The 57,421-nt window shown below is 45.7% G+C and carries 59 protein-coding genes and 2 other annotated features (1 of these 61 cut by a window edge); of the genes, 7 read left to right on the forward strand and 52 right to left on the reverse strand.

Annotated features, from left to right (window positions below; genetic code table 11):
- Window positions 1-279: 279 nt before the first annotated feature.
- The 6 genes from BTA30_RS18960 to BTA30_RS18985 form a co-directional block, all read right to left on the reverse strand.
- Window positions 280-465: a Mas-related G-protein coupled receptor member D gene (locus BTA30_RS18960; RefSeq protein ID WP_076762939.1), complete on the reverse strand. Its 186-nt coding sequence runs from the start codon at window positions 463-465 to the stop codon at window positions 280-282.
- Between the two features lie 197 nt (window positions 466-662).
- A complete protein-coding gene (locus BTA30_RS18965) occupies window positions 663-2,000 on the reverse strand; it encodes a HAMP domain-containing sensor histidine kinase (RefSeq protein ID WP_076762941.1) in 1,338 nt (445 codons plus the stop codon).
- The gene (locus BTA30_RS18970; RefSeq protein ID WP_076762945.1) at window positions 1,997-2,668 is read right to left on the reverse strand and encodes a response regulator transcription factor; all 672 of its coding nucleotides are present in this window, start codon (window positions 2,666-2,668) and stop codon (window positions 1,997-1,999) included. Before BTA30_RS18970 ends, BTA30_RS18965 begins: the two co-directional genes overlap by 4 nt.
- Window positions 2,669-2,794: 126 nt before the next feature.
- Complete coding sequence (locus BTA30_RS18975) at window positions 2,795-2,974, reverse strand: small acid-soluble spore protein H (RefSeq protein ID WP_076762947.1); 180 nt, start codon at window positions 2,972-2,974, stop codon at window positions 2,795-2,797.
- Window positions 2,975-3,075: 101 nt separating this feature from the next.
- Window positions 3,076-3,540, reverse strand: coding sequence for a DinB family protein (locus BTA30_RS18980; protein WP_076762949.1), 465 nt, complete (start codon window positions 3,538-3,540; stop codon window positions 3,076-3,078).
- Window positions 3,541-3,621: 81 nt separating this feature from the next.
- The gene (locus BTA30_RS18985) at window positions 3,622-4,332 is read right to left on the reverse strand and encodes a poly-gamma-glutamate hydrolase family protein (protein WP_076762951.1); all 711 of its coding nucleotides are present in this window, start codon (window positions 4,330-4,332) and stop codon (window positions 3,622-3,624) included.
- A 423-nt stretch (window positions 4,333-4,755) separates the two neighbouring features.
- Between BTA30_RS18985 and BTA30_RS18990 the strand changes: the two genes are divergently transcribed.
- A complete protein-coding gene (locus tag BTA30_RS18990) occupies window positions 4,756-4,935 on the forward strand; it encodes a DUF8096 family protein (protein WP_076762953.1) in 180 nt (59 codons plus the stop codon).
- Window positions 4,936-5,042: 107 nt separating this feature from the next.
- Here BTA30_RS18990 and BTA30_RS18995 read toward each other — a convergent pair whose 3' ends face one another.
- The 7 genes from BTA30_RS18995 to nadB all read right to left on the reverse strand — a co-directional run bounded on the left by BTA30_RS18995 (window position 5,043) and on the right by nadB (window position 11,900).
- Window positions 5,043-5,366 carry a hypothetical protein gene (locus BTA30_RS18995; protein WP_076762955.1) on the reverse strand — a complete coding sequence of 108 codons (324 nt, stop codon included), beginning with the start codon at window positions 5,364-5,366 and terminating at the stop codon, window positions 5,043-5,045.
- Between the two features lie 165 nt (window positions 5,367-5,531).
- Window positions 5,532-6,254 carry a YebC/PmpR family DNA-binding transcriptional regulator gene (locus BTA30_RS19000; RefSeq protein WP_076762957.1) on the reverse strand — a complete coding sequence of 241 codons (723 nt, stop codon included), beginning with the start codon at window positions 6,252-6,254 and terminating at the stop codon, window positions 5,532-5,534.
- Window positions 6,255-6,370: 116 nt separating this feature from the next.
- Window positions 6,371-7,006 carry a YhcN/YlaJ family sporulation lipoprotein gene (locus tag BTA30_RS19005; RefSeq protein WP_076762960.1) on the reverse strand — a complete coding sequence of 212 codons (636 nt, stop codon included), beginning with the start codon at window positions 7,004-7,006 and terminating at the stop codon, window positions 6,371-6,373.
- Between the two features lie 172 nt (window positions 7,007-7,178).
- Window positions 7,179-8,258, reverse strand: a complete 1,080-nt coding sequence (safA, locus tag BTA30_RS19010; protein WP_076762962.1) for a SafA/ExsA family spore coat assembly protein — start codon at window positions 8,256-8,258, stop codon at window positions 7,179-7,181.
- A 116-nt stretch (window positions 8,259-8,374) separates the two neighbouring features.
- Window positions 8,375-9,484 carry a quinolinate synthase NadA gene (nadA, locus tag BTA30_RS19015; RefSeq protein ID WP_076762965.1) on the reverse strand — a complete coding sequence of 370 codons (1,110 nt, stop codon included), beginning with the start codon at window positions 9,482-9,484 and terminating at the stop codon, window positions 8,375-8,377.
- 3 nt (window positions 9,485-9,487) lie between these two features.
- Entirely contained in the window at window positions 9,488-10,345 is an 858-nt protein-coding gene (gene nadC / locus BTA30_RS19020; protein WP_076762967.1) for a carboxylating nicotinate-nucleotide diphosphorylase, read from the reverse strand.
- A complete protein-coding gene (gene nadB / locus BTA30_RS19025; RefSeq protein WP_076762969.1) occupies window positions 10,326-11,900 on the reverse strand; it encodes an L-aspartate oxidase in 1,575 nt (524 codons plus the stop codon). The genes nadC and nadB overlap by 20 nt, the downstream gene beginning before the upstream one ends.
- Window positions 11,901-11,998: 98 nt before the next feature.
- On the opposite strand from nadB, the gene BTA30_RS19030 reads away from it, so the two are divergent.
- Window positions 11,999-13,177 carry an IscS subfamily cysteine desulfurase gene (locus tag BTA30_RS19030; protein ID WP_076762971.1) on the forward strand — a complete coding sequence of 393 codons (1,179 nt, stop codon included), beginning with the start codon at window positions 11,999-12,001 and terminating at the stop codon, window positions 13,175-13,177.
- The gene (locus tag BTA30_RS19035; RefSeq protein WP_076762974.1) at window positions 13,146-13,688 is read left to right on the forward strand and encodes a transcription repressor NadR; all 543 of its coding nucleotides are present in this window, start codon (window positions 13,146-13,148) and stop codon (window positions 13,686-13,688) included. The genes BTA30_RS19030 and BTA30_RS19035 overlap by 32 nt, the downstream gene beginning before the upstream one ends.
- Window positions 13,689-13,737: 49 nt before the next feature.
- On the opposite strand, the gene pheA is transcribed toward BTA30_RS19035, so the two are convergent.
- The 9 genes from pheA to BTA30_RS19080 form a co-directional block, all read right to left on the reverse strand.
- Complete coding sequence (pheA, locus tag BTA30_RS19040) at window positions 13,738-14,589, reverse strand: prephenate dehydratase (RefSeq protein ID WP_076763071.1); 852 nt, start codon at window positions 14,587-14,589, stop codon at window positions 13,738-13,740.
- Between the two features lie 27 nt (window positions 14,590-14,616).
- Complete coding sequence (locus tag BTA30_RS19045; RefSeq protein ID WP_076762976.1) at window positions 14,617-15,060, reverse strand: ACT domain-containing protein; 444 nt, start codon at window positions 15,058-15,060, stop codon at window positions 14,617-14,619.
- Between the two features lie 116 nt (window positions 15,061-15,176).
- Window positions 15,177-16,463, reverse strand: a complete 1,287-nt coding sequence (gene obgE / locus BTA30_RS19050) for a GTPase ObgE (protein ID WP_076762977.1) — start codon at window positions 16,461-16,463, stop codon at window positions 15,177-15,179.
- Window positions 16,464-16,498: 35 nt separating this feature from the next.
- Window positions 16,499-17,068, reverse strand: a complete 570-nt coding sequence (locus tag BTA30_RS19055) for a sporulation initiation phosphotransferase B (protein ID WP_076762980.1) — start codon at window positions 17,066-17,068, stop codon at window positions 16,499-16,501.
- A 253-nt stretch (window positions 17,069-17,321) separates the two neighbouring features.
- Window positions 17,322-17,603, reverse strand: coding sequence for a 50S ribosomal protein L27 (gene rpmA, locus BTA30_RS19060; RefSeq protein ID WP_076762982.1), 282 nt, complete (start codon window positions 17,601-17,603; stop codon window positions 17,322-17,324).
- Window positions 17,604-17,615: 12 nt separating this feature from the next.
- Window positions 17,616-17,957: a ribosomal-processing cysteine protease Prp gene (locus BTA30_RS19065; protein ID WP_076762984.1), complete on the reverse strand. Its 342-nt coding sequence runs from the start codon at window positions 17,955-17,957 to the stop codon at window positions 17,616-17,618.
- A 12-nt stretch (window positions 17,958-17,969) separates the two neighbouring features.
- Window positions 17,970-18,278 carry a 50S ribosomal protein L21 gene (rplU, locus tag BTA30_RS19070; RefSeq protein ID WP_076762987.1) on the reverse strand — a complete coding sequence of 103 codons (309 nt, stop codon included), beginning with the start codon at window positions 18,276-18,278 and terminating at the stop codon, window positions 17,970-17,972.
- Window positions 18,279-18,290: 12 nt separating this feature from the next.
- Window positions 18,291-18,366: a sequence feature (ribosomal protein L21 leader region), on the reverse strand.
- A 75-nt stretch (window positions 18,367-18,441) separates the two neighbouring features.
- Window positions 18,442-19,308: a M50 family metallopeptidase gene (locus tag BTA30_RS19075; RefSeq protein WP_076762988.1), complete on the reverse strand. Its 867-nt coding sequence runs from the start codon at window positions 19,306-19,308 to the stop codon at window positions 18,442-18,444.
- Window positions 19,301-20,092: a M23 family metallopeptidase gene (locus tag BTA30_RS19080; RefSeq protein WP_076762991.1), complete on the reverse strand. Its 792-nt coding sequence runs from the start codon at window positions 20,090-20,092 to the stop codon at window positions 19,301-19,303. Before BTA30_RS19080 ends, BTA30_RS19075 begins: the two co-directional genes overlap by 8 nt.
- A gap of 147 nt (window positions 20,093-20,239) precedes the next feature.
- Between BTA30_RS19080 and BTA30_RS19085 the strand changes: the two genes are divergently transcribed.
- Both BTA30_RS19085 and BTA30_RS19090 read left to right on the forward strand, forming a co-directional pair.
- Window positions 20,240-20,677, forward strand: coding sequence for an SRPBCC family protein (locus BTA30_RS19085; RefSeq protein WP_076762993.1), 438 nt, complete (start codon window positions 20,240-20,242; stop codon window positions 20,675-20,677).
- On the forward strand, window positions 20,677-21,009 hold the full coding sequence (locus tag BTA30_RS19090; protein ID WP_076762995.1) for an ArsR/SmtB family transcription factor: 333 nt from the start codon (window positions 20,677-20,679) through the stop codon (window positions 21,007-21,009). Before BTA30_RS19085 ends, BTA30_RS19090 begins: the two co-directional genes overlap by 1 nt.
- Window positions 21,010-21,054: 45 nt before the next feature.
- Here the strand turns inward: BTA30_RS19090 and minD are convergent, their stop codons facing one another.
- The 11 genes from minD to BTA30_RS19145 all read right to left on the reverse strand — a co-directional run bounded on the left by minD (window position 21,055) and on the right by BTA30_RS19145 (window position 32,765).
- Window positions 21,055-21,861, reverse strand: coding sequence for a septum site-determining protein MinD (gene minD, locus BTA30_RS19095; protein WP_076762997.1), 807 nt, complete (start codon window positions 21,859-21,861; stop codon window positions 21,055-21,057).
- Between the two features lie 2 nt (window positions 21,862-21,863).
- On the reverse strand, window positions 21,864-22,547 hold the full coding sequence (minC, locus tag BTA30_RS19100; RefSeq protein WP_076762999.1) for a septum site-determining protein MinC: 684 nt from the start codon (window positions 22,545-22,547) through the stop codon (window positions 21,864-21,866).
- A 54-nt stretch (window positions 22,548-22,601) separates the two neighbouring features.
- On the reverse strand, window positions 22,602-23,120 hold the full coding sequence (gene mreD / locus BTA30_RS19105; RefSeq protein WP_076763001.1) for a rod shape-determining protein MreD: 519 nt from the start codon (window positions 23,118-23,120) through the stop codon (window positions 22,602-22,604).
- Window positions 23,117-24,028, reverse strand: a complete 912-nt coding sequence (mreC, locus tag BTA30_RS19110) for a rod shape-determining protein MreC (protein WP_076763003.1) — start codon at window positions 24,026-24,028, stop codon at window positions 23,117-23,119. The genes mreD and mreC overlap by 4 nt, the downstream gene beginning before the upstream one ends.
- A 30-nt stretch (window positions 24,029-24,058) precedes the next feature.
- The gene (locus BTA30_RS19115) at window positions 24,059-25,069 is read right to left on the reverse strand and encodes a rod shape-determining protein (protein WP_076763005.1); all 1,011 of its coding nucleotides are present in this window, start codon (window positions 25,067-25,069) and stop codon (window positions 24,059-24,061) included.
- A gap of 87 nt (window positions 25,070-25,156) precedes the next feature.
- Window positions 25,157-25,831 (reverse strand): RadC family protein, encoded by a 675-nt coding sequence (gene radC, locus BTA30_RS19120; protein WP_076763007.1) that lies wholly within the window; start codon window positions 25,829-25,831, stop codon window positions 25,157-25,159.
- 54 nt (window positions 25,832-25,885) lie between these two features.
- Window positions 25,886-26,458, reverse strand: a complete 573-nt coding sequence (locus BTA30_RS19125; RefSeq protein WP_076763009.1) for a Maf family protein — start codon at window positions 26,456-26,458, stop codon at window positions 25,886-25,888.
- Between the two features lie 159 nt (window positions 26,459-26,617).
- A complete protein-coding gene (locus BTA30_RS19130) occupies window positions 26,618-27,646 on the reverse strand; it encodes an SPOR domain-containing protein (protein WP_076763011.1) in 1,029 nt (342 codons plus the stop codon).
- Window positions 27,647-27,853: 207 nt separating this feature from the next.
- Window positions 27,854-28,603, reverse strand: a complete 750-nt coding sequence (locus tag BTA30_RS19135; protein ID WP_076763013.1) for a prepilin peptidase — start codon at window positions 28,601-28,603, stop codon at window positions 27,854-27,856.
- A 142-nt stretch (window positions 28,604-28,745) separates the two neighbouring features.
- Window positions 28,746-30,044 (reverse strand): bifunctional folylpolyglutamate synthase/dihydrofolate synthase, encoded by a 1,299-nt coding sequence (locus tag BTA30_RS19140; RefSeq protein WP_076763015.1) that lies wholly within the window; start codon window positions 30,042-30,044, stop codon window positions 28,746-28,748.
- A gap of 78 nt (window positions 30,045-30,122) precedes the next feature.
- Complete coding sequence (locus BTA30_RS19145) at window positions 30,123-32,765, reverse strand: valine--tRNA ligase (protein ID WP_076763018.1); 2,643 nt, start codon at window positions 32,763-32,765, stop codon at window positions 30,123-30,125.
- Window positions 32,766-32,825: 60 nt separating this feature from the next.
- Window positions 32,826-33,056 (reverse strand) — a binding site (T-box leader).
- A gap of 167 nt (window positions 33,057-33,223) precedes the next feature.
- Between BTA30_RS19145 and BTA30_RS19150 the strand changes: the two genes are divergently transcribed.
- Window positions 33,224-33,415 carry a YszA family small membrane protein gene (locus tag BTA30_RS19150; protein ID WP_076763020.1) on the forward strand — a complete coding sequence of 64 codons (192 nt, stop codon included), beginning with the start codon at window positions 33,224-33,226 and terminating at the stop codon, window positions 33,413-33,415.
- Window positions 33,416-33,435: 20 nt separating this feature from the next.
- Here the strand turns inward: BTA30_RS19150 and ysxE are convergent, their stop codons facing one another.
- From ysxE to hemA, 8 genes are all read right to left on the reverse strand, one after another.
- Window positions 33,436-34,458, reverse strand: coding sequence for a spore coat protein YsxE (gene ysxE, locus BTA30_RS19155; protein ID WP_076763022.1), 1,023 nt, complete (start codon window positions 34,456-34,458; stop codon window positions 33,436-33,438).
- 27 nt (window positions 34,459-34,485) lie between these two features.
- Window positions 34,486-36,045, reverse strand: coding sequence for a LysM peptidoglycan-binding domain-containing protein (locus BTA30_RS19160; protein ID WP_076763024.1), 1,560 nt, complete (start codon window positions 36,043-36,045; stop codon window positions 34,486-34,488).
- A 147-nt stretch (window positions 36,046-36,192) separates the two neighbouring features.
- On the reverse strand, window positions 36,193-37,488 hold the full coding sequence (gene hemL, locus BTA30_RS19165; RefSeq protein ID WP_076763026.1) for a glutamate-1-semialdehyde 2,1-aminomutase: 1,296 nt from the start codon (window positions 37,486-37,488) through the stop codon (window positions 36,193-36,195).
- A 25-nt stretch (window positions 37,489-37,513) separates the two neighbouring features.
- Window positions 37,514-38,488: a porphobilinogen synthase gene (gene hemB, locus BTA30_RS19170; protein ID WP_076763028.1), complete on the reverse strand. Its 975-nt coding sequence runs from the start codon at window positions 38,486-38,488 to the stop codon at window positions 37,514-37,516.
- A gap of 3 nt (window positions 38,489-38,491) precedes the next feature.
- Window positions 38,492-39,283, reverse strand: a complete 792-nt coding sequence (locus tag BTA30_RS19175) for a uroporphyrinogen-III synthase (RefSeq protein WP_076763030.1) — start codon at window positions 39,281-39,283, stop codon at window positions 38,492-38,494.
- A complete protein-coding gene (gene hemC, locus BTA30_RS19180; protein WP_076763032.1) occupies window positions 39,273-40,214 on the reverse strand; it encodes a hydroxymethylbilane synthase in 942 nt (313 codons plus the stop codon). The genes BTA30_RS19175 and hemC overlap by 11 nt, the downstream gene beginning before the upstream one ends.
- Before the next feature lie 34 nt (window positions 40,215-40,248).
- Window positions 40,249-41,079 (reverse strand): cytochrome c biogenesis protein, encoded by an 831-nt coding sequence (locus BTA30_RS19185; protein ID WP_076763034.1) that lies wholly within the window; start codon window positions 41,077-41,079, stop codon window positions 40,249-40,251.
- 5 nt (window positions 41,080-41,084) lie between these two features.
- Window positions 41,085-42,446, reverse strand: a complete 1,362-nt coding sequence (gene hemA, locus BTA30_RS19190; protein WP_076763037.1) for a glutamyl-tRNA reductase — start codon at window positions 42,444-42,446, stop codon at window positions 41,085-41,087.
- 188 nt (window positions 42,447-42,634) lie between these two features.
- Here hemA and BTA30_RS19195 point away from each other — a divergent pair, with 188 nt between their 5' ends.
- Complete coding sequence (locus tag BTA30_RS19195; RefSeq protein ID WP_076763039.1) at window positions 42,635-43,120, forward strand: hypothetical protein; 486 nt, start codon at window positions 42,635-42,637, stop codon at window positions 43,118-43,120.
- A 44-nt stretch (window positions 43,121-43,164) separates the two neighbouring features.
- On the opposite strand, the gene yihA is transcribed toward BTA30_RS19195, so the two are convergent.
- The 11 genes from yihA to ilvC form a co-directional block, all read right to left on the reverse strand.
- Window positions 43,165-43,752, reverse strand: a complete 588-nt coding sequence (yihA, locus tag BTA30_RS19200) for a ribosome biogenesis GTP-binding protein YihA/YsxC (RefSeq protein WP_076763041.1) — start codon at window positions 43,750-43,752, stop codon at window positions 43,165-43,167.
- A complete protein-coding gene (lon, locus tag BTA30_RS19205; protein ID WP_076763043.1) occupies window positions 43,749-46,073 on the reverse strand; it encodes an endopeptidase La in 2,325 nt (774 codons plus the stop codon). The genes yihA and lon overlap by 4 nt, the downstream gene beginning before the upstream one ends.
- Window positions 46,074-46,292: 219 nt before the next feature.
- Entirely contained in the window at window positions 46,293-47,948 is a 1,656-nt protein-coding gene (gene lonB / locus BTA30_RS19210; RefSeq protein ID WP_076763046.1) for an ATP-dependent protease LonB, read from the reverse strand.
- A 394-nt stretch (window positions 47,949-48,342) separates the two neighbouring features.
- Complete coding sequence (gene clpX / locus BTA30_RS19215; RefSeq protein WP_076763048.1) at window positions 48,343-49,608, reverse strand: ATP-dependent protease ATP-binding subunit ClpX; 1,266 nt, start codon at window positions 49,606-49,608, stop codon at window positions 48,343-48,345.
- A gap of 269 nt (window positions 49,609-49,877) precedes the next feature.
- Complete coding sequence (gene tig / locus BTA30_RS19220) at window positions 49,878-51,152, reverse strand: trigger factor (protein WP_076763051.1); 1,275 nt, start codon at window positions 51,150-51,152, stop codon at window positions 49,878-49,880.
- Between the two features lie 232 nt (window positions 51,153-51,384).
- Window positions 51,385-52,392 (reverse strand): DNA damage checkpoint antagonist DdcA, encoded by a 1,008-nt coding sequence (gene ddcA, locus BTA30_RS19225; protein WP_076763053.1) that lies wholly within the window; start codon window positions 52,390-52,392, stop codon window positions 51,385-51,387.
- Between the two features lie 142 nt (window positions 52,393-52,534).
- Entirely contained in the window at window positions 52,535-53,134 is a 600-nt protein-coding gene (gene leuD / locus BTA30_RS19230) for a 3-isopropylmalate dehydratase small subunit (RefSeq protein ID WP_076763055.1), read from the reverse strand.
- Between the two features lie 12 nt (window positions 53,135-53,146).
- Complete coding sequence (leuC, locus tag BTA30_RS19235; RefSeq protein ID WP_076763057.1) at window positions 53,147-54,565, reverse strand: 3-isopropylmalate dehydratase large subunit; 1,419 nt, start codon at window positions 54,563-54,565, stop codon at window positions 53,147-53,149.
- Window positions 54,566-54,598: 33 nt separating this feature from the next.
- Complete coding sequence (leuB, locus tag BTA30_RS19240) at window positions 54,599-55,711, reverse strand: 3-isopropylmalate dehydrogenase (RefSeq protein ID WP_076763059.1); 1,113 nt, start codon at window positions 55,709-55,711, stop codon at window positions 54,599-54,601.
- Between the two features lie 27 nt (window positions 55,712-55,738).
- The gene (locus BTA30_RS19245; RefSeq protein ID WP_076763061.1) at window positions 55,739-57,295 is read right to left on the reverse strand and encodes a 2-isopropylmalate synthase; all 1,557 of its coding nucleotides are present in this window, start codon (window positions 57,293-57,295) and stop codon (window positions 55,739-55,741) included.
- Window positions 57,282-57,421, reverse strand: partial view of a ketol-acid reductoisomerase gene (gene ilvC, locus BTA30_RS19250; protein WP_076763063.1) — the end only. It continues 889 nt past the right edge of the window; only the last 140 of its 1,029 coding nucleotides appear in the window; the start codon falls outside the window, past its right edge; it ends in the stop codon at window positions 57,282-57,284. Before ilvC ends, BTA30_RS19245 begins: the two co-directional genes overlap by 14 nt.

Below are 57,421 nucleotides of genomic sequence, written 5' to 3' on the forward strand. Positions count from 1 at the left end.
AGGTTTCTCTACAAGCTGACAGCCTTCAGGAAAGGCTGTTTTTCTTATCCAAATGATGAAACCTTCCAAGGGCACATACCGTATATTAGTCACAGCATCCCTTTTTGAAAGGAGCATCAGATGTTGAAGAAAAAAAAGCGGCAGAAATCTGACAAGTCGGATTACCTATGCCTATTTGATTTGCTCGAGCCTTTATATTACTTGCTGAGATTAGCAGTAGGCGGCATCGCAAAATTTATCAATTAATAGTCCCTGCCAGACCCTCCGCTGTTGGAACGTTCAGCTGAGCAAGATAAAAGCTGCAAATGTGACAAGATAAAGCGCAAATGCTCCGCTCATCCATTTGACCGGCTTTCTGGACAGATCCAACAGCCCTTTGACTCCGTCATTCAGCACCATGCTGATAAAAATAACAAAAGCTGTTCCAAAAGCCAGCATGGAAATCATGAAGAAAATCATATTCATTTTAATTTCCCCTCCGTACAATCGAGATTTATACCTCTGACAACAAAGCAGCACATCTTCTGATAAGATCTGATACTTCATCTGTTTTCAACTATAGATTTTGCAGGTTAAAAAAAGGCTGTTTTCTAGTTTAAATTCCGTTTAAATCAAATAAAAAAGCGAGAATCTTCTTGATTTCCCGCTTTTTAAAACCAGTATCAGTTTTTATAAATCATAAATATCGTCCCGTCTGAATCACTGCTGATTTTGCTGTGAAGATCCATTTGCTTGAGCATCATCTCAATAATGGACAGGCCGATACCGGCGCCTTTTTTTCCGGAGACGGCGTCAAAGCCCGGTCCCCTGTCTTTAATTTGCAGAACAGGACGTCCGCCTGACATTTTTGTTTTGACAGATACGTATTTTCCTGAATAGGCGTGACGCAATATATTTTGAAACAAATTATCAAGAATGCGTTTTAGCCATGTTTCGTCAATGTCCCACTCGATAGGCTGTTTTAAATCAATGTCGACGTCGAACTGTTCTTTTTCAAAAATCGGATACCAGCCGGCCAATGAGGAACGGATGACCCTTAAGACATCGGTGCGCTCTTTGTGCAGCGGCAGTCTTCCAGCAGCCAGAAGCGAGTAGGAAGACAGATTGTCGATCAAATCACCGATAAAAGCGATTTTATCGTTTATGACCTGTAAAGAATGGCTTCCTTTTTCACTAATGTCTTCATCCTTTAACGAGAACGTATGTCCTCTGATGACGGTAAGCGGCGTTCTTAGATCATGGGATAAATCAGCAATCAGTTTTTTTCGAATTTCGGCCTCCTCGCGCTCTTTCCTTCTGCTCGTTCTCAGTTCTTCGACCATATGATTAAATGAGTATTCAACTTGCCCGAGCTCATCATTCCGCTTGATCCCGAGCGGCTGCGGTATGCCGTCATCGCCTTGTGTTTTCATATGTTTTTCCAGATTAATGAGCCGTTTCTGTAGCTTGGAAAAAAAACGCCATGAATTGAAAACAAACAATAAAAAAACACCGATTACGATCGTAAACCACAGATGCGTGTATTTCTCCCTTAAAAACGCCCACTCCGTGCCGATGAGCGACCGGGGCGTCTCCAATATCGCATAACCGCTGTCTTCTTTTCCTTTCAGATAAACTTGGAGCAGGAAATAATTCTTATTATCGCGCCTCATCATGTTGAAAACATCAGTCACTGTCAAATCCGTTTTTCCTTCGGGGTAGCCGGCCGATGTAGAGTACAATACTTTCCCTTCATCGTTCATCCAAATGATGTCGGAATCTTTGTATCGTTTCATTCCGCTGAACGAAGACAAAATCTCTTCATTTGTTTTCCCCTTCAAATTCGCAACATCGCTTTTCCACCGCTTTTCCAATTGTTCCGGTTCATAATGTGTAATGCTTTGATCATCGATGATGTAGGTGAGCGTGATAAAATAAATGAAATTAACAAGAAAAAAGGCAATCGGAAAGAAAAGGAGAGAGGTGATAATATTCATCAAGTATTTTGTCGATAATTTCATTGTTTGATCCTGTAGCCGATTCCCCTGACCGTCTCAAGGATTTCGGGTTGGTTTGGGTTGTTTTCTAGTTTTTTGCGCAGGTGCCTGATATGAACCATTAATGTTTTATCCCCTTCAATAAACGGCTGCTTCCAAATGCTTTCATACATTTGTTCCTTCGTCAAAATTTGATTGGGGTGCCTGAGCAGAAGAAAGAAAATCTTCAGCTGCTTATCCGTTAATAAAACCTCTTCTCCTGTGTGTTTGTTTATGATTCGATTCTCTTGCATATACACCTTCAGATGTTTCAGGTTGAGCTCATTGATATGCGTCTTGTCAAACCTTCTCAGCAGCACTTCAATTCGTGCTCCGAGCTCTTCAGGATGAAAAGGCTTTGTGACGTAATCATCGGCAAATCCAAGTCCTTTGAGCTTATCCTCTAAAGCCGTTCTCGCAGTCAATAGCAAAATCGGCACTTGCGGATGAGACTCCTTCATCCTCTCTCCGATCGTAAACCCGTCCAAGCCCGGCATCATAATATCCAAGACGACCAAATCTGCTGTATCCATATGCCTTTCATAGCCGAGGGAAGATGTCAGCCAGACCAGCTTATAGCCTTTGTTTTCAAGAGAATCCTTCAAAAATCGGCCGATCTCCTGATCATCTTCAATATATAAAATCGTATACATCTGCTACACTCCCCAAACTAATTACATCTATTTTCATATCATAACAAAAAGGTGTCGGTTTTCGCTTTTTTGGCGTCAACATTAAAAACCCCCTCCTAAGCGAAGGGGGTTTGTTGGTTTCTATTTTTATTGTTCTTGCAAGTTCGTAAGCGGCACTTCCTGCTCATTCTCAGGCTGGCCAAGCGGATAGATTCTCGCGGTCCCGCTTTGTTCATCAACATGCTGAATATAAATGGGCCGGCCGTTATAAGTGACATCGACCATGACGGGAGATTCGACGATTTCTTGGGCACGCTGTGTATTCATCCTGAAATCCTCCTTTAGATTTTACTCATAATGTGTGCTCCCGTCCTCATTCATATTCGTTTCGGCTGGATTTTCTTTAAAACCGGGGCTTTTTCAGGATGTCAACGAAGCTTGACGTATAAAGGCAGATCAGTATGTCCCATTTCACGCACATACACAAAAAGATTGCCTTTGTGGTGAATCTCATGGCCGATGACAAACTGAAGCAGCTGTTCAGCGGTCACTTTCTGTCCGAACATGTTGGTCAGATCGATTTCACGGTCCAATTCCTCATCTGTAAAGGATTCGAGCAGTTCTTTCGTTTTTTCGGTATAAGTTTGGGCAAGCTCGGCAAGGCTTGTCTCTGTTTCTTCCATTTTCTTTTTTAACGCTTCCGGGTTTCCTTCCTTAGCGGTCCGTGCAAATTGATAGAAAGAATACAGCATGTGCGTCACCAATTCTCTTGCAGACATTGACGTCTCAGTCGGTTTGTAATCAGTATGTTTTTCAGCAATTCTTCCAATCAGTTCTTCTGTGACGGTGCGGTGGGATAAAAAATCCTGAACGACACGGGTTTTCCGTTCCATTCTTCTATTCCTCCTTCATGATTTCAGCCATTCACATTTAGAATAACATGATTTTCCTGGAATTTGCTCAAATGAAGCTCTTTAACATTTGTCTTCCAGTACTTTTCGAACCGCTTTAACATATCTGTAAAACTTCCTTGTTTTGGTCTCCTCTCTGTCTTTATAATCAAAGTCTTCAAAAAATGCTTTTCTTTGCGCCGTGCTGATTTCCAGCTGCACGCTCATCCCCGTCTGGCTTTCATTATTGATGTTCTCCTCAGCTGTTCCGGCAAACCTGCCGTTCACTTTGACGAGTTCAGCAGAAAAATCAGATTTCTTAAGAGATCTGACAATAGCTTTTGCCAGTTGTCTGTCCGTGCCTCCGACCAATGTGTGCGGCCGATCGCCCGAATAGCCGTGAAAAGCGATTGTATAGTGATGCTCTTTTATTTTTTGCAAGGCGAGCGGCTCGTCAAAATTTGTGCTCGTGATATGCAAATCGGAATTGTTCTTATCTTTTTTTCCTTCGAATAAATAAGTTGAGTAATCATCGTTAAAAGCGCGTACAAGTTCACTGACCCCGCCTTCAATTCTTCCTCCGTGAGGCGAAAAAATTAAACAGTCGCTTCCTGCTTCTTCATGATATTCAATATTATATCCGTTTTTTTCATGCTTCTGCAGTTCCTTGAAATTGGCATACCTGTCGCCGGCCTGGAGCTGATATTCCTCCCTGGCCGTTTTCTCAGCCCACCTGTATACACCATTTATCATCACAGCTGCGATCACCAAAAAGATGAATACTTTCTTTTTCATGTTTTCTTCCCCTTTTGTTTCTTATAATGCTAGTCTAAAAAGCATGTCCTTCATGCTGAACTGTTATATGTGTTTTGACTTTTTTGTGACACAGTTATTTTACGCTTAAGATATTACGCATTCAATTATGAATAAGTTTGATAAAAAATAAAAATTTTAATTTTTTTATTAAAACAATCCTTTTTAGTTAGTTTAAAAGACAGATAAATTTTAAGAAGAAAATCCGATAAGAAAATTCAGCTGCCTGCCGATTTTCCTCGGGAAACCCTATTCCCTTGCAATAGGGGCGTTTTACCACAAACGGGGTATACGGTTTGATAAAAGTATAACAACCAGCGGCAATCTATGCAGGTGCTATATTTCCTTTTTCAGCTCCTTCTGTTATCCTATTAACCGATAATAAAAATGCAGGTGAAAAATATCATGGAAACAGATTATGAAATAAAAGACTATGATCCGGCAATTGTTTATGACTACAATCAGTATCCTGATGTCCGCCACGGACGCTGCGACAATTGCGACTATACGCTTTTTAAAAGCTCGGTAAAGAACGGACAATTCTTGCGCGAATGCCGGCGCTGCGGCATGAAGAAAAGCATTTAAACAGCAAACGGCTGCGGGAGTTTAGGTCTGCAGCTGTTTATATGTATAAAAAAACTTGCCGACAATGCTGATCTAGCTTTGCCGACAAAATGGAGAATCTATCAATTCTAAGCATCTTTATTTTTGCTTGTTACAGTTCCGGTGATCGAGTCGCCGATCTTTCCGTTCAGTTCAGCATTCAGGCTGTTGATGTTTTGAATGTATTCGTTGATGATATTTTGGATCGATTGATTAAGTTCTGCGTTTTTGTTATTTGAGAAATCAGCTTCTGTTAAATCGATTCCGCTTTTCTCTTGAACCAAACCATAAATGGATTGGCCAAAGCCGGTGACAAGGCTGTTGATTTTTTCAATGACTTGAGCCGTTTCCTGGTCTTGCTGGTTTGCGTTCGATGCAGAAAACGGCTTCTCGCTTCCATGCTGTTCAGCCATTTATCATCCCTCCTCTCCATAATCTTCATGCCGAGATTCCTTCACAATATATGTTTAAAAAAAGATTTTGTTTCCGCAGCTGGCTTGTTGCTCCTTCTAAATGGTTGAAGACATAGAAAAAGGACGCCTCTTAAACGAAAAGGGCGTCCTTTTGACTCGCGTTTTTTAATGAACGTTTGTATACACTTCCTGTACATCATCGTCATCTTCAAGCAGATCAACGAGTTTTTCGATTTTTTCCTGAACCGGTTCATCCACTTCGGCATATGTTTGGGGAATCATTGTGATTTCTGCTGTAGCAGGCTGATAACCGCGGCTTTCAAGAGCCTTTTTCACTTTCTCAAACTCTTCAGGCTCCGTAAAAATTTCAAACAGCTCATCGCTCGTTTCGAGTTCTTCTGCACCTATATCAATGACTTCAAGCATGAATTCCTCTTCATTTGTTTCAAGGTCTTCACGCTCGATGGCAATGTATCCTTTCCGATTGAACATATAAGAGACGCAGCCTGTTTCTCCCAGGCTTCCGCCGTTTTTGCTGAAAGCGGTCCTGACGTTTGTCGCCGACCGATTTTTATTATCTGTCAGACATTTGACCATGACAGCCACACCGCCGGGGCCATAGCCTTCATACGTTATTTCTTCATAGCTGTTTCCGTCCTGGCTGCCTGAAGCTTTTTTGATGGCGCGGTCAATGTTGTCATTCGGCATGTTTGCATTTTTGGCTTTATCGATGACGAGGCGCAGGCTTGCGTTTGATTCGGGATCAGGTCCCCCCTCTTTTGCGGCTACATAAATTTCTTTGGCAAGCTTCATGAAAATTTTGCCGCGTTTTGCATCCTGGGCATTTTTTCGTCTCTGAATATTTTTCCATTTAGAATGGCCAGCCATATCTTTCTACCTCCAAAAAAATTCTCGTCTCTATGTATCACTTTATACGGTTTTGCCCGCTTTTGTAAAGAAAATGGCAAAATTGCCGGGGGCGTATCCCGGCAATTTTGGAATTGTCATTGATTCCGCATGCGGTTCAAATGATCATTTGTGGTGTCTCCGCGATCCCTTAAGTTCTGTGGACTGTCATTCATTTCACGCAGCCTTGTGAATGTGCCGTTATCTTCTGCAATTTGAATCGTCCGATCTCCGGCCAACGTTTTCGCTGTTTTTCTTATTTGGTTCCTCTCGTCATTTGACAGATTTTTGTCAGCCCGCACAGCAATGATCACTGTTTCATTTGTGACAGCAACTTGACTTTCGTCGATATTATTCATTTTATTGATACGCTTTGTGATGTCCCTTGAGATTTTACGGTTTTGCGGATTATCATATCCCGTGTTTGCCGTATTCACCAAATGGTTGTGATAATTCATGTCTCCCCGGCTGTACGTTCCATCGCCTGTCGGAACGGGGTTGTCATTTCGGTTTGTCACATTTGTCGTGCCATTTCTCCCGTTCATATTTTCAAGCATTTCTGTAACAGGACCGTCATTATCAAAACCGTCATCACGATCTGCGTCATTGGAATAATATCCGATTGGACGGGTATTGTTATCGTTTCTTGTATCCAAAGCATTGTTCGTTCCGCAGGCTGAAAGACCAGCTGTCAAAAGTAAAATACCCGAAAACACTTTCAGCTTTTTGTCCAATGGTAGAACCCCCCGTGAAAACCGCTAATTTGAGCATTTCGCTCTTTTTTAGGATGTGCGGGATGAGGAGAGTTACCCTTGACAGTTATAGACAATCGCTTAAAAAACGGCATGAGAATCCTTATTTGAGCCACATTAAAAAAGGAACGATAGATCATCGTCCCATACTTGATCAGTCTTCATCATCTTCCGGCCTGTTGAACATTTGGCCGCCTGCCGGCTGCTGGCCGTATCCACCCATACCATAAGGGCTTCCCATTTGCGGCATCTGGCCGTATGGTACACCGCCCTGATAGCCTCCCGGGAACTGGCCAGGTCCGCATCCGCAGTCATCCCCGCCTCCGTGCGACATATTTGGATCTCCTCCATGCCCGACATTAGGCGGTGCATATCCAGGCATTGGCTGATAAGGTGCATATGACGGCATATAGGCAGGTGCTGTCATTGGCTGTTGCTGATAGGGCTGTTGCTGATAAGGCTGTTGCTGATAGCCGTGATGGCCGGGATTGTCATGACTCATGTTGTCATCTCCGTCATATTCCGCCGGTGATACATATCCCGGCTGAGGCATGTAAGGCATTTGATGAGCAGGATAAGGATACCATGGATAACATAAACCAGTGCCAGGCAATACCGGAGAAACTGGGATTAAGCAGCCCGGATGATACGGGTATGGATGGTGATAAGCAGGTGCAACATTCGGCATTCCGTGAAATTTCTTGTTTTCATCACCTGCTGCTCCTACATTAGGCGGCTGCGGAATATTTGGATAGTTAACATTTTCCATATTACTCTCCTCCTCATTTGTCCATGGAAAATTCATGTTAGGGCCTTTCTTATGATGCTCATACGGTTTCGGAGGTACAAACGGCTGATGAAGCTGATTTACATTCTGATAAAGATTGGAAATGTCTCCCTCAGGCATACTTGACTGACCTGAATTAGGAACAGGCGGAACATAAGGAGTCGAAGGCTTTTCTTTCGGTTTGATATCTTCAACATCAAGCTTGCCTTTAGGCTTTTCTTTTGCAAATGGATGTTCCTGCTTTTTCGGAAATTCCTTCCGCATATTAACCTCTTCTTCTTTTTTTACCGGCACTCCCCCTGACGGCACTTTTATTTTCATTCCGGGCATGATCAAATCTGGATTACTCAGCTGCGAATTTAGTTTTTTCAGTTCTTGAAAGTCCACTTCATATCTTTCTGCAATTTTTTCAAGAGAGTCGCCCTTTTGGACAATATGAATTTTCAACGTTTTCCCCTCCTATGCAAAAACGTGAACGAACGCATTAGAATAACAAATATGTTTCCTCACAAATGTATGCGCAGACAGGAGGGGTTATGATAAAAACTTGTTCTTTCAGAAATTTAGCCGATGCTTAACATCCGGTTAAGAGCAGTGACAGCATCTTTTGTGATATCCTTTTCAACGTTAATCACGCCCGTCGGTTCGCCTTTATCTATTTGCTCCAATGACCATAATAAATGAGGAAGATCGATTCTGTTCATCGTCAAACACGGGCACATGTCGGGATTGAGGGATTCAATCTGTTTATCAGGATGCTCATTAATGATTCTCTGGACAAGATTCATCTCTGTTCCAACCGCCCATTTGCTTCCAGGCTCCGCTTCATTGATGGTGTCGATAATTTTTTTGGTGGAGCCGCTGAAATCGCTGAGCATCACGACTTCGTGCGTACATTCAGGATGGACAATGACATTGATGTCAGGATCACGTTCTTTTACATTTTTGATATTAGCCACGGTGAATTTTTCATGAACCGAACAATGGCCCTTCCACAGAATGATTTTTACGTCTTGTATATCTCCGTCATACACCAGCTTTTCAGCAATAGGGTCCCATACTGCCATCCGGCTGAGCGGAATCCCTAATTCATATGCCGTATTGCGCCCAAGATGCTGATCAGGAAGAAATAAAATTCGTTCTTTTTGCGTGAGCGCCCATGTTACAATGCGGCTTGCATTGGAGGAAGTGACGGATGCCCCGCCGTTTCTCCCTGTAAAAGCTTTAATCTCGGCCGTTGAATTGACATATGTTAACGGAATGATCGTATTGCCAAAGATTCGTGTCAGCTCATCCCAAGCCCGGTTTGTTTGCTGCATATTTGCCATGTCTGCCATCGAACAGCCGGCTCTCATATCAGGCAAAACGACGACCTGTTCTTCTGACGTGAGCATATCGGCTGTTTCTGCCATAAAATGCACACCGCAAAACGCGATATATTCTGCTTTTTTATTGCGCTGGGCCACTTGGGCAAGCTGCAGCGAATCCCCTGTAGCATCCGCAAATTGAATGACTTCGTCTTTTTGATAGTGGTGGCCGGGGATGAACAGCTTTTCCCCGTATTTCTTTTTGATCCGCAAAATTCTCTGCACCATTTCTTCATCAGTCAGTTCTTTATAATGATCTGGCATCATGCCCGCATTTGTATCGTTTATCAAGTTTAAAATAGACATCTGTCACCTCTCCAATCCCGCTTCATTTTTCAGATCAACATTCATGCTGAAATCAAGGCTCTTCGCCGAATGTGTCAAATAGCCCAACGAAATACAGTCGACCCCTGTCCCCCTGTATGCAGGGAGATTTTCAAATGAAATGCCTCCGGAAGCTTCTGTTATCATTCCGGCAGGCGTCATGTCCGCAAATGCTTTCACCGTTTCCGGAGGACAGTTGTCAAACATAATGATATCCGCCCCCGCTTCGATCGCATCCATTAGCTCTTTTTCAGACTCGATTTCCACTTCGATCATCACCATGTGTCCGCAAGCTGCCCGCGCTTTTTCAACCGCTTTTAAAATCGAACCGCAAGCAGCGATGTGATTGTCTTTAATCATGACGCCCCCGTCAAGTCCAAAGCGGTGATTTGTGCCTCCCCCCGTTTTGACCGCGTATTTTTCAAGCATACGGAGGCCGGGCGTGGTCTTTCTCGTGTCACAGATCGATATGCTCGGATCATTTAGCCTGATAACGGATTGATTCGTTAATGTAGCAATACCCGACATTCGCTGTATAAGGTTGAGCACAACCCGTTCACCTGTCAGAAGGGAGGCGGCCGGACCTTTGAGATATGCGATCACATCTCCTTTTTCAACCGGTTCACCATCTTTTTTTCTCAGATCAACGGCTATCGTTTCATTGATCAGCCGAAATCCTTCCTTGATCACCATCGCCCCTGCAAACAAGCCGTCTTCCTTCGCCGTAATAACAGCCTCGCATTGATGATCTTCATTAAAAACAGCCTGGGAAGTGAGATCTCCCCAGCCGATATCCTCTTTGAAAAATTCTTCGAGCATTTGCCTAAGCTTGAGCTTCTGCATAGTTCACAATCCCTTCGTTTTCTCTCACCTTGATGCTGCCTTTTGAATGGATGATTTGTTTTCCTTTCCAGTTTTCATCATCGATCGACGGATAATCTGAACGGAAATGTCCTCCTCTGCTTTCTGTTCGAAGCAAGGCAGAAGCTGTCATCAGCTTAGCAGTCTGCCACAGGTGAGCCAGATTCAGCTCCTCTTTTGTGATTTCTTTCACATTCAGTTTTTGAACAGGCATCTGTTCGAGCCAATTTTTCACCTTCAGCAGTTCATCCGCCGTACGTACAATGGAGACATGATCTGTCATCTTTTTCTGAATGGCTTTCATATTCACAAGCGGTACGTCAAATGTCATATCTTCCGGATCAGAGGCTTTTCCGCTGAGAAAGGCCGGTTTTTTTCGTTTTTGGATCCGTTCTGCCGCTCTTTTTCCAAAGACAAGACATTCTAAAAGAGAATTGCTTGCCAGCCGATTGGCTCCGTGGAAACCCGTACAAGCGGCTTCTCCGATAACAAAAAGGTTTGGTACAGACGTTTCTCCCCACTTGTTTACGGAAACTCCGCCCATTAAAAAATGCATCCCGGGTGATACGGGAAGCCGCCCGTCTTCAATTAGGACGCCTGCTTTTTCACAAAGCGAAGAGATCGTTGGAAAACGCATCCTAAAATCCCGTATGTTCCTGATATCCAAAAATACGCGGGTTCCGGCAGCCAGCTTTTCATGAATCGCTCTTGAGACAATATCTCTGGGCGCCAAATCCTTCAAAGGATGGATCTCTTCCATCACCCGCCGGTCGTTTTCATCTATCAAAATGGCTCCTTCCCCGCGGACGGCCTCAGAGACAAGCCCATGTGCACGCCCGTTTTTCACGAGGAGTGTGGGATGAAATTGAACGAACTCCAAATCAGTCAGCTCCGCTCCCGCCCGATATGCGAGAGAAAGTCCGTCGCTTGTCACTGAGCGGTTATTTGTGTGCATTTGAAAAAGATTTCCGCACCCTCCTGCCGCCAAGACGATATAATCGGCTTTTCTGAGACTGACATTTCCCCGGCTGTCTTTCGTCCAGACGCCTGCACAGCGGTCATTTTCGATCCATAAGTCAACCGCGGTTTCGTGCTCCTTCAGCACGACATGAGAACCGAGCCGTCCGATTAAATGGCGAATCAGCATCCGTCCCGTCGCATCTCCGCCGGCATGCAAAATCCGGTTTACTGAATGTGCGCCTTCTTTTCCGAGGCGGAGTTTTCCATCTTCATCTGCATCGAAAGGGAAATTTTGATCGATCAGCTCTTCAACAAGCCGATGCCCATCTTCAATGGCACCATTGACTGTTTCAATGTGATTGTGGCCGCAGCCGGCGTATAATGTGTCTTCTGCATGGGCAAAGGTTGAATCATGAGGCAGTTTAGACGAGGCAATACCGCCTTGAGCGAGCGTTGAATTGCTGTCATATACTGACTCTTTCGTCATCACCATCACTTCAAATGAGGGCGGCATGGCCGCAGCAAAAGACAGAGCAGCCGCACCTGCGCCGACAACAATGATCGTCTGACCAGACATGATGACTCCTCCTGTATATTTACATGTGTCTTGACACCTATATTTACATATAGATAAAATAAACTCAAGTATTTTTTATAAGAATGGAGATTAGAATTGTGATTTATCTTGATTATGCAGCGACAACACCGGCTTCCAAAGACGCTTTGAAGGCGTTTCAAAAACTCAGCACGGACATTTACGGCAATTCAAGCAGTCTGCATGATGCAGGGGGGAAAGCGGAGAGCATGTTGCGACACTGCCGTCAAAAGCTGGCAGAATTGATATCGGGTGAGCCTGAAGGGATTTATTTTACGAGCGGGGGCACAGAATCGAATTTTTTGGCGATCCATTCCATCTTAAATGGCCTCCCCTCTGATAAACGGCATTTTTTAATGACAGAAATGGAACATCAATCCATTCATATTTTGAAGCGCCACCTTTCCATGGCTGGATTTGAAGTGAGCACGATGAAGCCCAATGCTTGCGGCATCATCACCGCCGAAATATTAGAACGGCATCTCCGCCCTGATACTGGGCTTGTCTCCATTCAGCACGCGAATTCAGAAACGGGCGTCATTCAGCCTTTGGCGGAGATTTCCTCTTTTTTGCATGAACGCGGTGTGCTTCTTCACAGTGATGCCGTTCAGACGTTTGCCAAAATTCCTGTCAATGCTGCTCGGCTCGGAGTGGATGCTTTATCGGTTTCAAGCCATAAAGTATACGGACCTAAAGGCACAGGTGCAGTCTATATTCGGCCAGGTGTGAATTGGAGACCTGTCTATCCCGGAACCTTGCATGAAAAGGGATTTAGAAGCGGCACGGTCAATGTACCCGGCGTCGGCGCTTTTGTCACCGCTGCTGAATCGACGATCGGCCATATGGCTGCCGCTTATGAAAAGCACCAAATGCTGCGCAGCCATTTCCTGCAGGGATTAAAAGAACGGAGACTTCCGATCTCACTGGCCGTTTCCGATGCGGCCGATTCACAGGTGCTTCCTCATATTTTAGGTTGTTTTTTTCATTGCTTTGAAGGACAATATGTTATGCTGGAATGTAATCGGCGCGGAATCTGCATATCAACGGGAAGCGCCTGTTCAGCCGGCTATCATGAGCCGTCAAACACCATGAATGCCCTTGGCATTCCAAGAGAGCAGGCGCTTCAATTCATACGGATTTCCTTCGGCTATGACACGACAAAGAACCATATTGATAAACTGTTGGATGTATTGACAGATATGAATCATGAGAAAGGGGACCAACGGATTGACAGACGGATTAAAACTGATGGGAGCTGAGCGGCGCAAGCAGCTGCTTGCTTGGCTAAAAGAATCAGAGACCCCATTAACCGGAAGCGGGCTGGCAAAAAAAGCGTCCGTTTCACGGCAAGTGATCGTACAAGATATTTCTTTATTAAAGGCCAAAAATGAACCGATTATCGCAACAAGCCAAGGTTACATGTACTTGCGGTCTGCCGCCGGAGAAAAACAGCCGGTTCAACGAATCATAGCATGTGATCATGAACCTGAAAAAACAGAAGAGGAACTAAACGTGATTGTCGATTTTGGTGTGACGGTGAAGGATGTTACGATTGAACATCCTGTCTACGGCGATTTAACGGCCTCCATTAGAGTGAGCACGAGAAAAGAGGTCTCCGATTTTGTCAAAAAAATCTCCTCTACGAATGCCGCTTACCTGTCCCAGCTGACAAACGGGATACATCTGCATACACTGGAGGCAGATGATGAGAAAAAGATCGAACAGGCATGCGAGGCCCTCAAAAAAGCGGGCATTCTGATTTCTGAATAAGAAATGAAAAAAAGGTCCTTTGCCATGATGGCGAAGGACCTATTCATTGTTATAAGCTATAAGCATTGTAAGCCCCGAGCATCTTCACTTTGCAGCCTAAAGCTTCAAGCTCGGCTATTGCACCCGGAATCAGGACATCATCTAAAGCCATTTCAATATCGATGATAAAAAAGTAATTTCCCAGACCGGTTTTAGTCGGACGGGATTCAATTTTGGAAAGATTCAAATTTCTCCAGGCGAAAGCTGATAACACTTGATGGAGCGCCCCTGATCTGTCTGAAGGAAGGGTCACCAAAAGCGTCGTTTTCGGCCTTGGCGTTAATACCGGATTGACTTGAACGGAAGCATGCCGATCCGGATGAAGCATAACAAATCTTGTATGATTATATTCGTAATCATGGATATCGCGTTTAACGATCTCTAATTGATAGGTTTCGGCAGCCATTTCATTGGCGATCACCGCAATATTCTGCTCCGGATGTTCACTCACATATTTTGCCGCCGCTCCCGTAGACGTTGCATATTCGAATGGAACAGAATGAAATTGGCTGTGTAAAAATTTATGGCACTGTGCAATCGCATGGGAATGGGAATAAACCTTTTGAATATCCGCCCATACTTCTTTTCTTGAAGGATGGACAAGCAGATGCTGGCGGATCGGAGCGGTGATTTCCCCGACAATATAAAGCGGCTGTTCATGAATTAAATAATCAATTGTCAAGTTCACTGATCCTTCGATTGCATTTTCCAGCGGCACGACAGCCAGATCGATTTCACCATTCATGGCTGCGTCCATACAGGCAGGTATTGTGCTAAATGCTTGCTGTTTGGCGCTTGTAAAACAAGAGCAAACAGCAAGATGTGTAAATGTTGCTTCAGGACCTAAATAACCAACTTTCATACTCATGATTGATATCATTCTCTCCCTTTATGCGCCTGAACCTAGTATTTCGACCTTTTCTACGAATTCCAGCTTTCTCAATTTGTTCATCAGTAAATCAATATTGTCAGCCATTCCCCTCGTACTGACTGACAATGTGACATTCGCTCTTCCCTGAAGGGGAATGGTCTGGTGAATCGACAGCACATTGCAGCCTGATTCAGCTACAACCTGAAGCAGATGGGACAGCGTTCCTGAACGGTCTTCCAAATGAAAAAAAAGCGTGATGATCTGTTCTTTGACCATTGTATAAAAAGGAAATACCGCATCTCTGTACTTGTAAAAAGCGCTTCTGCTCAAATCAACCTTTTGGACGGCTTCAGCTACAGATTCTGCTTTCTTCCGTTCAATCAGCTTTTTGACCTCAAGTGTTTTCCGCATTGCCTCAGGCAGCACGTCTTCTCTGACAAGATAAAAGGTCTCCTCTTTCACTGACTTTTCTCTCCTTTTAAAAAAACCTGTTTCCTTTAAAATAGATCGCTTGAAAGGAAAGACACTTCCTTTCCGTTAAAATTCGGAGAGCCTGCTTGGCAAACTCTCCGACACGATCAGTCAATAAATTCAAATTCAAACTCGAGCAAGCGGATCGTATCTCCATCTTTTGCACCGCGTGCCCGCAAAGCGTCATCAACACCCATGCCTCGAAGCTGTCTGGCGAAGCGCTTCACAGACTCGTCTCTTGAGAAGTCCGTCATTTTAAATAGGCGTTCAAGCTTAGCTCCGCTCAAGACAAAGGTGCCGTCAGGATCGCGGGTGATGTCAAACGGCGCTTCTTCATCCTCCAGCTTATACATGACTCTGTTTTCAGTCAGTTCTTCCTCGTCATACAGCGGGAATTCCGGTGTCGTTTGCAAACGGTTGGCAATCTCAAACAGCAGATCCCTTAAGCCTTGTTTTGTGACTGCACTGATCGGAAAAACTGGGTGATCCTCTGTCAGCTTTTCTTTAAATGCCTTCAGGTTTTCTTCAGCTTCCGGCATGTCCATTTTATTGGCGACGATAATCTGCGGACGCTCAGTCAGCCTTAAATTATACTGCTCGAGCTCTTTATTGATTGTCACGTAGTCCTCATAAGGATCGCGCCCTTCAAGGCCTGACATATCAATCACGTGAACAATGACGCGCGTTCTCTCAATATGTCTGAGAAATTGGTGGCCGAGCCCCACTCCTTCATGGGCTCCTTCGATCAGTCCCGGAAGATCTGCCATCACAAAGCTGCGCCCGTCATCGGTTTCAACCATTCCGAGGTTTGGGGCAAGCGTTGTAAAATGGTAGTCAGCGATTTTCGGCTTTGCTGAAGACACGACAGACAAGAGGGTTGACTTTCCTACGCTTGGGAAACCGACTAGGCCGACATCGGCCAAAACCTTCAGTTCAAGCACCACATAGCGTTCTTTGCCCGGTTCGCCGTTTTCCGAAAGCTGCGGCGCCGGATTTGCCGGTGTCGCAAAGCGGGTATTGCCGCGTCCTCCGCGTCCGCCTTTTGCGATGACGGCTTCCTGTCCATGCTCGATTAAATCAGCGAGAACCTGCTTTGTGTCATCATCAATGACAACGGTGCCCGGGGGAACTTTAACCACCATATCCTCCGAATTTCTGCCGTGCTGATTTTTCGACATGCCATGCTCGCCGCGAATCGCCTTGAAATGTCTTTGATATCTAAAATCCATCAGCGTGCTGAGGCCTTCGTCAACTTTGAAAACGACGTCTCCGCCTTTTCCGCCGTCTCCGCCTGCAGGGCCTCCTTTAGGCACATATTTTTCGCGGCGGAAGGCAACCATTCCATTGCCCCCGTCTCCGCCTTTAACATATACTTTTACCTGATCAACAAACATAATGTCCTCCGTTCTATTCCTCAAAAAACCGTGCTTTACTTAATATGAATCTCAGCAAGGCATTCACGGTCTGTTACATCAAGCCGTTTGATTTCATAAAAATCAGCCTGTGATTGATGAAAATCTTTAAAACCTGTCAGCTTTGTAAAAACACCGTGAAAATCGAGATAGATGACAAGCTGACCGTCCGTCTGCAGCGTGATCGTCAAATGATTCTCACTGCCTTTTAAAACGGAATCGTCAAAAATCCGGAACAGCTTTCTGACGAGAGCCACCAGCTTTTCTTCATAGGCTGACAGATCTCTGACTTCGCCGATCACCTCGTATTCAAGCGTCAGCGAATGAGCCGTCCAGTTAAATGTGAGCAAGTCATAAGCAAAGCGCGGTATTCTAAGATTTGAAAGCTTTGATTCATGCTGAGCTTCTATGACCACTTCATCAATAATTTCAAACACGCGGTCATACTTCTTTAATGTTAGGTTTCCTTTAATCAATTGCAGTTTATTCATCCAGTCGTGTCTTGAATGGCTGAGCAAATGAATAAGCTCATGGGTCAAAGCTTTATCGTCCATATTCTTTTCCTGTTTTTTCGAAATATCTTCCATTTTGGCACTCCCAATCGTTTGTTCTCTCTTTTAGGAGTCTGATTCAGTGTGTACTTTGAATTATAACAGAGAAGGCAGTATAAATGAAACACGTTTATATACTTTAACGAAGCCGAATCAGAGCGGAATCCCGGGCTTTTGCACCCGCCGGGAAGGTGATTTCACGGTTCAAAAAGGAAATTCCAATCGTCTTGGACGGTGCAGCAAATATGTAAAAAAACTCCGGTCAGAACGACCGGAGTTTTGTTTAAGGTTAGGCTACAGGATATACGCTCACTTTTTTGCGGTCACGGCCGAAACGTTCGAATTTAACAGTTCCGTCGACTTTAGCATATAGAGTGTCATCTCCGCCGCGCCCAACGTTTTCACCTGGATAGATTTTTGTTCCGCGCTGACGATAAAGGATGGAACCGCCAGATACGAATTGACCGTCTGCACGTTTAGCACCTAGGCGTTTCGCCTCAGAGTCACGTCCGTTCTTCGTTGAACCTACTCCTTTTTTAGATGCAAAAAACTGAAGATCTAATTTTAGCATGTAGCTCACCTCCTATATTTTGTTCGTCGTTACTTTTAAGTAACCTTTGTAATCCCGTTCAATGGTTTCAAGGGAAACGATCATGCCTTCAAGAAGCAGCTGAGCTTTTTCAAAAGCTTCCCGATCGGTTTCATCAGGGAATTTGAAGACTAAGAGCCCTCCGTCTTCCCCGAGATCAATGACCGGTTCAATGCCCGTCAGTTTAATGACCGCATTGACCGCTCCAAAGGCAACTGCCGATGCCCCTGCACAAACGAGATCCTGTCCATGTTCAGCAAAATTCGCATGCCCCGACATTTCAAAGGACAAAATGTCTTTGTTCGATCGGGATCTTGTAATCGTTGCTTGAATCATATCTTACACGCCTTATGCGTTGATTTTTTCAATGACAACTTTTGTGTAAGGCTGACGATGACCTTGTTTTTTGTGTTGGTTTTTCTTTGGCTTGTACTTAAATACGGTAATCTTTTTAGCACGGCCTTGTTTTTCAACTTTGCCTGTTACCGTAGCACCTTCAACCATTGGGCTGCCAACTTTAACGTTTTCACCGCCGATAAACAATACATTGTCGAAAGTAACTGTTTCGCCGGCTTCAGCAGCAAGCTTTTCAACGTATACAGTTTGACCTTCTTCAACTTTGATTTGTTTTCCGCCTGTTTGAATAATTGCGTACATCTCTGCACCTCCTAATAAACTAAGACTCGCCAGTCAGCAGGGGGCTTAGAAAGCACTTAACACCTGCGCTGAGCGGTTGTAGCACGGGTGCTACATCCATAACATTAAAAACTATACCAAAAAAGAAGCCGAATGTCAATGTCATTTAGGCAAATCTAGATGATTAATAAACCAAAAGCAGTTCTTCCATTGAAGATGTCGTTCGTTTATCGGCAAAATAGGCGTGAAGAACTTCATTTTCGTCAAGCTGACTCAGTTTTTCGCCGTTTTTCTCAATGATGATTGGGTGCTTGCAGCCCCTTTTGAACCTGAGCATGACATCATAGATTCGTTCATCGGCGTGTGCGGTGATCGGTGACAGCAAGCGCACTTCCCGCTCCTTTCCATAGTAGCGTTCAAGCAAAAAACGGATGTGTGCATAATGACGATTGCGGTATTCATTATGCAGAGAAACAGCCAGAAAGATAAGCAGCACCCAGGCGCTCAGCTGCGAAGGAGAAATCAGCAAAATCAAGCCGATTAAGAAGGTACAGCCAATGCACGACGCAAACAAGCTCATCCGCTGTGCTTTTTGATATGGAATATATCTTGAAAACAGCAAAAACAGCAGTTTTCCCCCGTCAAGCGGCCAGACGGGGAATAAGTTAATCATGAGGATCGTTATATTGTAAAAAGTGAACATCTTAAAAACTTCCGGCCCGATCAATGCATTGGCTGACAAAACCCAAGCTGCACATTGAAGCCAGATATGCTGCACCGGCCCCGCCGCTATGACGGAGAGCTCTTCTTTTAACGGTCTGTTGCCATGTTCATCAACCTCTAACGTTCCGCCAAAGGGGAGCAAAAAAATTCCTTTAATCCTCCATGAAAAATAAACGGCTGCCGCAGCATGGCCAAGCTCGTGAATGAAAATAATAATCATTAAACAAAATAGCGCTTTAATATGCCCGGTCATCAAACCGAGCGCCATCACAAACCACAGCAGCGGATGAATATGAAGCTTTGTGATGAGCTCCGTCCATTTATTCAAATGTAATCACCTGTATCGGATCGACAAATTCCTCTCCCTGTTTAATCGCAAAATAATAGACGCCCTTATGATTTTTGCCCTGTTCAATCGTTCCCAGTTTGCTTCCTTTATCAACAAAATCATATAAAGCGACATCTGCTTTTTTCAGCTGACCGTAGTAGGTATAGCTGTTATCCGCATGCTGCACGACAACCGTCAGGCCGGTATCAGAGTTTTTGTCCACTTCAATGACATAGCCCTCCTTCATGCTCCGGATGGTTTCATCTTCTGTTTCTACCTTAATGCCCTGACCGGAGAATTTCTCCTGAACCTTTCCCATAGCAGGTGTAGCCAAGTCTTGATTGACCTCTACCTGACCGGACGGCTTGCCGCTTTTCGGCTGAAACAGTGCGAGCGGATGGCCGAATTTTGATTCATACCAATGCTCGAGAGCCGCAAACTGAAATTCTTCGGTGAACACCTGGCTGATCGCTGGTCTGACCTGTTTCAAGGGTGCAAATTGCCCTTTGTAGGCAATCGCGGATATAAGAACGAGGCAGGCGGCCAAAAGACATTTGATCATGAGCACATCTGCCTTTATAAGCGGATGCTTTCGGTTTATCAGAAAAGAACTTCCTTCATGCGCGGGAAATTCACCGTGTTTTTCATCTTCGGGAAAGGCAGTCCAGACAGGCGGCTTGGCCGGCCTTTTTTTGCTGTCCGGCTGACCGGGCGTTTTTCCCGCGGTTTTCTGCTTTCGTTTTTTGGCCATTCTTTTTCGAATCTCATCTGCTCTATGACTCATAACCCTCATCCTTTACATTCAGGTTGGTTTGTACATGATATGCCTTGTCCACGGCGATTATGCCGACAACATTGACATAAAACCAAAAGGTTGCATATAATAAAATGAAACCTTTTGGTTTTATTTTGATGATGGAGGTTGTATGCAATGAAGGAAAATCATCAGCAACATGTGCCTGATATACATAAAAAGGTTGTATTTCATGCACCGATTCAAAAAGTGTGGGAGGCTGTGGCCACTAGTGAAGGGATTGCCGACTGGTTCATGCCGAATGATTTTCGGCCGGAAATCGGCTATGAGTTTACCCTGCAGTCACCGTTCGGACCTTCCCCGTGCAAAGTGATTGAACTTGAAGCACCGCACCGCCTCGCTTTCAGCTGGGACACATCAGGCTGGATTATTACATTTGAACTGAACGAGACGGCTGACGGAAATACAGAATTCACCTTGATCCATTCGGGATGGGGAGATCCGGAAGAAACGGTTTCAAAAGCCGGCGAAAAGCAGGCTGATGTCCGCAACAGGATGAACGGCGGCTGGGAAAACATCGTCAATCAAAAGCTTCGTCAGGCAGTTGAAAACTAGTGTCATCATCCGCACGAAAACACGATGTGTTTCAAGCCGTTTCCGATCCCACCCGGAGAAAGCTGATGAAGCTCCTTGCCGATCAGGAATTGCCCATTGCTGATATCAGCAGACATTTCCCGATAAGCCGGACTGCCGTGACAAAGCACTTGCGGGTTTTATCTGAAGCGCAGCTTGTGAGCGGACGCAAGGTGGGAAGAGAAAAGCTGTACAGACTGCATCCAGAGCCGCTGAACGAATTGCAGCGGTGGCTCTCGTATTTCGACCAGTATTGGGACAACAAGCTTTCAATGCTGAAACATAAGGTCGAGATCAGGGATAAAGAAAAATGAAGCTATAAAAAAAGCAATCTCAGGTGATGAGATTGCTTTTTTCCTTTAAGCACGCACGCCAAAAAATGATTTAATTTTAGCAAATACGCCTTTATTTTCTTCTTCAAACGACTGTAAAGGCACCGATTCGCCCAGAACGCGGCGGGCGATGTTCCGGTAGGCGATCGAAGCTTTGTGATTCGGGTCCATGACAACAGGCTCTCCATTATTGGACGCTTTAATGACTTCATCATCATCAGCGACAATACCGATCAATTCGATCGACAAGTGCTGGATCACTTCATCGACATCAAGCGTATCGCCGTTTTTCATTAAATGGTTGCGGATCCGGTTGACGATCAGACGCGGCGGCTCGATGTTTTCTTCTTTCTCAAGAAGCCCGATGATCCGATCGGCATCGCGAACAGCGGAAATTTCCGGTGTAGTCACAACGATCGCTTTGTCTGCGCCTGATACCGCATTTTTATATCCTTGTTCAATCCCTGCCGGACAGTCAATAACGATATAATCAAAGTCCTGTTTCAACTGCGTGATTAACTTGACCATCTGCTCAGGCAAAACGGCAGATTTGTCGCTTGTCTGCGCAGCCGGCAGCAAATAAAGCAAATCGTCAAAGCGTTTATCCTTTACAAGCGCCTGATGGATTTTGCATCTTTCCTCAACAACATCCACCAGATCATAGATAATTCTATTTTCAAGGCCCATGACAACATCCAGATTGCGCAGCCCAATGTCTGTATCAACGAGGCATACCCGTTTTCCTAAAATGGCCAAGGCGGTGCCAAGATTTGCGGATGTCGTCGTTTTCCCTACTCCGCCTTTCCCCGAGGTTATTACGATAGCTTCACCCAATTTTACATTCCTCCCTCAAGCCTTGTTAAACTAGGTCTTAAATGAGCTAATTGTTGAAGGCGGTCAATGACCATATTCTCATTTTCATCTAAATAAGCACATTCCATGTTGTCGTTCCCTTCTTGGATGTGGTCTGGGGAGCGATTGAGCACATGATTGATACGCAACTGAGTCGGTCTCATGTCCGAAGCCGCAATAACAGCTCGTTTATTTCCATTAAAACCAGCGTGGGCAATCCCTCTTAATGAGCCGAGGATAAAAATATTCCCTCCGGCTTTCACCATTCCTCCCGGGTTCACATCCCCAATGAGAAGCAGATCGCCCTCTGTTTCCAGCACTTGTCCTGAACGGACAATCTTAGCGACAGAAATGATCTCGCTTTCGGCTTTTAGGCGGTTTGCTTCTTTCTTGGTCATGACTTCACTTTCAATGGAGTGGATAAACAGGTTTTGTTTTTCAGTGATCACTTCGGTCAGTTTTTCTTCTTGTTCCTTTGTCACATAACGGTGTCCGAGCTTAATGAGAACACTGATTTTCTGGCCTTTTCCATCCATATAATGTTCGAGTGACAGCATATCCTGAAGACCGTACAGTAATTCTTCAAAAGAGCATGTGTCATCAAGATGAAGCGTCAGTCCATTTTTCGTTCCTTTAATTGTTACGTATTGCTGCTTTTGGGTCTTCACGGTGTTCACCTCAACATCATACTCATTTCGACATCGGCTCATAAAATCCTTTTTTTACTCGTCCCTAAGCTCTTTCTTAAGACTGGTAAAAAACCATTTAAACGGATAGATGAGTAAAATACCGCCGACAGCGTTCAGCGCAAGCGTAGGCAGAAGCCTTCCAAGCACAAATTGGTGGAACGGCATGATTTCCGGACGAATCAACATCTGCACGCCGTATTGGTAAAACTCAAGAATGCAGACGGCGAGCACCGATATAAAGATGACGACGAGCGCATTCGTCTGCAAAACTTTAAATGCTTTTGACGATAAATAGCAAATACCGGCAAAACCAAACATATATACACCTAAAAGGTCGGTATAGTTAATATCATATAACAGTCCGAAAATAAATCCATATGTAATAGCAAAAGGCTGATTGACATAAGCCGTCATAAAAACCAAAACCAGCAGAATAAATCGCGGAATCAGCTGCTGATCCTCCGTTACAAAAGGGAGTTTGATAAAATCCGCATACACGCTGTCAGATACCAAAACAAACATCATGACGACGGGAAGAAGGAAACGTTTCACGAACCTTCCTCCTTTTCATCGTCCATCTTGTCGACATCAACCGTATCGAGCGTCCGGTCAACAACGATTACATTGTCAAGGTTATATAAATCAGCAGCCGGCTCGACGTAAGCTATTTTCGTTAATCCGTAGGAATCCGGTTCCACCTCTGTCACTTTTCCGATCGTTAAGCCCTTCGGAAAAACGCCGCCTGCTCCTGAGGTTTCGACAAGATCTCCTTTTTTCACTTCCCTATCTTCATCAGGCTCAATAATCTCCATTGAAAGCGCCTTTTTGTCGGCATCATATCCGTTAATGATGCCGTTTACTGTTTTCTTGCCTTTATCTGCAGCGATGACCGTAGAAATTCTGTTGTTTCTGTCTGTTGCACTTAATAGCTGGACAATCGAAGTGAAATTATTCACTTTTGTGCTTTTGATTTTCCCGATCAGGTTTCCGGTCTCATCTGTTACCGCCATATCCTTTTCAACTCCGTGTTTTGAACCTTTGTTTATCGTGATCAGGTTCCACCACTCATATTTATCCGGATTTCTGGCGATGACACTAGCTAAAATCGGCGTGTAGTCTTTGATTGACTTCAAATGGCCAAGCTCTTCTCTCAAAGACTTATTCTCATTTTCGAGCTCCTGAAGCTTTGCTTCATATTGTGTTTGGCCGTCCAGCTTCTTCCGCAGGCGTTCATTTTCTTTATACGTATTTTTTAAGTCCTCTACATTTTCAAAGAAGCCCGCGAAAAACTGAGCGGGCGTATGAAAAATAGTTTGGAATACACCAGTTGTATCGCCAATAAATTTTTCGGGCCAAGTTGCATTCCGGTCGTTCTTCAACGAAAATCCAATCATTGCCACTAAAATGATGATACAAAGGAGTAAAAGCATCAACCGTTTATTTGTAAAAAACTGCGGCATGATTATACACCTCTTCTATTCCCTGTGTCCTTAATTTTTGCCTTTAAATAGATGAATTTGCTCTAGTGCTTTACCTGTTCCGATCGCTACACAGTCAAGAGGGTCTTCCGCAATTAAAACCGGCATTTTCGTTTCTTCGCTGATGACTTTGTCCAAATGGCGAAGAAGCGCACCGCCGCCTGTCAGGACAATTCCTCGGTCCATAATGTCCGCCGCAAGTTCAGGAGGGGTTTTTTCAAGCGTATTTTTCACGGCGTCGACAATGGCGGTGACGGTGTCGCGCAATGCAGCCGTAATTTCTTTTTCGGTGATTTCAATGGTTTTTGGAAGTCCGGTTAAAAGATCACGGCCGCGGATTTCCATGCTTTCTCCGTTTTCAGGTGCTTCAGCAGAGCCGATTTCAAGTTTGATAGCTTCTGCAGTGCGGTCCCCGATCATCAAGTTATATGTTTTTCTGATATAAGTAATGATAGAATCATCCATTTCATCTCCGGCGACGCGGATAGACTGGGATGTTACAATTCCTCCGAGGGAAATAATCGCGACTTCGGTCGTTCCGCCGCCGATGTCGACGACCATGCTTCCTGTCGGCTCCCATACTGGAAGGTTCGCACCGATTGCCGCGGCAAACGGTTCTTCAATCGGGTATGCTTCCCTCGCTCCAGCCTGGCGAGTGGCATCAATAACCGCCCGCTGCTCAACGGCTGTAATGCCTGAAGGCACACAAACCATAACATAAGGCTTTCTTGCAAACAATCCTTTGTTTTTCACAGCTTTACTAATATAATGTTTCATCATCGTTGCCGTTGTTTCGTAATCAGCGATGACTCCGTCTTTCATCGGGCGGAGTGCAACGACATTCCCGGGAGTCCGTCCAATCATGTTTTTCGCGTCGTTTCCGACTGCGACAATTTGTTTTGTGTCCGTTTGCAGCGCTACGACAGAAGGCTCTCTGACAACAATTCCTTTTCCTTTAACAAAAACAAGCGTATTCGCCGTTCCTAAATCTATTCCAAGGTCTCTCGCACCAATTCCAAACATTTGTATGTATCTTCCTTTCTTAAAACAAAATTCCTAAGCAAAAACCCATAAACTCTATTATAGCTTAATTTAATGAAAAAAAAAGTGTTACAAATATCCTTTTTCTTTTAAGCTCACAAATTTTTGATCGCCGATGACAATATGGTCGAGCAATTCGATTCCGAGGAGCTGTCCGCATTCGCCAAGACGCCTTGTTACATCAATATCCTCGCGGCTCGGAGCCGGATCTCCTGACGGATGATTGTGGACGCAGATGAAAGAAGCGGCAGACCGCTTCAAAGCCTCTTTAAACACTTCCCTTGGATGGACAATCGAAGAGTTCAAGCTTCCGATAAATACCGTGCGTTTGTGAATCACTTGGTTTTTAGTGTTCAAGTAAAGGCAGACGAAGTGTTCCTGTGATAAAAAACGCATGTCCTCCATTAAAACATTCGCTGCATCTTCCGGAAAGCGGATCACGTGCCGCTCTTCATAAACCAGTTTGTGAATGCGCCGTCCAAGTTCAAGCGCCGCCAAAATTTGAACGGCTTTTGCACGGCCGATTCCGGAGATGCTGGAAAGTTCCTCAACTGAGGCTTCTTTTAATAAGCGCAGTCCGTCAAACGTCTGTATCAGGCGGTTTGACAGCTGCAGAACCGATTCTTTTTTTGTGCCGGTCCTGAGCAGAATCGCCAGCAATTCATGGTTGGACAGGCTTTCGGCGCCTATGTTCAGCAGCCGTTCCCTCGGCTTTTCATCTTCCGGAAAGTCTCTTAATTTCAAAGGCTGATCGTTTATGATAAACCCTCCCTGTGATTCCCCTTCTCGTTCGGTTCATCAAAAGGAGTGAAGAGCAAATTTTTTCAGCACTCTCATCGTTTTGGAAATCGGCAGGCCGACTACTGTATAATAGTCTCCCTTTATATGCCTGACAAACAGCGCGCCTTTTCCCTGTATCCCATAAGAACCCGCTTTATCAAACGGTTCGCCTGTTGCGATATAGGCGCTGATTTCCTTATCTTCAAGGGGCCAAAAAGTGACCTCGGTTTCTTCAAAAAATGTTTCGCATCTGCTGTTTGACTTGATACAGACACCTGTGAGTACTGAATGGGTTTGTCCGGAAAGCATCCTGAGCATCCGTTCCGCCTCATCGGCATCTTTGGGCTTGCCCAAACAAACGCCGTCATAACACACAATGGTGTCAGCGCCAAGTACAACAGCATCAGGATATTGTTCGGCTACTACCCGCACTTTTTGTTCCGCCAACCATTTGACGTTTTCTGCGGGTGAAAAGTTTCGGTTTAATTTTTCTTCCGCTTTGCTGACGACAATACTGTACGGAATTTGCAGGAGATCGAGGAGTTCCTTTCTGCGGGGTGATTGTGAAGCCAAAATCAGCGGTTGTGTCATAAGAAGCCATCCTTTCAAGGGTTTTTGCATAAGAAAAAAAGATACCTGTTTTATCCTACCAAAAGAACGCCGCATCCACAATTTCAGAAAAATAACTTTTTGATGACAAAAAGCGAGAAAATAAAAAACCAGCGCACCGGCTGGTTTTTCTTTTATCCTTTACTTGATTTGACCCAGCAAAAGCTGCTGGCTTTTCCAGCCGTTCGCTGCCGTCGGATTCTCCAGCAGGTCTACAGCTTCAAGTATGCCCTCTTTTATTTTTTCAGTGTCTCCGTTCGATTGAATCCCATCGATTTCCGCTTTCAGATCAGCGATGTTTTTTGAGGTGACCTCAGCGCCGAGAATTGCCTTCGCCGACAGCTCTGCAGCTTCCTTAAATACCGGGGTCAATCCTGAAGCGAGTGAAATCGGAAGCTCCTTTCCGCCCCATGCTTCAAAATCATTTTCTATTAATATCTGCCCAAGTTCAGATGTCATTTGCTTTTCCCCGGTTATGCCGGCAATGACATAAAATCCGTCATCTTTTGCAAGCGTTACGGCAGCATACCCCTTATCAACAATTTGAGAAGCCATAGCTTCCGCCCCTTCTTTTGAAGAAAACTTGCCCGCTTGGACGGCAAAACTTTTAAATTCTTCACCTGCTTTGCCGGCAGCTTTTTCTCCTTCTGTCTGCTGTCCGTCATCACCAGCTTTGGCCGTCTGGCTGTCTTCTGCATCTGCACCGAGGCTGCCCGATGCCGGCACTCCTTCTTTATTGGCTGCCAGATTCAGCGCAAACACCCCAAGACCGGTGCCAAGCAAAACGGCAAAAATAATCGTTGCCGCGAAACGCTTAACAGGATTTGAAAGTGATCTTTTAGCCTTTTGGTAGCTTTTGTTTTCGTTTTTCTTTTGATATGGCGCCACCACTTTCGGGTCGTCTTGATACACGTTTTCTTCTTCATCCGGCGAAACCCATGTAAACTCGTCCGCCTCGGGTTTTCCGTCTTCTTTTGAAGCCGAAATTTCCTGTTCTGCCTTTCGCTTTTCTTCCCAATTCGAAAAGGTTAGTTTTTTTTCTTCATTTTTCTTTAAAAACTCTTTTTCAGTTCCGTAAATCGTCTCTTCCTTACCGTTGATCATCACTTTTAGCGGATCTTCTTTCGGCGGTTGTCCTGCAGAATTTCTCTTGCTTTTCCGTTTTTTCATGTCCTTCCCTCGCTTCCGTTCTAAAATTATAGTTAGCTTTAAGACGGAAACCCGCCCGCCTTTATGAAACGTGCCAGCAGAGGGAAGCCAAAAGGAAGGAGGAGTTCTCCTAAAGGCTGTCCCTCTTATTGTCCACACTTTATCACAGCCCGAAAAAAAAAGAACAAGACTTTTGTCGTCTCGCTCAAAAAGGTTTCGTCAATTTTTTCAAACAAGCATAAATTGAATATATCGATCTATCAATTGTTGGCCGTAAAAACAGGAAGCAAGCGTTCCGATCAAAATGGCAGGTGCAAAAGGCATCGGCTCCCGCCTTTTAACCTTTCCTGCCAGTATTCCGGCAATACCCAGCACGGTTCCGGCCGCTGCGGAGAGGAAAAACACGAGAAATATCAGCCTGGAGCCGAGGACAAAACCAATAACGGCAAACAGCTTGACATCTCCCCCGCCGATTCCATTCCTTGTCACCACCACTGTAAACAGCGGAAGCAGGAAGCCGGCTATCGCTCCTGTCAAACTGGAATGCCACGGCTCAAGCGGAACCAGCACTCTGCCAATGACGAAAAAAGGCAGAAAAAAACAAAGGATGGCATCCGGAATCACCATATACACGACATCTGAGACAAAAACAATCAGCAGCAAGGAAATAAGAGCGAGTGCAATCACCAGTTCTCCCTGACAGCCAAACCGGAGCCCCGCCAAAACAAACAGCATGGCTGCAGACAGTTCAACAGCAGGGTAAACAATAGAAACAGGGCTTTTGCAGCCTCTGCATCTTCCTTGCAGAAATAGATAGGATAAAACCGGTATAAGCTCAAGAAAGGTCAGTTTGCGGCGGCAGACAGGACATGAGGAGCGGGGGGTGATCAGAGATATTTTTGCAGGTATGCGGCGGCCGGCGGCATTAAAAAAAGAGCCGAACACTAAGCCTGCTAGAAAAAGATATGCCAAAAACATAAGCATCAGCCTCACATGTGAATTTTCCCGGCTGGAACATATGCGGCCGGGAGCAGTTATTTTAGCAAACAGAAAGAAATTTCGCTTTTCTAAAAAATAAAAAATGCGCTTTTAGCCGAGGCTAAAAACGCATTTTTATTTCTCATTTTTTCAAAACCGACCTGACGGCAGAAATAAAGTAAAGCGAACCCGTGATGACAACAACCGATTGTTCATCCACAGTTTTTTCTTCAATCAAATGAAAGACGGAGTCGATTTGTTCATCATATGTTTTATGGCTGGATCGGCTCTCTTCGAACATCTTTTGGGCAGATTCGGCTCTCGGGAATTCAAAGGACGTAAAATGAATGGAAGACGCAAACGCCTCCATTTTGCGAATCATTTCTGTATATGGCTTATCCTTTAATGCACTGAAGCAGACATGGACATTCCGATCCGCAAAGCGGGCCGCAATCGTCTCGGCCAGCCTGTCCACGCCCTCCTTGTTATGAGCACCGTCAATAAATGTCAGCGGTTTGTCCAAAATTTTTTCAAAGCGGCCGGCCCATGCCGCTTTTTTTATACCGGCACGTATATCCCGCGGGCTGATGTGTGCATGTTTTTCAGCTGTCAGCCACTCAGCTGCAAGAATCGCTAAGGAGGCATTTTGCCGCTGATGGGTGCCGATCAGACTCGTTTCCATCTGTTCGTAATGATGAGCCGGTGTTTTAAGAGAAAACTGTTCGCCATCAGGCAATGAGTGTTCCCCATATCGTTCACACCGCTCATGAAGGGACATATGGGGGGATTCGTTTTCCTTTGCTTTACGTTTGATCACATCGGCCGCTTCAGGCTGGTGAACGGCTGTTAAAACGGGAACGCCAGGTTTGATGATCCCCGCTTTTTCACAGGCGATCTCTTCAAGCGTTTCTCCCAAAATCGCCGTATGATCATAGCCGATTGAAGTAATGACCGTCAGGATCGGTTCAATGACATTCGTTGAATCCAGGCGGCCTCCAAGGCCGGTTTCAAAAATAACAAAATCGGTCCTGCGGTACTTTGCAAAATATAAAAATGCACACGCCGTAATGATTTCAAATTCGGTAGCCGCTCCGAATTCGGTTTTTTCAAGCTCGAGAACAAGAGGGCCGACTTCATTAAAGAGCGCCGTCCATTCTTCATCTGAAATCGGCATGCCGTCAACACTGATCCGCTCATTAAAGGTGATGATAAACGGAGAAGTGAAGGTGCCTGCTGAATACCCGGCTTCATTTAATATCGAGCGGATAAAAGCGATCGTTGACCCTTTTCCGTTTGTTCCGGCTACATGGATGGCGTTGAGCTTTTTCTCAGGACGGCCAAGCGCTTCTAGCAGCCAATCCATCCGTTCCAAACCCGGCTTGACGCCAAATTTGAGCCTTCCGTTAATCCATCTGAGTGCTTCATCAAATGTTTTGAACAAGCGTATTCCCTCTCTTCAATGATGAAGGTGCTTTCCAGCCTTGCCTGAGGCCGGAAAACACCCTCTTTTTTCGGATTTTTAGTTTTTCAATTCAGCGATCCGCTTTTCTACAGCTTCCCGCTTAGCTGTATAATCGGCTTCTTTCGCCCGTTCTTCTTCAATGACGTGTTCCGGCGCTTTTTTGATAAAGCCTTCATTGCTTAATTTTTTCTGAACCCGTTCAACTTCCTTCGTCAGTTTATCGAGCTCTTTTTGAAGGCGGCTGATTTCTTCGTCAATGTTGATCAGACCCTCGAGCGGCAAGATCAATTCGGCTCCTGAAACGACAGCTGTCATCGCTTTATCAATCGCTTTGACATCCGTTCCGATTTGAAGCAGGCTCGGATTTGTGAAGCGCTCCACATATGAGCGGTTCTCTTCAAGACGGGCAGCGATTTCCGTCGAGCTTGTTTTAATATAAAGCTCAATCTGTTTGCTGAGCGGCGTATTGACCTCGCTGCGGATGTTCCGTACGGCGCGGATCACTTCAACGAGAAGCTTCATATCTGCCGCAGCCTCTCTGTCGGAATATTCCTTGACGGCTTCAGGCCACTTCGCGACAGTAATAGATTCTCCTTCATGAGGAAGGTGCTGCCAAATCTCTTCTGTCAGGAATGGCATAAACGGATGCAGAAGACGCATCGTCTGATCCAGCACATACGCTAAGACGGAGCGGGTCGTCTTTTTCGCCGCTTCATCATCGCCGTAAAGCGGAAGTTTGGCCATTTCGATGTACCAGTCGCAGAAATCGTCCCAAATAAAATTGTAAAGGTGGCGGCCGACTTCACCGAATTCATATTTTTCAGCGAGCTGTGTCACCGTTTCAATCGTTTCATTCAACCTCGTTAAAATCCACTTGTCGGCGACCGATTTTTCACCGGATAAATCGAGTTCATCGTATGTCATGCCATCCATATTCATTAATGCAAACCTTGAGGCATTCCAAATCTTGTTCGCAAAATTCCATGTTGATTCAACTTTTTCAAAGCTGAAGCGCAGATCCTGTCCAGGCGAGCTTCCTGTCGCAAGGAAGTAGCGCAGTGAATCAGCTCCGTACTTATCGATCACTTCCATAGGATCGACGCCGTTTCCGAGTGATTTGCTCATCTTACGGCCCTGGTCATCGCGGATGAGTCCGTGAATCAAGACATCTTTAAACGGACGTTCTCCCGTAAACTCGATACCTTGAAAGATCATTCTGGATACCCAGAAGAAAATAATATCATAACCGGTCACAAGGACGTTTGTCGGATAATAGCGCTTGAAATCTTCAGCGTCAATATCAGGCCATCCCATCGTTGAAAACGGCCACAGCGCCGAGCTGAACCACGTATCAAGAACATCTTTGTCCTGTTCCCAGCTTTCGGCGTCTTCAGGCGCTTCAAGTCCGACATAGACTTCACCTGTTTCTTTATGATACCAGGCCGGAATCCGATGACCCCACCACAGCTGACGGGAGATGCACCAATCACGGATATTTTCCATCCAGTGAAGATATGTTTTTTCAAAGCGGTCTGGAACAAAATTGACTTTCCCTTCGCTTCTTTGCAATTCGATTGCCGCATCGGCAAGCGGCTGCATGTGGACGAACCATTGTGTTGAAAGGTACGGTTCAACGACTGCGCCGCTGCGCTCGCTATGTCCGACGGAATGCGCATGCTCTTCGATTTTGAAAAGAACGCCCTGTTCTTGAAGGTCTTTGATGATTGCTTTGCGGCAGTCAAAACGATCCATTCCTTTATACTGAAGGGCATTGTCATTCATTGTTCCGTCTTCATTCATGACAAGAATCCGTTCAAGGTTGTGGCGGTTTCCGATTTCAAAATCGTTCGGATCATGGGCAGGCGTGATTTTAACAGCGCCTGAGCCGAATTCCATATCGACGTATTCATCTGGGACAATCGGAATTTCTCTTCCGGTGATCGGCAGAACAACCGTTTTTCCGATTAAATGTTGATACCGTTCATCTTCTGGATGCACCGCGACTGCCGTGTCTCCCAGCATGGTTTCAGGACGGGTTGTCGCAATCTCAATGGAGCCTGAACCGTCTGTCAGCGGATAGCGCATATGATAGAACGCGCCTTGAACATCTTTATAAACGACTTCAATATCAGACAAAGCCGTCTTTGTCGCAGGGTCCCAGTTGATAATATATTCCCCGCGGTAGATCAGGCCCTTTTCATAAAGCTTGACGAAAACTTCGCGGACCGATTTTGAAAGCCCTTCATCAAGGGTGAAACGCTCTCTTGAATAATCGAGGCCAAGGCCGATTTTTGCCCATTGGCTGCGAATGAAGTCGGCGTACTCCTCTTTCCACTTCCATGTTTCTTCAAGGAATTTTTCGCGTCCCAGGTCATAGCGTGTTTTGCCTTCTTCACGGAGCTTTGCTTCAACCTTTGCCTGTGTGGCAATTCCAGCATGGTCCATCCCCGGCAGCCAGAGCACGTCATATCCCTGCATCCGTTTCATTCTTGTCACAATATCCTGCAGCGTCGAATCCCAAGCATGCCCCAAGTGCAGCTTTCCGGTTACATTCGGCGGGGGGATGACAACGGTATACGGCTCTTTTTCCGGATCGTTTGCGGCTTCAAAAAATTTGCCGTTCACCCAATATTCATATCTGTCTTTTTCAATTACGGCCGGATCATATTTTGTCGGCATCGTCAGTTCTTGTTTATCCATTTTTAAACCTCCAGCAATGTTAAACGGCTGATCAATAGAAAAGAGCCCTCTTTATCCTAATAAAAGGACGAAGAGAACTCTTTCGCGGTACCACCTTTTTTCATGAATGCTAAACACACATTCATGCACTTAAATGGGATAACGGGACTTTCCCGAATTTCTCTACTTTTCGGTTCAAGAAATTGCGCTCCTGGGCGACCTTCCAAAAAAGACTGGCTGGGAAGCCTTTCAGCATGGGCATCCCTCTCTGTAAGCGTCTGTTTTTGTACTCTTCCCATTCAAAGCGGGTGTCTATTGATCTTTCAGCACGTACTTTTTCTTGTTCTTATATTACTAAATCTTTTTCAATTTCGTCAATCATCTTTTCCGTTTTTATCTTGTTTTATACAAGGCTGGGCCATGCACACGAGTTTATTTTTCTCATATGATGCTGTAACGAAAAGGAGAGGAGGCATAAGGTGCGAAAAAAATTCAACACACACTCACTCCAGCCTTGGCTGAAACAAATCAGGCTTGTCGCTGTCCAGATCGTCCTCCCGATTACGATCTTTCAAGGCATTCGAACCATTATCTTCCCAACGACATTTGACGTTCTCCTTTTGGGCATTTTGATATTCCTTGCATGCGCCTTCCACCTTGATTGGATTTAATGCATGCAAAAAAGTCCGCATCATGATGATGGGGACTCTGTTTCTTCCTGCAATTTTCGGTTTTCTTCTGTTTCAAGGATATTCATCACGAGCGGCTCGGCATTTTTCATTTGCCAATACGCCTTCAGCAGCCTCGTACAAGCTTCTTGTTCTCCGATTCTCTTCTCTGTCTGATAGCGGTCGAGCACAGAAAAGACCGCCCCAGGGTAAGCCATATAGCTTAAGAATAAACGGATTTCTTCCTCTTGCAAAGGATAAACATTGTGATACGTATAAAACCAGTTTACACAATCTGTGCACATCACAGGATTGGTCTTAAACATTCTGGTGTAAAACACGATCAGATCATTCGCAGGCGGTGCATATCCCGTTTTTTCAAAGTTTGTAAAATAGCCAGTTCCCATATCGTTATACAGAAAATGACGAACCGACAATTGTCCGTGGTTTAAAACAATTCTGGAAGACTCTTTATCTTTGATGGCTTCTTGCCACTCATCAAGGCGGCTAAGCGCGAAATCAACGGCTGATATCGTCTCTCTGTAATACATAGCTGCCTGAAGCTGAAAAGGGGACATATACCATTCGGTTTCCGCTCTGCTTACCATTTCTTCATATTTTCGCTTCTGCGCCTCCCATTCGCTTTTTGTCCTTTGATAGTGCCTGAGTATATCTTCCCGCCTCATTCCAAGCTCTTTTTCCGTTTTCTGATGGAGAAGCGCGATTTCTTTAAACAAATATTCGTGTTTCTGATCCCGCTCTTCCTCTCTTTCAAGAGCGAGCCATGGCATTAAATAGCAAACTTCAGCACCCGCTCCGGTCAAAAATTCCCCACCGCGATTTCTGTAGACGGGAACAAAATGTCTATAGCCTTTTTCCTCCAGCATGATCATCTGTTCTGTAAAACGGGCGTTCCTTGAAGCTTCTAGTTTTTTTAAAGCAAATACACCGTGATCTGTATACACCTTCCATACTTTTGAACTGACAGGCTCTATATATTCAGCCCTAAGACCGTATTCATTTAAAACAGACTGGATGTCTTCCATTCCGTTCACCACATTTTTGCAAATACATTAGGCATGGCTATTATGATAATCAGGAATATATAGTATTTGTCCTTCTTTTAATTCCTCATCAAGAGAAAGGGTATTCATTCGTATGAGCTGCTGAGCATTAATGTCGTAGCGTTCGCACAGAAGATCGATTGTATCATTTTGCTGAACGATGCACATCCTCATTCGCGAAAACTCCTCCTCTCCCTGCTTTGTAAACAATTTTGTCAAATAAAGAGCATTATCATTCTCTTTAGCGGATACATTCTCTTCATCATATTCATCTCTTGCTTCTTTTTCAGGCTCTGTCTGCTCATGAAACGAGTATTCAGGAATCTCGATCGTTTCGCCTGCTTCCTCTTCTTCTGCTGATTCCTGGGTTACTTCAATGTCAAATGAATCCGGCTCTCTTTCCTCTTCTTCATTTTCTAAGAGAGGAGGAGCGCCGAAAAACGGTGTTTCTTTTGTTTCTTCATCACCGGTATAAGACCTGTAAAGCGGTTCCGGCTCTTCGCTTTCTTCTCTTTTCAGCTCAACTTTAGCATCTTCGGCATATTCAGCGGTTTCCAGTGAGTCTTCAGAGCTTTCACTGGTTTCCAGTTGAGTTTCAGCATCATCGGGGCTTTCATGGGATTCTGCTTGGGCTTTCGGATCTTCACGGCTTTCATGGGATTCTGCTTGAGCTTTCGGATCTTCACGGCTTTCATGGGATTCTGCTTGAGCTTTCGGATCTTCACGGCTTTCATGGGATTCTGCTTGAGCTTTCGGATCTTCACGGCTTTCATGAGATTCTGCTTGAGCTTTCGGATCTTCACGGCTTACATGAGATTCCGTTTGAGCTTCCAGTTCACGTTTTGCCCTTTCTGCTGCAGACAAAGACGCTGTGAAAAACGGTTTTGCTTCACTTTCAGAATGTCCGAGGAACGACTGATAAATCGGCACTGTTTCTTCACCGGTCTCCTCATCTGCTTTTTCCGCCTCATCGTATAGCTGCCCGGCTTGATCATCGTACGGACTTTCCAGATTAATCAAGAATTCTTGCTCTGAATCGGCTTCTTCTCTTTCGCCGGCTCTGTAGACCGGCTCAAGTTCCTCCTCTGCTTGAGCTGCAGATTCAAAATCAGGCGGGGTATGAACCTTTTCTCTCTCATCCGCTTCACCGCTCACATTCAGCAGGCCTTCAATTGCCAAGTCCGCCTGAATCGTCAGCATCCGGGCATCTGTCAGCTGATAATCGAAAGCATCAATAAATACAAACACGTCATTTAAATGATTGACTTTGTTTTTCGGGATTGTAATATCCACAGGGAAACAATGCGTCAGCTCCGCGCTGCCGTCCCCATTCAGCTTCACGTCTTCCACAAATCGGCTTGTCGCAGGCAGCTGAGCATACTCCCGGGTTTGATCTATGTTGTATTCGCCTGTCAGCTCTAATGACCCTCGTATTGATACATAATCATTTACTTCCTGAACGGAAATATCCGGATCCAATGAAATCGATAATAGTTCGGATACTTCCTGTCCTTTTTGAAAACAGATCGACTCTTCTACAGAAAATTGCAAACGATTGTTTTGCGGCAAAATGATATCCTCCCTTCACCTAATTTTTAAAATTAGATGTCAGTAAAGATGTATGAAAAAAACCGGCAGAATATGAACAGAAATATCAGCATGTGTTTTTGAACGCAAACAAAAAAGCCGCCGGCAATACCGGCGGCTCTGCTTGCTTTACTTGGAACGGCTGATTTGGCTAAATACACGTTCAGCTGCTGTGATCGTATGTTCAATGTCTTCATCCGTATGGGCGGTTGACAAGAACAGCCCTTCGAACTGGGACGGCGGAAGGAACACGCCTTCATCAGCCATGCCTTTATAATAGTCGGCAAACAGGTTAAGGTCAGACTGTTTGGCTGTGTCATAATTGATGACAGGTTCATTTGTAAAAAAGAAGCCGATCATTGAACCCGCACGGTTGAATGTATGAGGAATGCCATTTCTTACGGCGGCTTCGGAGATTCCTTTTTCCAATCTGTCTGCTTTACGGGAGAACTCCCTGTAAGAATCAGGCGTCAGCTGTTTCAATGTTTCAAGCCCCGCCGTCATTGCAAGCGGATTGCCTGAGAGCGTTCCTGCTTGGTAAATCGGACCGCTCGGCGCAATTTTCTCCATGATTTCAGCTTTGCCTCCGTAAGCGCCGACGGGAAGACCGCCGCCGATAACTTTACCGAGGCATGTCAAATCCGGTGTCACGCCGAAATAGCCTTGTGCACAGTTGTAATCCACTCTAAAGCCTGTCATGACCTCATCGAAGATCAAGAGAGCGCCGTATGTCTCGGTCAGCTCGCGAAGCCCTTCTAGAAACCCTTTAACAGGCGGAACAACCCCCATATTCCCCGCTACAGGTTCAACGATGACACCGGCAATGTCATCGCCGTATTCCTGAAAGACCAGCTTCATGCTTTCCAGATCATTGTAAGGAACAGTCATCGTGTTTTTGGCAATGCTCTCAGGAACCCCAGGGCTGTCCGGGAGACCGAGCGTTGCGACTCCCGAGCCAGCTTTGATGAGCAGCGAGTCGCCGTGTCCATGATAGCAGCCTTCAAATTTCACAATTTTATTCCGGCCTGTGTATCCTCTCGCCAGCCTCAAGGCGCTCATGGTGGCTTCGGTTCCCGAGCTCACCATACGTACGATTTCTATGGAAGGAACGCGGCCGATAACAAGTTCGGCAAGCTCGGTCTCAACCTTTGTCGGCGCACCGAAGCTTGTTCCGTATTGAGCCGTTTTTTGAATCCCGCTGACGACTTTTTCATTGCTGTGTCCTAAAATAAGCGGGCCCCATGATAAGACATAGTCGATATATTCGTTTCCGTCAATATCATAGATTTTCGATCCTTTTCCCCGTTCCATGAAAATGGGGTCCATGTTTACAGATTTAAAAGCTCGGACCGGACTGTTCACTCCGCCCGGCATGACTTGTTTCGCCTCCTCGAAAGCCGCTTTAGACTTTTCATAGCTGCGCATCCTCTAAAACCTCCAGTTCATTTTCTTATTCAGCAATCCACTTTGCCGCATCTTTCGCAAAATACGTAATGATCAAATCGGCGCCGGCCCGCTTCATGCTTGTCAGCATTTCAAGGACAAGCGCTTTTTCTTCAATCCAGCCGTTTTGGGCAGCGGCTTTGACCATGGCATACTCACCGCTTACGTTGTACCCGACGACAGGCAGATTGCATTCGTTTTTCACCTCACGGACAATATCCAGGTAGGAAAGCGTCGGTTTGACGATCAGGAAATCGGCGCCTTCTTCCACATCGGATTTCGCCTCTCTGAGGGCTTCCCGGCGATTGGAATAATCCATTTGATATGTTTTCCGATCCCCAAACTGCGGGCTGCTGCCGGCTGCATCGCGAAACGGACCGTAAAAAGCGCTCGCATATTTTACAGCGTACGACATAATCGGCACATTTGTAAATCCTTCCTGATCGAGCGCCTCCCTGATAGCTGCAACGAATCCGTCCATCATGTTTGACGGAGCAATAATGTCTGCGCCTGCGCGTGCTTGGCTGACAGCCGTTCTCGCCAAAAGGACGAGCGATTCATCATTTAAAATTTCACCGTTTTCCACAAGGCCGCAGTGGCCGTGATCCGTATACTCGCAAAGACATGTATCAGCGATGACGACAAGCTCCGGAAAATCTTCTTTAATTTGAGAAATCGCTTTTTGCACGACGCCATGGTCATGAAACGCTTCACTTCCGACATCATCTTTGTGCTCAGGCACACCGAAAACGATGACCGATTGAATGCCTAAACCAACGACTTCCTCCATCTCTTCTTTCAGCATGTCTAAAGACAGCTGGTACACTCCCGGCATGGAAGGCACTTCACTTTTCACGTTCTGTTCTTCCGTCACAAAAATCGGGTAAATGAAGTCAGATGCTCTTAATTCGGTTTCTCTTACCAATTTCCGCATGCCTGCTGTCGTACGCAGACGGCGGTGTCTATGAAATGATGCTTCCATTTTTCATTCTCCTTTTCTTGAAATGCGGCACATCGTCTCCAGCATTCCGTCAATTGTGTAAACGCTTGGCATGTATGAAGAAATCCCGTATTCCGACAGCGCCTTCTTTGTCAAAGGGCCGATGCTGACAAAAACGGTATGGCCTTTTTCGGCCCATATTTTACTTTCCGCTTTCAGAATGTCCATAAATGTATGTACCGTCGAAGAACTCGTAAACGTCACAAAATCAAATGATTTCCGGGCCGCCGCTTCTTTCAGTTCATGAATTCCCCGCTGGTCAGGAACGGTCTCATATAAAGTCCATTCTGAAATATCAATTCCGAGGGGGGAAAGGGTTTTTTGAATGACATCACGCGATAAATTCCCTTTCAAAACCGCTACTTTGTCATCCCGGCTCACCTTTTGCTTTAAAGCCTCTGCCAGCTGTTCGGCCACATAAACATCTGGCATGAGATCCACCGGGAGATCTCTGTCTCGCAAATAACGGGCGGTTTTTTCACCGACAGCGGCAACTTTCACCTTTGATGCTGCCGGCAGGGTCATCCCGTGACCTTCCAGGTATGCAAAAAAGAATTTGGCGCCGTTTACGCTTGTAAAGACAAGCCAGTCCGCCTCATCAAGAGCAGCTTGAAAAAGCGGCGCTTGTTCCGAGGATAAGGCGGGGCGGAATGTAATCAAAGACGTTAAAACCGCTTCTCCTCCCAAACCTTCCACTCTTCTTCCGAAAGATTGTGCTTGGGATTTATTGCGGGTAACGAGCACCTTTTTTCCCTGCAAAGGAAGCTCATGCTTCATGATCTTCCAGCTCCTGTTTGACCCGGTCGATTAAAGCCTTTGCTCCTTTTTTTGACATGATCGCTGCACATTCGCGGCCGACAGCTTCAGGGTCTATACCTTCCACTTTTTCCTTGTACACCGTTTTGCCGTCAGGAGAGGCGACAAGACCGGTCAATTCAATGACATCCTCTTCATTCATCGTCGCAAATCCTGCAATCGGGACTTGGCATCCGCCTTCCATCGCATGAAGAAAAGCGCGTTCAGCCATGACCGTCTGCTGTGTATAGCGGTCATTCAGCCGGGAAAACAGGGACAGCAGCTCTTCGTCCGAGGCTCTGCATTCAATCGCCAAAGCGCCTTGCCCCACTGCGGGCAGACAGCTCTTTGGGTCAAGGAATTCTGTTACGACATCTTCCTTCCAGCCCATTCTTGACAGGCCTGCCGCCGCTAAAATAATCGCGTTATATTGCTCCGTTTCAAGCTTTTTCAGCCTTGTGTCAATATTTCCTCTGATCCATTTGATCTCAAGATCGGGGCGAATCTGCAAAAGCTGTGCGCTTCTCCGCAGGCTGCTCGTGCCTACTACCGCTCCTTGTTTCAGATCCGCGAGCTTTTGGTGTCCCTTTGAAATGAGCGCATCGCGGACATCTTCCCGCTTCGGAATACAGCCGATCATGAGCCCTTCAGGGAGCGCAGACGGCATATCCTTCATGCTGTGAACCGCCATATCGATTTCTCCCGCGAGCATCGCCTGCTCGATTTCTTTGACGAAAAGCCCTTTCCCGCCGACCTTTGACAGGGTGACATCTAAGATCCGGTCGCCTTTCGTCACGATTTCCTTTATTTCGAACGTAAAATCCGGATTTAATTCCTCCAGCTTCTTAATTACCCATTTTGTCTGGGTCATCGCCAATTTGCTTCTTCTTGAGCCTACGATGATATTTCTCATGTTTTATCCTCCCACTTCCGTACGGGCAACCATTTTAACTAAACCAATGAAATTGGGAAAAGCTGCCGAGTAAAAAGAAATTGATTAAAAGTACAAGAAAAGATGCGGTATTCCACATGGCCGCAATCCTTCCCTGCAGCTCTTTGACAATCCTGATAAATAAATAGTATCCATATAAAAAAAGCAACACAATCGAACCAAGCACCTTGGGGTCCGTCCAGTACAGGGTTTCAAGTGATACATAAGACCAAATAATCCCCAGTATCAAGCTTAAGAGCAGCATCGGAACCCCGATGATGTTGAGGACGTATGCCATATAATCAAGCTTTGACAGATCTTCAATTCTCAGAAGCCATTTTCCCCATTTTTTCTTTTTCAATAAGCGGTACTGAAAAAGATAAAGCACCGAAAAGACGAATGACAAAGAAAATGCTCCGTATGAGAGAATCGCCATTGTAATGTGAATGATCAAAAGCTCTGATACGAGCCTTCCCGAAAGCTCTGCCGACTGCTGAGCCGTCGGTGTAAACGTGTGAATCGCCACCATGGAAAATCCGATCACATTTGTAAAAAAGACAAGAAAATCTACTTTTAAAAGCTTTGTCAGCACAAGGGACAGCGTGACAAGCACCCACGCGTAGAAATAAAGTCCCTGAGCGTTATTCAAAACGGGAAATGCATCTGTATACCGCATAAAATAGAAGAGATACACCGTCTGAAGAATCCAGACAATAGAAAGCAACCAGAAGGCCGTTTTTCCTGCCTTCCGGTTGTGCTGTAGAAAATCTATAAAATAAAAGAGGACGCTGAGCGCATATAACACGATTGTCACTTCATTAAGCCTTGCTAGCAATGTGTCCGTCATAGCCGTCACTCGCTCGCGATCGAAGTAAAGCCCTGCTGATTTTGCTTTTTAAGCATATGAACAGGCTGACGCTCATCTTGTTCCTTTTCAGCCGGTAAAGCCGCTTCTTCAATATCAAAGATTTGCATAAACAAAGCGAGCTTCTCTTCGGCATCCGATTCTGACGCGAATTCCTTCACTTTCAAAATCGGGTCTCGCAAAAGCTGGTTGATAATGCTTTTCGTATGCTTGTTTAAAAGCTTTTTTTCTCTCGTGCTTAAATGAGGGAGTTTCCGTTCGATGCTTTCCATCGTTTCCGACTGGATCGACAGGGCTTTTTCTCTTAAAGCCGAGATGACAGGCACGACGCCGAGCGTATTTAACCACTGCTTAAAAGCAACGATTTCCGCCTCGATGATCAGCTCCACCTCTTCGGCAACAGCCTGGCGCTCCTTCAAGTTCTCTTCAACGATGCCTTCGAGGTCATCAATGTCATACAAAAAGACGCCTTCCGCTTCGCTGAGAGCAGGGTCAAGATCACGCGGAACAGCAATATCCACCATAAAAAGCGGACAGCCTTTGCGAAGCTTGTTGACATGTTCAATCATTTCTTTTGTAATGACATACCCGTTTGCCCCCGTTGAACTGATGAGAATATCGGCTTCCATTAAAGCGCACTGCAGTTCATTCATGCTTTTCGCCTTGCCTGAAAAGCGGCCGGCAAGCTCTTTCGCTTTTGAAAAGGTTCTGTTGATGACCGTAACCTGTCCGATCCCTTGGCCGTGAAGGTTTTGAACGGCAAGCTCCCCCATTTTGCCTGCACCGAGAATCAGCACGTGCTTATCTGATAGATCGCCGAAGATTTTTTTGGCAAGCTCAACGGCAGCATAGCTGACAGATACGGCGTTGGAAGCGATGTCTGTTTCGGCATGGCAGCGTTTGGCGACAGTGACCGCCTGCTTAAACAAATAATTGAAAACGGTACCAATTGTTTTCTCTTCCTGAGCCAGCTTGAAACTTGTACGAACTTGGCCCAAAATTTGCGTTTCTCCGATTATCATCGAATCCAAACCGCAGGAAACCCGGAACAAGTGTTCAACAGCTCCGTCATTTTCATAGAACTTTAAGTAGGGCGAAACGTCTTCCTTGCTCACCCCAAACCAATTCGCCAAAAACATTTTCATATAATAACGTCCGGTGTGCAGCTGATCTACGACTGCATACAGCTCCGTCCGATTGCATGTCGACACGATGATGTTCTCGAGTATGCTTTTTTCCTCTTTTAACTGCGACATGGCCTGCCCCAGCTCACTCGGCTGAAAGGTTAATTTTTCGCGTATATCAACAGGGGCTGATTTGTAATCCAATCCCACGACAAGTATATGCATAATGCTTGCTTGCACCCCCAACATCTATCTAAATTAGAATAATTACAATATAGAATTTATTATTCAAAACGATTATAACATATATTCACTATTTTCTCTTCACAAAATGTGAACAGATTTTAAAAAATTGTTGTGTTATAGTAGAAATTGCTTTTCTAGTTCATTCACAACATCAAGAAGGTGATACTTTGAAAAAGAAATCTGTTTTGCTTCCATTGTTATTGCTTGCTGTGTCCATATACGCCTTTTTGCGTTCCGGACAAATCAGTGTGTTTGACGGCCAGGGGGAATGGTCTGTCTTGGCGGGGCTGATCGGACTGGCCTTTTTATATCAGGGACAAAAAGAGGCTGATTCGGCTCATTTCTTTGCCGGCCTGCTGGTGGCTGCAATCAGCGTTTATTTCACCTTTAAACAGGAGCTTTTCGGGCATGCGGATGATTTTGCGGTCATCGTGCTGATTGCCGGAGCGGCCCTTCTGCTCAAATCTCTGCGGACAAAAGAATACCAATATGAGAGTTTGCTGATGATCGCCGTCGCTTTATACCTTTATTTTTTTCATCAGATCATCGCCTGGCTTCGTTCGATGAAAATCGAGACGGCCTATGTTGAAACCTATTGGCCGGCCGCTTTGATACTCGTCAGTCTGCTCTTATTATTCTTAAAACGAAAGTAGTTTATTCCAAAAAAGCACTTGCATCGTAGCGCAAGTGCTTTTTTTCAGCTGTTGATCATTTGTTCAATGGCAGACCACGCTTCTTGTTTTCCTTTTTTCGTTTCCGAAGAAAACAAAATAAGCTTGTCTCCCTGTTCAATATTCAGGGTCTGCCTGACGACTTTTGCATGCTTTTCCCATTTTCCTTTCGGGATTTTATCCGCTTTGGTCGCGATCACGATCACCGGGATATCATAATGCTTCAAAAAGTCGTACATGATGACATCGTCTTGTGAAGGGGCGTGCCTGAGGTCGACGATTTGAACGACCGCTTTCAGTTCCTCGCGGGTCGTCAAATACGTCTCGATCATGCGTCCCCACGCCTCACGCTCCGTCTTGGACACTTTTGCAAAGCCGTAGCCTGGGACATCGACAAAATGGAGTACATCATTAATGATATAAAAGTTTAATGTCTGTGTTTTTCCGGGTTTTGAAGACGTCCTCGCTAAGTTTTTCCGGTTGATCATTGTGTTGATGAATGACGATTTCCCGACATTCGACCTTCCGGCGAGGGCGATTTCCGGCAGCCCTCCTTCAGGATACTGCTCAGGTTTGACCGCACTGATGACGATTTCTGATTTTGTTACTTTCATTTCTCTTCTCCCACTAATGCATGCTTTAGGACTTCATCCAAATGGGCGACAGGAATGAATGTTAAACCTTCCCGCACGCTTTTCGGAATGTCCTCAATATCTTTTTCATTTTCCTTTGGCAAGATAATCGTGTTTAGGCCGGCCCGATGGGCGCCAAGCGCTTTTTCCTTGAGGCCGCCGATCGGAAGCACCCGCCCTCTGAGCGTAATCTCCCCTGTCATGCCGACATTACGGGAAACCTGACGGCCTGTCAGCGCTGATACGAGAGCGGTCGCCATCGTGATGCCTGCTGATGGGCCGTCTTTTGGAACGGCACCCTCGGGCACATGGATGTGAATGTCGTGCTTTTCATGAAAATCCGGGCTGATTTTCAATTCTTCCGCTTTTGAACGGACATAGCTGAAGGCAGCCTGCGCAGACTCTCTCATGACATCTCCGAGCTTTCCTGTTAAGATCAGCTTCCCTTTTCCCGGGGACAATGACACTTCGATTGACAGCGTATCTCCGCCGACCGCCGTGTAAGCAAGCCCTGTAACAACACCGATCTGATCATCAAGCTCAGCCTGCCCATATCTGAACATTCGTTTTCCGAGATAGTCTTCAAGGTTTTTCTCTGTGACCGTTATTCTTTTTCTTTCGCCTGAGACGATCAGTTTTGCCGCTTTCCTGCATATGGCTGCAATCTGTCGTTCAAGGCTTCGTACACCGGCTTCCCTCGTATAATAGCGGATGACATTCAGAACAGCCTGATCACGCATTTGCAGATTCGTTTTCTTCAATCCGTGCTCTTTCAGCTGTTTAGGCAGCAGGTGGTCTTTTACAATTTCAACCTTCTCTACTTCCGTATAGCCCGCGATCGTGATGATTTCCATCCTGTCTCTGAGCGGGCCGGGGATCGTTGCTAAGTTATTTGCCGTTGCGATAAACAAAACTTTTGATAAGTCAAATGTCTCTTCAATGTAATGATCGCTGAATGTATGGTTCTGCTCGGGATCAAGCACTTCCAGCATAGCTGAAGCAGGATCACCCCTGAAGTCAGAAGCCATTTTATCAATCTCATCCAAAAGAAACACGGGATTGTTCTTGCCTGCTTTTTTCATCCCCTGAATAATCCGTCCCGGCATGGCGCCCACATATGTGCGGCGATGGCCGCGGATTTCAGATTCATCTCTGACGCCGCCAAGTGAAATGCGGACGAATTTTCGTCCGAGCGATTTGGCGATCGATTTGGCAAGAGACGTCTTTCCCACCCCCGGCGGTCCAGCCAGACATAAGATCGGACCTTTCAAAGAGCGGGTCAGTTTTTGCACGGCTAAATATTCGAGAACCCGTTCCTTCACTTTTTCGAGACCGTGATGTTCTTCATCCAGAATGTTGCCGGCCAGCTTTAAATCAAGCCTGTCTTCTGTCGCATCACTCCATGGAAGTGCAATGAGCCATTCGATATAATTGCGGATGACCGAGCTTTCTGCAGAGCTTGAAGGGATTTTTTCGTATCGGTTCAGTTCTTTCATTGCTGTTTCTTTCACATGGTCGGGCATTCCGGCCTGTTCGATTTTTTCTGTGAGTTTTTGAACCTCGCCCGTTTTTCCTTCTTTATCGCCGAGCTCTTTTTGAATGGCTTTCATCTGCTCGCGCAAGTAATATTCCTTTTGCGTTCTTTCCATTGAACGCTTAACGCGCTGCCCGATTTTCTTCTCAATCTCAAGGACTTCTTTTTCATTGTGAATCAGATCGATCACTTTGTTTAATCTGGCTTTCACATCGATGGTTTCCAGCACTTCCTGCTTGTCTTTCAACTTAAGCGGAAGATGGGAGGCGACGATATCAGCCATTCTTCCCGGCTCTTCAATGTCCGTCACAGCCGCAAATGTTTCAGCCGATATTTTTTTAGAAATCTTTATGTATTGATCGAAATGGTCAAGCAGGGTGCGCATGAGGGCTTCGTCTTCCACATCTTTTTCAGTCTCTTCATCGATTCGCTCGATTTTAACAGATGTATATTCATCTAAATCATGATATTCGAGGATTCGGGCGCGCTGAATACCTTCCACCAAAACGCGGATCGTTCCGTTTGGCAGTTTAAGCATCTGCTTGATTTTCGTATAGGTCCCGAATGTGAAGATCTCTTCTTCATTCGGTTCGTCTATGGATATGTCCCGTTGTGTTGCCAAAAAGATCATATGATCGTTCATCATAGACTGCTCAAGCGCCTGTACCGACTTTTCACGTCCTACATCAAGGTGCAGAACCATTGTCGGATAGACGAGTAAACCTCTTAAAGGGAGGAGCGGGATGTTTCGTTTCGTTTCATCTGCCATTTTGACTGACACCTCCGTAGCTTTAGTATGAACCATTATAATATACTTTTTTTATCCCTGTACAATTGTAAGTCCCGCGAAATAAAAGGGTCTACTGTAGTATACCCTTTCTTTCACTTCTGAAAAAGGAAAAGATGTCCTTCGCAAAGAAAACGTTCCTCCGGGCGTTTATGAGCCTCTTGACGCCGTCAAAAAATCCCCATCTGAACATGATGAGGATTATACAGATTCTTTTTTGATTTGAGCCCCGTCCGGCATTTCTGTAGGCGGGTTCACCAATGCGAGGTCAAGCACTTCCTGCATCGTTTTGACGGGAATGATATGGACCCCTTCAATCTGTTTTAAGATCGACTGGACGTTTTCATGCGGAATGATGACGGTTTTAGCGCCCGCATGTTTGGCCGCTTTTATTTTCGGAATCACGCCGCCGATCGGCTTCACACGGCCGTGCAGACTGATTTCCCCAGTCATAGCGATCGTATGGTCAATCGGAATTTTATGAATGGCTGAGAAAATCCCCGCCGCCATCGCAATCCCCGCAGATGGTCCGTCAACCGGAATTCCGCCCGGAAAATTGATATGTATGTCATAATCGGAGGCTTTCACTCCCATTGTCCGCAGAACGGTCATGACATTTTCAAGAGAGCCTTTCGCCATGCTTTTTCTGCGGATCGATTTTGACTGGTTGCCGATATTTTCTTCCTCTGCAATACCTGTAATATTAATCGTTCCGTTATCTGCCGCCTGATTGACGGTTACTTCAATCTCCAGCAGCGATCCGCTGTTCGGACCGTGGACGGCAAGGCCGTTGACAATGCCGACTTGAGGTTTCGGAGCGATTTTTTGTTCATATTTCGGTGTCAGCTGGCTTGAATGAATGACCCATTCGATATCTTCGAGGGTTACATGGTCGCGTTCTTCCGTCAATGCCATACCGGCGGCGATCTGCATCATATTGACGACTTCGCGGCCGTTTCTCGCATAACATGTCAGGAGGTCAAGCCCTTCTTTTGAGACTTGTTTTTGAATTTTTTCTGCCGCTTTTTTGGCCACCGTTTTCAATTCGTGCTTTTCAAGGTCTCGGAAAAACACTTCCAAGCATCGCGAACGTATCGCTGGCGGGATTTCATCAGGCATTCTCGTCGTCGCTCCGATCAGCCGGAAATCCGCCGGCAGTCCGTTTTGAAAGATATCATGGATATGCTTTGGAATCTGCGTGTTTTCTTCACTGTAATAAGCACTTTCCAAAAACACTTTTCGGTCTTCAAGCACCTTCAGCATTTTGTTCATTTGAATCGGATGAAGCTCTCCGATTTCATCGATAAATAAAACACCCCCATGAGCATGTGTGACAGCGCCTTGCTTCGGCTGCGGAATCCCAGCCTGCCCCATCGCACCAGCTCCCTGGTAAATCGGGTCATGGACCGAACCGATCAAAGGATCGGCGATTCCGCGTTCGTCAAAACGGGCCGTTGTCGCGTCAAGCTCTACAAAAACGGAGTTTTCTTGAAATGGAGAACGCTTATTTTTTTTCGCTTCTTCCAAAACAAGCCGCGCGGCTGCGGTTTTTCCCACCCCGGGAGGACCGTAGATGATCACGTGCTGCGGATTCGGTCCGCAAAGAGCAGCTTTCAGCGCTTTAATTCCGTCCTCCTGGCCGACAATGTCCTTAAAGTTTGCCGGCCTTACCTTTTCTGATAAGGGTTCTGATAAATGGATTGATCTCATTTTCCGGAGCTGTTCCATCTCTTTTTTGGACTCTCTGTCTATCGTAACCTTTTGCGTTCGTTGGTTTTTAAGCAAATTCCAAAAATATAAACCGATGATAATCCCGAAAAATAATTGTACAAAAAGTGCAATGCTAGTCCAGCTCAACTGATGGTCCCTCCTGAAATGGTTTCGTATCTGAGTATGTCAGTTAGTATTTCCTGAACAGAGAGGGAATAAACGTAAAGAAGGGGATAATTTTGCTAAAGAAAAACCCCCTGGAACTCAGAGGGTTTCAGCGTGTCGACAAACCCTCGCATTTGTTGTCAGGCCTGCTAAGTCGGTGCTCACATGTAAGGAAGGAACGGCGGCTAATCGCTCAAGCGTCCTGCCTGAACGCCGCTGTTACCACATCTAAAAGTAAGGAACGACGGACGTTCTGTCCGAACACCGTCGTCATCGCATCCTGTGAAAGCCCGGTGCTCGTCCTTCCTAGACTGCAAAGGTTTCGGGTCACGCTGAAAGAATGACAAAACCCCCTGGAACTCAGGGGGTTTTAAACTTAAGCGGATGTTTTTTTATCTTTATTGACGACAGTGCCGTCTTTCAGAATCAGACGCGGCGGTTCGCCGTCGGTGACGGTTTGGCCCGTGATCACGCATTTTTCAATGTCTTCGCGTGACGGCAGATCAAACATCACGTCAAGCATAATTCCTTCGATAATGGAACGAAGTCCGCGCGCACCTGTTTTGCGTTCGATTGCTTTTTTGGCGATTTCTGTAAGAGCCTCATCTTCAAAAACAAGCTCGACATTATCCAGTTCAAGCATTTTCGAATACTGCTTCACAAGTGCATTTTTCGGTTTTGTTAAAATTTCAACCAATGCTTTTTCATCTAGCGGCTCAAGGCTGGCAATAATCGGAAGACGGCCGATGAATTCTGGTATCAGCCCGAAACGAAGCAAGTCTTCAGGAAGCACTTTTGAGAGCAGCACTTCTTTTTCAAGGTCTTCATGCTTGTTGTCAGAGCCGAAGCCGATGACCTTCTGTCCGAGACGGCGCTTGATGATTTGTTCAATTCCGTCAAACGCCCCGCCGCAAATGAACAGGATGTTGGTCGTGTCAATCTGAATAAACTCTTGATGAGGATGCTTTCTTCCTCCTTGCGGGGGAACGCTTGCAACCGTACCTTCAAGAATTTTAAGCAGCGCCTGCTGAACGCCTTCGCCAGACACATCGCGTGTAATGGAAGGGTTCTCGGATTTTCTCGCGACTTTATCAATTTCATCGATGTAGATGATGCCTTTTTCCGCTTTTTCAACATCGTAGTCAGCAGCCTGGATGAGCTTGAGCAGAATGTTTTCCACATCTTCCCCGACATAGCCTGCTTCCGTAAGTGATGTAGCGTCCGCGATGGCAAACGGCACATTTAAGATGCGGGCCAGCGTTTGGGCAAGAAGCGTCTTCCCGCTTCCTGTCGGTCCGATCATGGAAATATTGCTTTTGGAGAGCTCGACATCATCGACTTTGCTGTTGGAGTTGATTCGTTTATAGTGGTTGTAGACAGCCACGGCAAGAGATTTTTTTGCCTGGTCCTGGCCGATTACGTATTCGTCAAGAATTTCGCGGATTTCCTTCGGCTTCGGAACATCTTTAAATTCCACTTCTTCTTCTGAACCGAGTTCCTCTTCTACAATTTCGGTGCAGAGTTCGATGCACTCATCACATATATATACGCCTGGTCCGGCGACAAGCTTGCGTACCTGATCTTGAGTTTTACCGCAAAACGAGCATTTCAATTGTCCTTTTTCCTCGTTGAATTTAAACATTCTTTCACCCCTTATATCCTTGTCATTCTGTTTCTTCGCCAGAAAGAAACATACGCTGTAAACATTCGTTCCATTATGTATTGCATTTTACCACACTTTCCAAAAAGGCGATAATGTTGTGTTTGCCTTTCCGGCATATTCAATATGTATGTTCATCCGCTTGACATTATCTATCCTTTCCCAAAGAAAAGCCGATAAGTCAAAATTGTATAAAACAAGGCACGAAACATTCGCGCCCTGTTTTATATAGAGTATGATTATGAAACATATTAACGGTTTTCTACAAGAAAATCAATTGCTTTGCGAACTTTTAAGTCCTCTTTCATTCCATCTGTAGAACCGATTGCTTGTTTGATATTTTCAACAGGCATGTTGTAAGCTTCAGCCATTTTAGAAAGCTCTTCTTCGACTTCTTCATCTGTCACTTGAAGGTTTTCTGCTTTGGCGATCGCTTCCAGCGTCAAGTTTGATTTCACGCGTTTTCCAGCATCTTCTTTCATTTGCTCTTTCAGCGCGTTTTCGTCTTGGCCTGAGAACTGGAAGTAAAGCTCAAGGTTCATGCCCTGCATTTGCAGACGCTGTTCGAATTCTTTCATCATGCGGTCAAGCTCAGTATCGATCATCGCTTGAGGAATGTCAGCCTCTGCATTTTCAGCAGCTTTCGTTACAAGCTCTTCGCGCAGTTTAGCATCCGCTTCGTTTTCTTTTGCTTCCTCTAGACGTTTTTTCGTTTTTTCAGTCAGTTCAGCAAGTGTTTCAACTTCTTCATCGACATCTTTCGCAAACTCGTCATCAAGCTCAGGAAGCTCTTTTGTTTTGATTTCATGGATCTTCACTTTGAAAACTGCAGGTTTGCCTGCTAGGTCTTCGGCGTGATATTCCTCAGGGAATGTGACTTCAACGTCTTCTTCAGCACCTGCTTCAAGTCCTGCAAGCTGGTCCTCAAAGCCCGGAATGAAAGAACCTGAACCGACTTCAAGAGAATAGTTTTCCGCTTTTCCGCCTTCGAACGCTTCGCCGTCGACGAATCCTTCGAAGTCAAGAACAACGGTGTCTCCTTCTGCTACTTTGCCGTCTTCTTTTACAACGAGTTCGGCCTGGCGCTCTTGAAGAGATTTGAGTTCGTTTTGAACGTCTTCATCCGTTACGGCTGTATCGTCTTTTTCAATGCCCAGCCCTTTGTATTCGCCAAGGTTCACTTCAGGTTTAACCGTTACTTTCGCTGTGAAGATCAGGTTTTCGCCTTTTTCGATCTTTTCAACATCGATTTCCGGACGGTCGACAGGCTCAATGCCCGCTTCTTCGATCGCTTTCGGATACTCGACAGGAAGCAGGATGTCCAGTGCATCCTGATAAAGCGCCTCAACGCCGAAACGCTGTTCAAATAATCCGCGCGGCACTTTTCCTTTGCGGAATCCAGGAATGGATACTTGTTTGACTACTTTTTTAAACGCATCATCAAGGGCTTTATTAAAGGTATCGGCATCTACCTCAACCGTTAAAACGCCTTCGTTTCCTTCTTGCTTTTCCCATTTTACTGACATGTGTTTCCCTCCAAGATCTATTCAGGTTGTGTCGGTTTTCCATTTTAAAACAAGCAAACGGCTACGTCCATAGAAAGCTGCTGTCCGCCGGCAGCTTTTAGTTCTTTCTGACAGCCACCATTATGTATACAAAGATAAATAATGAATCTTTAGCGGCAAACGGAGCAATCAGCTTCCGTTTTTCACAAATGCAACCACTATATTATAACACAATGCCTGCTGCTTTCAACATTTACAAATAAGAAATTTCTTCTATATCTTTGATCATCGCGCAAGCTTCATCAAGCTGTCTGTCATTGAATTCGTAAAGAATGTGAAGCTCCTCTTTATCAATGTCAATGCCGTGCATTTCATATCCGACTTTATGAAGCGCGGCAGCCCAAAGCTCGCGGTTTGAGTACTTCGGCTGAAACGGATACAGCACATAAATATGCCTCCGCCACAGCTCCTCCACCGCCTGGTAAAGCGAGGGATTTTCATTTCCCAGCGTGTCATCGAGCACATTAAGAACGTGCTTTAAAATCGGCATGGCGTCCGGTTTGACCGTTTCCTTCGGATTAATTGTCATCGATTCGCCAAATTTTGTGACAAGCGTCGGTTTATCATGGTCTGACTCGTCCAGAAGCTGCAAAATCATCGTTTTCACGAGGGGATGGCCGTTCGGGTTTTGCAGGATCGTTTTCAATAAGCCGATGTAGTTCGTCAGATTGCGGTCTTTAAGCCCATGGAGCAGCTTGACCTGCTCTCCTGTATCATTTAAAAGCCTCTCCTGATCGAGCTCTTCTGTCTCCGGCAGATCCTCAATCACGTCCTCAGGCCCAGGGTCCTCTATCATCTTGCGGCTGAAATCGAGCAGTTTATAAAATTGTTCAGCGCTTTCCGGAGGCAGCTTGTTTTCCTCAAGAACGGCTTCAATCGTCTCTTTTACTTTTTCATACTGCCTGAGCTGAATCAAAATCGTCATATAGACCTGTAGAACGGTAAAATAGTGTCCGTGGCCCTCTTTCAGCATTTTTTCGCAAATTCCTTTTGCTTCCTCCAGCTCACCTATTTCCAAAAGACAGATGGCCATTCCCAGATAAATATCCGATTCCTCATCGTCATAGTGCTTCGCCTCTGAAAACAGCTGCAGCGCCTCATGATAATTTTTTTCTTTGAGCGCAGACATCCCTTTATGCACTAAACGCTCCTTTACGTTAGGGAACGGGATGATCTTTGAGTTTTTCTTGTCATGCTTCATTTCTAAGTTCCTTTCAGGCACTTATTTTTAACAAGTGTATCAACCCGGCCCGCTAAAAACAAGAAAGAACCGATAACAGTATGTTTTCCGTCATTTCAACTTTCAGCAAAAAAAGCCTCCGAAAAATATCGGACAGCTTTTTTTATGCATAAAGCCAAGAGCTTCTCTGCTTCTCAAATTGTTCAATCTCATCTTCAAGAAGCAATGTTAATGAAATTTCATCATGGCCGTTCAGCAGCATTTCTTTCCAGTGCGGATCGACTTCAAACGCAATCTGCTTTTCGCTGTGATCTGTAATCAACTGTTTTTCGAGATCAACAGTCATGGATAAACGCTGATGTTCGTACTGTTCCGCAAGCTCTTTCCATGTCTCATAGGGCAGGCGGATCGGCAGCATTCCGTTTTTAAAACAGTTTTGATGGAAAATATCGGCAAAAGACGGCGCGATGATGATTTTAAATCCGTAGTCGTCAAGCGCCCATGGCGCATGCTCCCTGGAAGAACCGCAGCCGAAGTTTTCGCCGGCGATTAAAATCGATGCCCCTTTATATTCAGGCTGATTGAGCTCAAATTCGGGGTTTGGCTCACCGCCCGCTAAATACCGCCAGTCAAAAAAAGCAAAACGGCCGTACCCTGTTCTTTCAATCCGTTTTAAAAATTGTTTCGGAATGATCTGATCTGTGTCTACATTGATTCTGTTTAATACCGCCGCTATTCCGGTATGCGTCTTTAAAGGCTCCATCTTTTCACTCCTTTACACAGCTGTTGTCTCTTGATATTGTTTTCTGACATCTACAAAACGGCCGTGAATCGCCGCCATTGCCGCCATTGCCGGGCTGACGAGATGCGTTCTGGCTCCTTTGCCCTGCCTTCCTTCGAAATTACGGTTGGAGGTAGAAGCACAGCGCTCACCTTCAGGCACAACATCATTGTTCATGCTCAAACACATGCTGCATCCCGATTCTCTCCATTCAAAGCCGGCTTCGATGAAAATCTCATGAAGACCTTCTTGTTCCGCCTGAATTTTGACGCTCTGGGAGCCGGGAACAACGATTGCCCTGACGCCGTCAGCGACTTTTTGCCCTTTGATCATGTCGGCAGCCTGGCGGAGGTCTGTCATGCGCGAATTTGTGCATGAGCCGATAAAGACGTGTTCAATTGAAATATCTTCAATTTTTTTATATGGTTCAAGCCCCATATATTCATATGCGCGCTGCGCTTCTTTTTTATCGTCTTCCTGTGCGAAAGCCTCAGGTCCCGGAATCGCTTCATCAACCGGCAAAACCATTCCCGGGTGGATACCCCAGGTCACCATCGGCGAGATGTCGCTTCCATCCAGGACAATCGTCCGATCGTATTCAGCGCCCGGATCGGTCCGCAGACTCTTCCATTCCTTAACGGCTTTCGCAAATTCTTCGCCTTTTGGCGCATATTTTTTCGTTTTTACATATTCAAAAGTTGTTTCATCAGGTGCGATCAGCCCTGCTCTTGCCCCTGCTTCGATCGACATGTTGCAGACTGTCATCCGTTCGTCCATTGACATGTTTCGGAACACTTCGCCGGTATATTCAATGACATAGCCGGCGCCGAATTTAACCCCGTATTTTCCGATGATCGCAAGAATGACGTCTTTTGCAGTCACTCCTTGTTGCAGTTTGCCGTCAACGCGGATTTCAAGCGTCTTCGGTTTTTGCTGCCAAAGCGTCTGTGTTGACAGAACATGTTCAACCTCGCTCGTTCCGATTCCGAATGCAAGCGCGCCGAACGCCCCGTGTGTTGATGTATGGCTGTCTCCGCAGACGATCGTTTTGCCTGGCAGTGTCAAACCGAGCTCAGGTCCGATGACGTGAACGATCCCCTGATCAACGCTTGACAAGTCAGCAAGGCGGATGCCGAATTCTTCGCAATTTCGTTCAAGCGCACTGACCTGCCGTTTCGCGACTTCATCTTTAATCTCAAACCGGTTGACAGTCGGGATGTTGTGGTCCATTGTGGCAAACGTATTTTGAGGCCTTCTGACTTTTCTTTTCTTTTGTCTCAGCCCTTCAAAGGCTTGGGGCGAAGTGACCTCATGTATCAAATGCAGATCGATATACAAAAGATCAGGCTTCCCCTCCCCTTTTTTAATCACGTGCTGATCCCAAATTTTTTCGATGATCGTACGAGGCATCATCTTTTTTCCTCCCTCTACCAATATCCATTTTCCTTAAACGTATGCGGTCATGATGTTTGAAATGGCATTGTCGTCTGCCAGCGCGGCTTTTACTTCTTCTGTAATCGATTGGGTCGTACAGTGCTCTGATCCTTTTGCGAGATCTTTCGTTCTTTTTCCAGACTGAAGAACTTGATCGACCGCATGCTCAACGGCTTTCGCTTCCGCTTCAAGGCCGAATGACGTGCGCAGCATCATGGCAGCGGACAAAATCGCAGCAAGCGGGTTGGCGATATTTTGTCCTGCGATGTCTGGAGCTGAACCGTGCACAGGTTCATATAAGTGAAGGCCTGAACTTGATAAGCTTGCTGACGGAAGCATGCCGAGCGATCCGGTCAGCATGGATGCTTCGTCACTTAAAATATCGCCGAACATGTTTTCAGTGACGACGATGTCAAATTGCCTCGGCGCATAGATCAGCTGCATGGCAGCATTATCGACCAGCATATGCTCAAGCTTGACATCAGGGAATTCACCGGCGGCTTCTTCGGCCGTTTTTCGCCAAAGTTTGCTCGATTCAAGGACGTTCGCTTTATCAACCGATGTGACTTTTCCTGTGCGCCCTTTTGCCATCCGGAAAGCTTCCCTGATGACTCTTTCCATCTCCGTTTTTTTATAAAACAACGTGTCAACGGCTGCCTGTTCGCCGTCCTGATTGACGTACTGTTCGCTCGGCTTTCCAAAATATAAGCCGCCCGTCAGTTCGCGCACGATAACAAAGTCAACGCCTTCGACATATTCCTTTTTTAGAGGAGATGCATCTGCCAAGCTTTCAAACACTTTAACAGGCCTCAAGTTGGCGAAAAGATCGAGCTGTTTGCGAATGGCCAGCAGCCCTTTTTCAGGTCTCAGTTCAGAAGGATGTTGATCCCATTTCGGCCCGCCTACCGCTCCGAGCAAAATGGCGTCCGCAGCTTTGCAGACGGCGACTGTTTCCTCAGGCAAAGGCACACCCGCTTCATCGATAGCCGATCCGCCGATCAGGCCATATTCAAATTCGAATTCATGCTGATAATGTTCAGCAACGCTTTTCAGCACATCAACAGCCGCTTCCAAAACTTCGGGGCCAATTCCGTCACCGGGCAAAAGTGCGATTCGTTTTTTCAAGTTAAACAAACTCCTTCCTTCTTACTGTCATGATCCTACAGCCGCTTGCTTTGCCAATCCTTCTGTGTTCGACTGGAGCACGAGATAACGGTTCACCGCATTCAAATAGGCTTTTGCCGAAGCCTCAAGGACATCTTGGGCGACTCCGCGTCCGCCTGATTCTTTTCCATTAATCAGCACCCTGACATAGACTTGAGCGAATGCATCCTGTCCTTTGCGGTTGGATTGAATCCGATAATCGAGCAGCTGGACCTCTTTATCCATACAGCGCTTCAGCGTGTTGTAAACCGCTTCGACACTGCCCGCTCCTGTCGCCGCTTCCTGAATGATCCGGTCTGTTTCCTGATCCTTTAGGGAAACCGTTGCTGTCGGAACCTGTGAGGTGCCGTAATGCACCTGCAGAGAAATAAAATCATAACCGATTTTACGGTCTGTCGCTTTTTCTTCGAGAATCAGGGAAATCAGGTCTTCATCTGTAAATTCCTTTTTCTTTCCTGTCAGCTCTTTAAATATGCTGAAAAATTTATTGATCTCCTCTTCTCCAAACTGGAATCCGAGGTTATTCAGCTTATCTTTAAAAGCATGGCGTCCTGAATGCTTCCCGAGCACGAGCGCGTCTGTTTTGACCCCGACAAGCTCTGGAGAAATGATTTCATACGTTGTTTTTTCTTTGAGGAAGCCGTCCTGGTGAATGCCTGATTCATGGGCGAAAGCATTATCGCCGACGACCGCTTTATTGCGCGGTACAGCCATTCCGGTCAGCTTGCTCACTAAATCACTTGTCCGTTTAATTTCATTCAATTGAATCGTTGACTCGGCCTGATAAAAGTCTTTGCGAATGTGCAGCGCGACGGCAATTTCTTCAAGAGACGCATTCCCCGCTCTTTCGCCAATGCCGTTGATGACAGACTCTACTTGGTCTGCGCCGTTTTCAATTGCGGCCAAAGAGTTGGCGACGGCCATTCCCAAATCGTCGTGGCAATGGGCTGAAAGCTTTACTTTGTCAGCATTGCGGGCATTTTCTTTTATATAGCGGAAGATGTTGCCGTATTCGGCAGGCGCCAAGTATCCCACCGTATCCGGAAGATTGATGACATCCGCACCGGCACCGATCACCTCACTGACGATCTCAGCTAAAAATGGAAGATCTGTCCGGCATGCATCCTCGGCTGACCACTGTACAATCGGGAATCTTTGTTTGGCGTATTTCACCATTGCGACTGCCTGTTCCAACACTTGTTCACGCGTTTTTTTGAGCTTATATTTTAAATGGATGTCAGACGTAGCGATAAAAAGATGAATCCTTGGTTCGGCTCCGTCTTTCAGCGCATCCCACGCCGAATCGATATCTCCTTTGACAGATCGGGCAAGCCCTGTTACGGAGCAGTTTTGAATCGTTTGCGCGATTTCTTTGACAGCGCTGAAATCCCCAGGGGATGAAGCGGGAAAACCCGCTTCCATAATATTGACCCCGAGTTTTTCGAGCTGCTGGGCGATCGCAAGCTTCTCCTGCGTGTTTAAATTAACACCTGGCGACTGTTCACCATCACGGAGCGTTGTATCAAAAAAGTTAATTTTTCGCACCGGCTACCACCGCTTCCTTTTTCTTTCCTTGCTTGACAAACGGCATCATTTCACGAAGCTTTCTGCCGACAACTTCAATTTCGTGCTCGTTTTCGCTTGCGTTGATGGCGTTAAAACGCGGACGGT

This window comes from Bacillus swezeyi (assembly GCF_001969815.1).
Lineage (GTDB): Bacteria > Bacillota > Bacilli > Bacillales > Bacillaceae > Bacillus > Bacillus swezeyi.

What these genes read in the sequence shown, in the direction of transcription:
- BTA30_RS19085 (WP_076762993.1), top strand. Translation starts at nt 20,240, where the DNA reads ATGAAGGAAAATCATCAGCAACATGTGCCTGATATACATAAAAAGGTT.
- BTA30_RS18965 (WP_076762941.1), bottom strand. Translation starts at nt 2,000, where the DNA reads ATGAAATTATCGACAAAATACTTGATGAATATTATCACCTCTCTCCTT.
- BTA30_RS18985 (WP_076762951.1), bottom strand. Translation starts at nt 4,332, where the DNA reads ATGAAAAAGAAAGTATTCATCTTTTTGGTGATCGCAGCTGTGATGATA.
- ysxE (WP_076763022.1), bottom strand. Translation starts at nt 34,458, where the DNA reads ATGGAAGACATCCAGTCTGTTTTAAATGAATACGGTCTTAGGGCTGAA.
- yihA (WP_076763041.1), bottom strand. Translation starts at nt 43,752, where the DNA reads ATGAAAGTAACAAAATCAGAAATCGTCATCAGTGCGGTCAAACCTGAG.
- rpmA (WP_076762982.1), bottom strand. Translation starts at nt 17,603, where the DNA reads ATGCTAAAATTAGATCTTCAGTTTTTTGCATCTAAAAAAGGAGTAGGT.
- BTA30_RS19135 (WP_076763013.1), bottom strand. Translation starts at nt 28,603, where the DNA reads ATGTTTTTGGCATATCTTTTTCTAGCAGGCTTAGTGTTCGGCTCTTTT.
- BTA30_RS19000 (WP_076762957.1), bottom strand. Translation starts at nt 6,254, where the DNA reads ATGGCTGGCCATTCTAAATGGAAAAATATTCAGAGACGAAAAAATGCC.
- rplU (WP_076762987.1), bottom strand. Translation starts at nt 18,278, where the DNA reads ATGTACGCAATTATTCAAACAGGCGGAAAACAAATCAAAGTTGAAGAA.
- BTA30_RS18975 (WP_076762947.1), bottom strand. Translation starts at nt 2,974, where the DNA reads ATGAATACACAGCGTGCCCAAGAAATCGTCGAATCTCCCGTCATGGTC.
- BTA30_RS19130 (WP_076763011.1), bottom strand. Translation starts at nt 27,646, where the DNA reads ATGAAAAAACGGAAAAGCAAGAGAAATTCTGCAGGACAACCGCCGAAA.
- BTA30_RS18990 (WP_076762953.1), top strand. Translation starts at nt 4,756, where the DNA reads ATGGAAACAGATTATGAAATAAAAGACTATGATCCGGCAATTGTTTAT.
- hemL (WP_076763026.1), bottom strand. Translation starts at nt 37,488, where the DNA reads ATGCGCAGCTATGAAAAGTCTAAAGCGGCTTTCGAGGAGGCGAAACAA.
- mreC (WP_076763003.1), bottom strand. Translation starts at nt 24,028, where the DNA reads ATGCCGCAGTTTTTTACAAATAAACGGTTGATGCTTTTACTCCTTTGT.
- leuC (WP_076763057.1), bottom strand. Translation starts at nt 54,565, where the DNA reads ATGATGCCTCGTACGATCATCGAAAAAATTTGGGATCAGCACGTGATT.
- nadB (WP_076762969.1), bottom strand. Translation starts at nt 11,900, where the DNA reads ATGTCTGGTCAGACGATCATTGTTGTCGGCGCAGGTGCGGCTGCTCTG.
- hemC (WP_076763032.1), bottom strand. Translation starts at nt 40,214, where the DNA reads ATGAGAAATATCATCGTAGGCTCAAGAAGAAGCAAATTGGCGATGACC.
- BTA30_RS18970 (WP_076762945.1), bottom strand. Translation starts at nt 2,668, where the DNA reads ATGTATACGATTTTATATATTGAAGATGATCAGGAGATCGGCCGATTT.
- nadC (WP_076762967.1), bottom strand. Translation starts at nt 10,345, where the DNA reads ATGCAGAAGCTCAAGCTTAGGCAAATGCTCGAAGAATTTTTCAAAGAG.
- BTA30_RS19185 (WP_076763034.1), bottom strand. Translation starts at nt 41,079, where the DNA reads ATGACGGACACATTGCTAGCAAGGCTTAATGAAGTGACAATCGTGTTA.
- lon (WP_076763043.1), bottom strand. Translation starts at nt 46,073, where the DNA reads ATGGCAGATGAAACGAAACGAAACATCCCGCTCCTCCCTTTAAGAGGT.
- leuD (WP_076763055.1), bottom strand. Translation starts at nt 53,134, where the DNA reads ATGGAGCCTTTAAAGACGCATACCGGAATAGCGGCGGTATTAAACAGA.
- BTA30_RS18960 (WP_076762939.1), bottom strand. Translation starts at nt 465, where the DNA reads ATGAATATGATTTTCTTCATGATTTCCATGCTGGCTTTTGGAACAGCT.
- BTA30_RS19175 (WP_076763030.1), bottom strand. Translation starts at nt 39,283, where the DNA reads ATGAAGCATGAGCTTCCTTTGCAGGGAAAAAAGGTGCTCGTTACCCGC.
- hemB (WP_076763028.1), bottom strand. Translation starts at nt 38,488, where the DNA reads ATGGAAGCATCATTTCATAGACACCGCCGTCTGCGTACGACAGCAGGC.
- hemA (WP_076763037.1), bottom strand. Translation starts at nt 42,446, where the DNA reads ATGCATATACTTGTCGTGGGATTGGATTACAAATCAGCCCCTGTTGAT.
- BTA30_RS19080 (WP_076762991.1), bottom strand. Translation starts at nt 20,092, where the DNA reads ATGAGTCATAGAGCAGATGAGATTCGAAAAAGAATGGCCAAAAAACGA.
- nadA (WP_076762965.1), bottom strand. Translation starts at nt 9,484, where the DNA reads ATGTCTATTTTAAACTTGATAAACGATACAAATGCGGGCATGATGCCA.
- pheA (WP_076763071.1), bottom strand. Translation starts at nt 14,589, where the DNA reads ATGAAAGTTGGTTATTTAGGTCCTGAAGCAACATTTACACATCTTGCT.
- BTA30_RS19125 (WP_076763009.1), bottom strand. Translation starts at nt 26,458, where the DNA reads ATGACACAACCGCTGATTTTGGCTTCACAATCACCCCGCAGAAAGGAA.
- BTA30_RS19055 (WP_076762980.1), bottom strand. Translation starts at nt 17,068, where the DNA reads ATGGAAGATATTTCGAAAAAACAGGAAAAGAATATGGACGATAAAGCT.
- BTA30_RS19145 (WP_076763018.1), bottom strand. Translation starts at nt 32,765, where the DNA reads ATGGATAAACAAGAACTGACGATGCCGACAAAATATGATCCGGCCGTA.
- BTA30_RS18980 (WP_076762949.1), bottom strand. Translation starts at nt 3,540, where the DNA reads ATGGAACGGAAAACCCGTGTCGTTCAGGATTTTTTATCCCACCGCACC.
- ddcA (WP_076763053.1), bottom strand. Translation starts at nt 52,392, where the DNA reads ATGAAGCATGACAAGAAAAACTCAAAGATCATCCCGTTCCCTAACGTA.
- tig (WP_076763051.1), bottom strand. Translation starts at nt 51,152, where the DNA reads ATGTCAGTAAAATGGGAAAAGCAAGAAGGAAACGAAGGCGTTTTAACG.
- BTA30_RS19115 (WP_076763005.1), bottom strand. Translation starts at nt 25,069, where the DNA reads ATGTTTGGAATTGGTGCGAGAGACCTTGGAATAGATTTAGGAACGGCG.
- obgE (WP_076762977.1), bottom strand. Translation starts at nt 16,463, where the DNA reads ATGTTTGTTGATCAGGTAAAAGTATATGTTAAAGGCGGAGACGGGGGC.
- clpX (WP_076763048.1), bottom strand. Translation starts at nt 49,608, where the DNA reads ATGTTTAAATTCAACGAGGAAAAAGGACAATTGAAATGCTCGTTTTGC.
- BTA30_RS19065 (WP_076762984.1), bottom strand. Translation starts at nt 17,957, where the DNA reads ATGATTCAAGCAACGATTACAAGATCCCGATCGAACAAAGACATTTTG.
- BTA30_RS18995 (WP_076762955.1), bottom strand. Translation starts at nt 5,366, where the DNA reads ATGGCTGAACAGCATGGAAGCGAGAAGCCGTTTTCTGCATCGAACGCA.